The following is a 57,671-nucleotide window of genomic DNA, read 5'->3' as shown; positions in this document are numbered from 1 at the left end:
GCCATAATTATACGGTGGTTCTTATTATAGCGCTCGATCGCTAAGGTTGACTCAAATCTTTAGGAGAACCCCCATGCCTGTATATCCGCGCAGCTTTTCGCACATTGGCCTATCCGTCACTGATTTGGATGGTGCAGTGAAGTTTTACACCGAAGTGATGGGCTGGTACCTGATCATGCCCGCAACCACGATCACCGAAGATGACAGCGCCATCGGCGTGATGTGCACCGACGTATTTGGCGCGGGCTGGGGTGAGTTTCGCATCGCTCACCTGTCCACCGGTGACCGGGTCGGCGTGGAAATCTTCCAGTCCCTAACGCGCAACGTCCGGACAACAATTTTGAGTACTGGAAAACGGGCGTCTTTCATTTCTGTGTCCAAGACCCGGACGTCGAAGGCCTCGCGGCAAAAATCGTCGCTGCCGGCGGCAAGCAACGCATGCCAGTGCGGGAGTACTTCCCCGGTGAGAAACCCTATCGCATGGTTTCTATGGAAGATCCCTTCGGCAACATCCTGGAGATCTACAGCCACAGCTATGAGCTGACTTACTCAGCTGGAGCCTACCAGTCATGACCCGCACGTCTCATCGCGCCTGGGTCTGGCAGGGCAGCGCCAATCCAGCTGAACTGAAGCTGGTCGATAAACCGATGCCTGTTCCGGCGGCAGGCGAAGTGCTGGTGCGCAACGTGGCCATCGGGCTCAACCCGGTGGACTGGAAGGTGCTGGGCGGCGATCTCGTGGACTGGCGTCCAGGTCATGTGCCCGGTGTAGATGGCGCCGGAATCGTAGTCGCGGTGGGTGAGGGCGTGGCGACAGCATGGGTCGGTCAGCGAGTTGCGTATCACCAGAGCTTGCAACGTGACGGCAGCTTTGCCGAGTACACCGTGGTTCAAACTCGCGTGCTGCTGTGCATGCCAGCATCGGTGGATTGGGCCAGAGCAGCCAGCCTACCGTGCCCGGCACTCACCGCTTGGCTCGCTCTGGAGAAGCTGCCACGAAGTTGCAAAAACCTACTCATTAGTGGCGCGGGTGGTTCAGTAGCCCATCATCTGATCCAGCTGGCTTCGCGCCGGAATCTGCAGATTACCGTCATGAGCCATCCTCGCCATGTTCAACGACTACGTGCGCTTGGGGCTGGTCAGTGGTTGAGCGGCCCTCTTCAAGGCGCTTCGGAGGGTGAGGCCTGCTTCGACGCCGTCATCGATACCGTCAATGCGCAACACGCTGAATGGCTCGCACCGAGCCTACGAGCGAACGGCCATTTGGTCTGCGTTCAGGATCGCCTGAGTGCGCCCGCCGTACCGCCTTTTACACGCACCCTGTCATTGCACGAAGTGGCCCTTGGTGCTGCTCACAGGTTTGGTGATGACCGAACTTGGCGCGAGTTGGTCAGTGCGGGTGAGTCGCTGCTCGATGAGCTCGGTGCTGGGCAGTGGGCCGCTGATGCGATCAACGAAGCACCTTTTGAACATCTCGCAACCCATCTCGCTGGGTTGCAAAACAGAACGTACACCGGCAAGGCCATTGTGCGCCTTGACCCGGTTTGAGGAAGTATTCGATGAGCAAACTATTCACGCCGTTCTCCCTGAAGTCTGTGACTTTACGTAACCGAATTGCCGTGCCCCCGATGTGTCAGTACAGCGCTCATGACGGACTTACCAACGACTGGCATCTGGCGCATTACACCGGTCTCGCACGGGGTGGTGCCGGGCTGGTGATTGTTGAGGCGACGGCTGTCTCGCCCGAGGGGCGCATTACTCCCGGCTGTACTGGCCTATGGAACAACGAACAGGTGGGCGGCATGGCCTCCATTGCCGCCGCCATCAAAGCTGGCGGGGCCGTGCCGGGTATCCAGATCGGCCACGCCGGTCGCAAGGCCAGTGCCAACCGCCCGTGGGAAGGTGACGATCACATTGCGGGCAATGATCCGCGTCATTGGGACACCCTCTCTCCGTCGGCCACCGCTTTTGGCGCCAACCTGCCACAGATGCCAAAGGAAATGACCGTGGAGGACATCCGCCGTGTGCGTGACGATTTCGTCTCGGCAGCGCGACGTGCACTGGACGCCGGCTTCGAGTGGCTGGAGCTGCACTTCGCTCACGGATATCTCGCCCAAAGCTTTTTCTCTCCCTACGCCAACCAGCGGGCGGACGAGTACGGCGGCAATAACCGGGGACGCTTCGTGATTGAAACGCTCGAAGCTGTTCGAGCCGTTTGGCCAGAGCACCTGCCGTTGACGGCACGTTTCGGGGTGATTGAATTTGACGGCAAGGACGAAGAGACGCTAGTGGCGTCAATTGAGCTAATCAAGACCATGCGCGGCGCGGGCTTGGACATGCTAAACGTCAGCATGAACTTCACCACCCCAGATGCGAGCATTCCTTGGGGCCCCGCTTTCCTGGCACCTATAGCCAAGCGGGTGCGTAGCGAAACAGGCTTGCCGGTTGCGACGGCCTGGGGTGTCGATGTTCCCAAGCTGTGCGAAGAGGTGCTCCAAGCAGAGCAAGTCGATCTGGTGATGGTGGGCCGCGCGCACCTGGCCAATCCTCATTGGCCTTACTTTGCAGCGAAAGAGTTGGGCGCTGACCAGCCTGCGTGGGTGCTGCCTGCGCCTTATGCGCATTGGCTTCAGCGTTACGAGCCGGCAGGGCCGCAGTGAAGGGAGTATCGAACATCATGAGTCACGACAAACGCATCCTGATGGTACTGACCTCGCAGGCGACGATGGGCGAATCCAATCGACCCACGGGAGTCTGGTTCGAAGAGTTAAGTACCCCGTACTACCACTTTATTGATGCAGGGTTTGAAGTCGTTCTGGCGTCGCCCAAAGGCGGTCTCGTGCCTGTCGACCCGCATTCACGTGAGGAGACCACTCCAAGCGTCGTGCGATTCGCGTCCGATGAACGTGCCATGTCCCTGCTCGAAAATAGCTTGCTGCTGGCTGAGATTGTCAGTGCACCTTACGCAGCGATTTTCCTGCCGGGTGGTCACGGCACCATGTTTGATCTACCAGAAGACTTTGCCTTGGCCCACCTTATCGAGGCTTTTTGGAGGGAGGGGAAGGTTGTTGCGGCGGTCTGTCATGGCCCGGCGGGCTTGCTTGGCGCATCGGACGAAGCAGGAAAGTCAATCCTTGACGGGCCCCGTATCAGTGCATTCAGCAACGAGGAAGAAGATGCTGCCGGCCTTACTGAGGCGATGCCTTTCTTGCTGGAAAGCCGCATTCGTGAGCTGGGCGGGCTTTATGAGGGTGCTCCAAAGTTCGAGCCTTACGCTGTGAAAGATGGACGACTGGTAACCGGGCAAAATCCTATGTCCAGTGAGTTGGTCGCCCAACTGACGATACAGGCCATAGCTGAATCTGTCTGACTCTCCACTCTGGGCCTTCTCGGGAGGAGGCCCATCGCCTGCGAGAAAATCCATGCGTTGCAAGCCATTCATTGCTGTTTGTCTGCTGGTCGCAATGCCGTCGTGGTTGATGGCTGCACCTGCCCCGATGCCTCGTGCGCTATTGGCCATTTCCAAGGTCGAACACACGCTGTCTGTGATTGATCCGGATACGCTGAAGGTCGTCGCCCGACTACCTGTCGGCCCGGATCCTCATGAGGTGGTGGCATCCAGCGACGGCACCCGCGCCTACGTCTCGAACACCGGGTACGGAGCATTTCACGAAATTGATGTGCTTGACCTCGACCGTTTCAAAGCGCTGCCCCCTATCGATACACGTCCCTTGCTTGGGCCTCATGGTCTGGCTTACGTACAGAACAAGCTATGGTTCACCGCACAGGGTGCACAGGCCATTGCACGTTTCGATCCCTCGTTGGGCAAAGTGGACTGGATGATGGGCACGGGACAAAACACCACTCACATGATTCACGTCGCGCCTGACGCCAAATCGATTTACACCACCAATGTCGATTCCGGAACCGTCAGCCTGATGCGAGAGGTGATGGTGCAGCCCACCGTACCGCCAACAGGGGTGCTCCCCGCCGGGGCAAAGCCGCACTTGGACTGGCGCCAGGCGCTGGTGACCGTGGGGCAAGGTGCCGAAGGGTTTGATGTGTCGGCTGATGGTCGGGAGTTGTGGACAGCTACCCCAACCGGCACGCTCTCCGTCGTCGATCTGAGCAGCTCGACAGCGACCCGAAAAGATCTCCACCTCAAGTGCGCGCACCGTGTGGGTATCACGCCAGATGGGAAACACGTTCTGGTTGCCAGCGTCAGTACCGGCGAGTTGGTTGTCCTCGATCGTCAAACTCGCCGGGAAGTGAAACGCTTAACGGTGGGCCGTGGTGCATCTCTGTTGATGGATCCTGTAGGCAATAGAGCATTCATCGCTTGCACGCCAGACAACACTATTGTGGTGGTCGACCTGAACAGCCTTGAGGTGAGTGGCCACTTGGATGTCGGTGGTCGCCCTGACGGAATGGCTTGGGCGGTACGGGAGCACTGATTTCTGCGCTCCCTGCCAAGTAAGACGCCGCTGACGCTAAGCTATTAACAGCGAACGTAGCTCGGCCATATCCTTCATTTGCTCCAGATTATTGATCTGGTTGATCAGCTGTTCGCTGCGCTCCTTGCCAATGACGGGCACGATGAGATCTCGCACCTTAGCGTTCACGGCTTCAGTGCTAAGTGGATTTTCTTTCGTGCCTGATGGAAAGCGAGTGTGGTGCTCGACTGTTTTGCCATCTGCGAGAGTAACGATCACCTTTGCTCCTCGGGGGGCTTTTGGATCATCCAACGCAGGATCTGCGATGACTTTGATCTTCGCGCGCTGAGCCATCAGCGCTGGATCTTTCATAAGCGAGGTGTCGTGACTGTCGACGAATGAGACCTTTCCTTTGACCAGCGCGATCGCGACCATGTGTGCGCAATTCACGTCTGGCATAGCGCTGTCTCCGACTATCCCAACAGCATCGCTTGGTACCCTGACTTCGATCCCTTTCACTTGCTCAGGAACCAGGTTGTGTTTCTTGCGTAGGCTGAGAATAGCGTCCAATGGGGATTGGATAGGGTAGCCAACCGAGTACGTCTTTATGGCGGTTTCTGTCACGAAGAACCGTTCGCCGAGGCGATCAATCATCTCGCTCGGGCGCGGTTGACTTGAGAGGGCGATCAAAAGGTTGTGAGTGCCGTCCAGTACATCATCAACGCCAGTCATTCCTGACTCAACCATCGAAACGGCCTGCACTCCGTTGCGGGCGCCCATGCCAGCAAAGTCGAAGGCTTTCTCGATGTGGTCATGGTCTTTAACCCAGCTCCATAATCCGGATTCTTGCTGAGCGGCGTAGGACAGAGCGAAGCGAGTGTTCTGCTCGTCAAGCTTGGCAAGTGACGCAGCCGCCCCTACTGCGCCAAAGGTTGCTGCAGTGCCTTCTGCGCTCCGATGTGAGCCTCGCACCAGGTCGGGCCCTAGCGCCATTAACAACCTGCAACTCGTGTCATAACCCAAGGCAACAGCCCTCATAAACTCTTCGCCGCTGCTGTGATGGAGTTCAGCCATCGCTAAGGCAGCAGGCACAACCGAGCTGCCAGGGTGTGCTTTGGTCACTGGTTCGAAGTCGTCGGTCTCATCTGAGTGAGCACACATCGCATTGGCTAGGGCAGCGTTTACAGCGTTCGTCCTGAAGGTAGACCCCACTACGGAAGCCTGTTCAGTCCCCCCTTGTTGCTGAACATACTTCGTCGCCATTTCACCTGGACGCATGCGCGATCCGGAGAGCATTGCTCCGAGGGTATCGAGAATATGTTGCTTACAGGCCAGCGCAACGTTTGATGGTAAGGCATTGCCACGAGCACTCACGATGTACCTCGCCAGCTGGGCGGTTATGCCATTGCTGCTCTCCGCCGCATAGAGCTTGCAAAAGGGAAGTGTGCTCGTGGCCAGTACCACCGCACTGCCTTTCAAAACCTGACGCCGAGTCAAACTTGAGAGTTTTTTCATCAGATCGCCCCCTTCGATACGCGGGCAGTTTGGGCGATATCAGCAACGAAATTCAGGTCTTCCACCTTCCAGCACAAGTCCATCAAGCGATGTGCTTGGGCGTCTGACAAGACACCCTTGGCGAGGTCACTGAATTTTGCCTCTAACTGCTGATCGCTCATTGGTACCTCAAGGCTGCCGATCGCATGCTTGATATATTTATGCAATTGTCGGCCATCCTTCAGGATCAGCGTCATGTCCACCTGCTCAGGCTTGATGCTTGGGTCGATGACAGTCGTGACCTTGTCTCGTAACGCCACCACTACGGGATCCTTCACTGCCTGGTCGCTGTACTGGCGTTCACCTGCTGCACCTTGCACCAATGCCACAGCTACAGAATGGTAAACACTGAACTTGCCCTCAAGTCCGATCTGCGGGGTTTTCTTGCCAGTCAGTTCCAACACTAACGGGTGGACTTTGAGACGTACTTCTGCGATTTGATCAGGAGTCAGATGGTGTTCGTTACGCAACTGAATAGCGGCGTCGATGGCGGGATGAATGACGATCCCACAGGCGAAGGGCTTGTAGGTATTCAAGGCCGCTTCGTACCGCGTACCTAAGCCGTCGGTGATTTCAGCGAAATTCTGTTTGGTACTGATCGTGTGTGCCCAGCCCCGTTTAGCCTCAATCATGATGTCTGAGCTGGTGAAGTCCTGCGCGGCGAGCATCGCTGCAAACAAACCGTTGCTGGCGGCCCGGCCCGGGTTGAAGCTTTTGTTCATGGAGCCGAACGACTCACGAAGCCCTACAGGTTGTGACGCAGCCAATCCCAAAGCCCAGATCATCTGTTGCTCGGTGAGCCCCAGAATCTTGCCGGCAGCTGCTGCTGCCCCGAACACACCGGTGGTACCGGTGATATGCCAGCCAACGTCGTAATGTTCCGGGTAGACCGAGTTGCCAATTCGACATTCGGTCTCAACCCCAAGCACCAGTGCATTGAGAAACTCCTTCCCGTTGATTGGGTGATATTCGGACAGCGCCAGAATGGCTGAAGCCACCGGCCCAGCAGGATGGATAATTGTTTTCAGGTGTGTGTCGTCGTAGTCGAAGATATGACTGGCCACGCCATTTAGGAATGCCGCGTTCATGATATCGAAGCGTTCGGTACGGCCTAACAGGCTTGCTTGCTCTGGGCCGGAGAATGGTTTGAGCGCGCGAATGGCACGTTCGACGGTTTCATGTCGTGAGCCGCCAACGGCGACACCCACCCAGTTGAGTAGTGTTCGCACGCCTTCTTTACGTACGTTAGGAGGCAGATCGTCGTAACGTGCATTGACCAAATATCTCGCCAGGATTTTGGTTGTGTTTTCGCCCTGTGCGGAAGAGGGCACCCCTACAGGTTCTTGGGTCGCGCTGGCGGTAGGAGCCGATTGAGCCGCGAAGCTCAAATCTGTCCCAGCTGAGACAGCTACCACTGCACCGGCCTTGAGCAAGGCTCGACGGTTAATCAAATTCATGCGGTGCTCCAAAGTATTGTGTTTGTAAGAGATTTGGGTGCGCGCTCGTTGCAGCATGAATCACAATGCAGGCAAAGTTAATTGCAATAATTTCAAGGATAATTGCATGCCGCACATGAATGTTGAGATCAGTGATCTACGTGCGTTTGTAGCAGTGGTAGACCTAGGTAGCTTCGCCTTGGCAGCTCATGAGCTTCATCTCTCTCAGTCGGCTCTCTCTAGGCGTATTTCTAAGCTGGAGGCGAATCTCGGCGTGCGGCTACTGGAGAGAACTACGCGTCGGGTTGAGGTGAGTGCGCCAGGCAGGGCGTTTGCTGTCAAAGCAAGGCAGGTGGTTAATGGGTTTGACGAATCCTTATTGGATATCACTGACGCGGCCAGTCGCCTTACCGGAGAAATAACGATTGCCTGTGTTCCCACAGCAGTCAATCACCTGCTGCCAAAAGTTCTCCACCAATATCAGCAACAGTTTCCAGGAATTTTGGTTCGGGTCATGGATGAGGGTGCTAGTGAGGCCTTGGCGCTGGTAGTCAGAGGTGAGGCAGATTTCGGCATTAACTACCTAGGCGCTCAAGAAGGAAATATCACCTTCACTCCACTGTTTGACGAGCCCTTTGTATTGGCATGTCCGATTGATCACCCACTGTCCAAACGGAAATCTGTGAGTTGGTCTGAGTTGAGCGAGCAGCGGTACATCGCTGTGAATAAGGCAAGTGGTAATCGAATGCTGCTCGATTGGGCATTGGCGAATACACCTCAGGTTCCTAAGCCGGTGTTGGAAGCGAGGCATGTGCGTACCGCAGTGGACATGGTCGCCTCTGGACTAGGAGTGGCGGCTGTGCCTCAGTTGGCTATTTCGAAATTCGGCCTTGATGGTCTGGTTAAGACTGTTCCGCTCATTAATCCGAGCGTCAATCGCACGCTAGGGCTGCTCACGCGTCGCAGCCAATTTTTATCACCCGCAGCCCAGAGGTTCTGTTCGCTCATCCAACAGGAGAACCCTCTAAGCGAGGTGTCGACCGGCTCAGAAATTCGAGGTCAGAAAGTGATAAGCCGTTCTGCGCAGAGTAGGCCTCGAAAGGGGTAGAGGCCTATCGCTCGAATTCAAGGCCCCACAGATTTTGCGAGGCTTCGACGCTTGGCCCGAGGCTTCCATGATGTGACGGTTTGGCGAAAAGCGAGGGTGGAAGTGGTAGCGCTCGTCGAGATCTACCATTTCAAATCTATGCTTCGTCGTCAGATGCTGCACCTATAAAAAGGCTGGTTGCTCTGGCAGCGGGCTGCTCGAGTACCAAGGGGTATTGAAACTGACGGCTGTGCCGTCAGGATCACGATCATCGAACCATGCAAGGACGTTTGTTATCGAACTCCCATCCTGAGACTAAATATCGCATCGCGGTGGCATCGTCTCGTGCGCCAAGGCCCATCGATTTGTACGTCTCGTGCGCTCTCATCAGATTATCCCAATCCAATTCAACTCCGAGCCCCGGTGTCTTTGGAACCGAGACCAAACCGCCTTCGATTTTCAACGGCTCCTTGGTCAACCGTTGACCATCCTGCCAGATCCAATGGGTATCAATCGCGGTGACGTTGCCGGGCGCGGCTGCGGCCACGTGAGTAAACATTGCGAGAGAAATATCGAAATGGTTGTTGGAGTGAGAGCCCCAAGTAAGGCCCCAGTCATTACACATTTGAGCGACCCGAACAGAACCTTGCATCGTCCAAAAGTGCGGGTCGGCGAGGGGAATGTCGACGGATTGAGATTGAATGGCATGACCCATCTGCCGCCAGTCGGTGGCAATCATGTTAGTGGCCGTACGAAGCCCGGTCGCACGGCGGAACTCAGCCATGACCTCTCGCCCGGAGTAGCCATTTTCTGCACCGCATGGATCTTCGGCATAGGCTAGAACGTCGTGCTGATCGCGGCATAATGAGATCGCCTCTTTGAGCGACCAAGCACCATTGGGGTCAAGGGTAATGCGCGCCTCGGGGAAACGCTCCGACAGGGCGGTTACCCGACGTTGTCGAAAGTCCCGTTCACACATACCTGGGGTGGCACGTATGCGATCTCCCGGAACTTCACGAACTTCTTCGGCAAGGTGAACGACGGTGTTCACGCCACCGCCTGCGACAACGGGGTTGGTGCAGCATGGGGAACCGTATCTGGCAGGTTACTGGCCGATATGGTGGTGGGGGCTGATTCCCAGCAACTTCAGGATATTCACGCCGTGACGGGAATGCCTTCCTTGAACCCTCCTGAGCCTTTTCTGGGGATGGGGGTGCGAACTCGAATTCGCTGGGCAGCCTGGAACAGCAGGAGTGAGTTGTGACGCGCCAGGGCTTCACCGGGAAAGGCCCGGTCATCTTGGTCGACCATCGTGATCTGACGTTTAGTCATCGCGGTGGCCCTCCTGGAGGTGCCAGCGTTGCAAGAGCTCTCACGAACGAGGTCTCACCCAACATGGGTGTTGGCTTCGCACGCTGGGAAGGCGCAGAGGTCTCTTGGACACTTCTGTACGACGAGGTGATCTTCGTGATTGAGGGCTGTTTTGAGCTTTCAGCAAACGGAGTGGTATACAAAGTCGAGCCGGGTCAGGTGCTCTGGATTCCTGATGGGACTGAGGTGGTTTACGCAGGTCATGCTCTGTTCGGTTATGTGGTCTACCCAGGCAACTGGAAGGATCTGCAGAACACCAAATAGCTGGCCCTAGTCCCGGTGACAATGCCGTGCTGATGTCGCGGCATTTCGGAATGAGCGGGGATCTACCCAATTCCAACACCTTGCCCGCTGTGATGACTGAGCTCTGAACTCAAATCTGTTGTTAATAGAGGGAGTTCTTTTGACACCAGCTTGAACCCAAGAGGCATGGGTTTGAAGTGGTTCGGCCTCATTGTTTCAATGAGGCCGATTTCATCAGAAGGGCAGAGGCAGTTTTGCGGTGCGTCCACCATCCACCACCAGCACTTGACCAGTGATAAACGCTGCCGCCTCGGACGCTAGGAATACGACGGCGCCACCAACATCTGTTGGTAACCCCGTACGACCGACAGGGTGTAAGCCTAGAAGCGCTTCACGCGCAGTGGCAGGGTCAGCTTGCGCATCAATGTAGGCATCGCTCAAGTCAGAATTGATCCAGCCCGGGGCGATGGCATTGCAGCGAACCCCATCCTTGCCGAGATCGACAGCCAACGCGCGCGTCAATCCATGGATGCCTGCCTTCGACGCACAGTAAGCAGCGTGCAAAGGATTGGAGCCCAGTCCTTCAATTGACCCAATGTTAATGATGCTTCCTCCGCCACGCTCACGCATCTGAGGTAGTAGAGCCTTAATCAGAAATGCAGGCGCTCTCAGATTCACTATCATCATCCGATCCCAATCAGCCTCGGCGATATCGTCGATACTTTTCTCGAACATGAAGCCCGCATTGTTTACGAGTACATCCACTGCGCCGAGATAGCCTCGGGCGGCTTCAGCAATAGCTCTAGGTGCGTCTGGCTGCGTGAGGTCAGATGATACGTAGAAAACATCGGGCCGAGATGCAAGGTCGTCGTCCAGAGGTTGACGTTGTGCGACCAGTACCCGGGCGCCGACAGAAAGCAGCTTCTCCGTTATTCCACGCCCAATGCCTTTACCACCGCCAGTTACAACAATGTTCTTGTTTTCAAGCATTTGCTTTCTCCCTTAACCCGAGACTGGTTTGGCGCCAGTGACTTCTAATGTCTCACCAGCGATGTATCGGGCCTCATTGGAGGCAAGGAAGGCGATGACGTCCGCGATGTCCTCAGGCTCGGCAATGCGCCCCAAGGGCACACTCTTGTTTAGCTCTTCTACCGCTTTGTCTGGGTCTAGGCCTCGGCGTTCAAAGCCGGTGCGGATCATTGGCGTGTTTATCTCGTGAGGGCAAACTGCGTTGACCCGGATTCCGAGTGGAGCGCAATCGCGGCCAAGATTTTTGCTGAGCGCTGCGACCGCGCCTTTGCTGGTGCAGTAAGCCACGTGACCGGGCCCTGGGTACACACCCCAAACAGATGAGGTGTTGACGATCGCCGCACCTGGCCGACCTTTCATGTGAGGGATTGCCGCGCGGCAAATGTAGAACACCGCATTGAGGTTTACGCCCATCGCGTCGAACCACATATCGTCAGTGGTTTCTTCAATCGTTCCGCGTGGAATAATGCCTGCGTTGTTCAAGACAATATCAAGCTGTCCAAATCGATCTACGGCTGTACTGACGATCGCCTCGCAATATTCTTTGTTTCGCAGATCGCCTGCCAGATACTCCACCTCACTACCTAAATTCCTGGCTTTGGCGGCGATAGCCTCACAACCTGCTTCGTCCCGATCAGATAAAAATATCTTCGCGCCTTCTCCAGCGAACAGCAGCACGAGAGCTTGGCCGACGCCACCGGCGGCCCCGGTTATAACCACCACTTTTTCGGAGAATCTCATTCGGTACACTCCTCATATTTTGTTTATCGGTGATCTAAAGCCCCCCCATCCGTGATGGATGCCGGGGCGGGTTACGTGGCGGGCCGAATTTCCATAGAGAATCGGTCGCCAGAATAAGAGCGGTAGCATTTGCTGAAGTAGGGCGGTAAGACGTACGTTCTAGAGGTGAGCAAATTGGGGCTGAGCAGCATTGCGGGGACAATGGAAGCCAGCGCCAGAGGATTATTGAAACAGTGAAAAGCAGACCTTAGGCTGGTGGAGCGTTGTTCGCTCGCCTTTGTCCAGGTACCGGAGGTTCTTGCCAAAGGTTCTGCCATGACTTCTCCTCGTTTGACCATCTTGTTTTCACCTGATAATCGGCGCTGTTGTATGGCTCGTCCGAGAACCTGCTCGCGTGCCGAAGCTTTTAACCTTCGCGACCCGCCCTGAACGCTTGCCAGCCGATAACTGAGCTCACTCCGAGCTTCGTAAGAAGCTTGGGTGGTAATTTGCTTGGCCCTGGCGCTTGACTGTAGCGATCCAGGAAAGGGGAGCTTGTTCCCGTTGCCAACTCGGCTGCCATCACTCCGGCAAGTGTGCTTTTCACTGTACCCAGCCCGTTTTCACAGCATGCGGAGTAAAGGTTTTCCTCCACTTCGCCAAACGCGGCTGCGTTGTTACGACTGAGGCAAAGCCGACCGGCCCAGCTGAACTCAAAAGGAGTGTTTCTTAGCTCTGGATAACGAGCCTCGAAGGACGCGCGCTGTTCTTTCGCCACAGCCGCTACACGGCTGGAAGACACTCGAATGCTTGGGTCGTAGGTGAATTTCGTGCGAATGACAATCCGCGATTCACCGTTGGTTGTGATTTTACGAACTGTGGCACCCATAGGATCAGCAGGCAGTAGTGCCCAGCGTGGCTGACCCGTGATATCCCGGTCAAAACCGCTATGGTCGTAGCCAGCCGTCATAGAGGCGTAGGTAAATACGTGAAGCAATCGGCCTTTGAAATGGCCAAAGTCTTCGATGTGCCCGTTTACAGCCAAGATCACTTTCGGAGCCGTGACCCGACCCTGATGAGATTGAGCTACCCAGTCGGCTCCAGATCGGGTCAACTCAGTCACAGGAGAACGCTCATACAGCGTAATTTTACCGTTCAAGCCATCCGTAAGATCCTTGATGTACTGAGCCGGCTGAATCATCACTGCACCGGGGGTGTACAGACCGCCGTGGTAGTAACGAGAACCTGTGATATCGCGCATTTGAGCTGCGTCGAACAGCTCATAGCGCTCGCCGATCGCTTTCAGCGATGCCGCGTAGTTGACGTTTAGTTTCAACCCTCTCTCGGTCGCCGCAGCGTTGATTTTCCCGGACGGATCAAAGGTCTCGGCAGACATTCCATACTCTACAGCCGCCTCAGCCGCGAACTTGATGGCAAAGCGGCTCTGCGCAATTTCCAGTGCAGTCGCGGATTCACCTGCCACCGAGTACTCCCCAGTGGTGAGGCTGTGGGGCACATCGATCATGAACCCCGAGTTCCGGCCTGCCGGGCCTTTTGCAACTTCGTGAGCATCAAGTACAACGATCTTCTCGCCGGGTCTGAGCTGAGATAGACGCCGAGCGGCTGAAAGACCGGCAAAACCTGCGCCGATGATCAGCCAGTCTGCAGTAACATTCCCATCAAGCACTTTTACGGGAGTCGTACGTTTTGAAATGGCCTCCCAGCCGGAAACACCAGTATCTACCGGAAGGCGCTTGATGGAATGGGTATTCATTTTACTGTCTCGTCGACCGACCGATCAGAAACATCGATCCAGATGGTTTTGATTTCTGTGTATTGGTCGTGAGCAAAAACAGACTTGTCGCGGCCACCGAAGCCCGATTCTTTGTAACCACCAAAAGGCGTGGATGCGTCGCCTTCGCCGAAGCAGTTGACGGTAACGATCCCAGCACGAATTTCCCGCGACAACTTGATGGCATTGCGCAGATTGCTGGTGTAAACGGATGCCGCCAGGCCGTAAACGGTATCGTTGGCCAGCGCGATTGCCTCCGAGATCGAGTTGAAGACGGTTACTGACAGCACCGGCCCGAAGATCTCTTCCTGGAACAGGCGGCTGTCGCGCCCTACGCCGTCAATGACTGTCGGTTGTACATAGGCACCGTCTTGGGTGTCACCACCGTAGACGACGTCGTGCTTTCCTTGAGTTGCATATTCGAGGTAGGACTTCACTTTGTTGAAGTGATCAGTGCTAACCAATACGCCCACGCGGTTGTGCGGATCGAGCGGGTCACCCATCTTCCATTCGCGGATATAGGCGCCCATGCGCTCCAGCAACTCATCTTTAACGGATGCATGAACCAGCAGGCGAGAGGTCGCCGAGCAGTTTTCGCCCATGTTCCAGAATGCGCCGTTGACGACTTGTTCGGCGACCAGATCTAGGTCTTCCGCATCGTCCATAACAACGGCTGGGTTTTTGCCGCCGCACTCCAGGACAACCCGTTTTAGGTTCGAGTCGGCGGAGTAGTGCAAGAAGCGGCGACCGGTAGCTGTCGAGCCAGTGAAGCTGACCATGTCGACGTCTTTATGCAGGCCAATAGGCTCGCCGACCTCTTTGCCAGTGCCGGTGACGATGTTCAGAACACCGGCTGGAATTCCTGCTTCGAATGCCAGTTCAGCGACACGCAGCGTGGTGAGGCTGGTTTGTTCGGCAGGTTTGACGATGACTGAGCAACCGGACGCCAGTGCAGGGCCGATCTTCCAGGCGAGCATCAGGAGCGGGAAGTTCCAAGGGAGGACGCAGCCAACAACACCGATGGGTTCACGTACAACCATGGTGAGCGCATTGTTGCCTACCGGAGCGGTATGGTCGTAAAGCTTGTCGATTACTTCGGCGTGCCAGCGCAAGGTATGGATCGTATCTGGCACATCCACCTGCTGGCATTCACTCACTGGTTTGCCGCTGTCCAAGCTTTCAAGTACGGCCAGTTCGTGGCGGTTGTTCTCCAGCAGTTTCGCGAACTTCAGCAACACCGCTTTGCGTTCACCGGGAGGCAGCAGCCTCCAGCGACCGTCGTCAAACGCTTCTTTGGCCTTACTGACGGCGTAGTCGACATCCTCAGACGAGCATGCCGCGATTTCGGTCAGCGTTTCCCCGGTTGCCGGGTTGACGGTGGCGAGCGTGTTGCCAGAGATCGCTGGTTTGAATGCGCCGTTGATGAACGCATTGGTCGGGAACGTAATCGATTTGGCAATGGCGGCATATTCCGCTGCGGTAAGAAGATCACGCATGGCTAGCTCCGGATGTGATGTGGGCGACGGTGCGTTTGACGTTAGTAATGACGGTCTGCAGGCTGCGCTTGTCGCCCGAATTCAGTGGGCGAAGCGGGGCTCTTACATCCCCGACATTCAGACCATTGAGCTCACAACCGAACTTGATGCATTGCACAAATTTGCCGCCATCGAGGGCGTTCATGAGAGGCATCATGGCGGACATGATTTGACGTCCTTTGTCGAAGTCCTTCTCGACCACGCAGGCCTCATACAGCGCTACGTGTTCTTTCGGTAGGAAGTTTGAGCCAGCGCATACCCAGCTACGCGCACCCCATGCGAAGAACTCAAGGGCTTGATCATCCCAGCCGCAAGAGAGGGTAATATGCGGATACTCACGGGCAAGGAGATGCACTCGTCCCATATCACCGGAGCTTTCTTTGATCGCCACAACGTTTTTTGATTTGCCGACTCGAGCGAGGTATTCCTCGTTCATCTGAACGCACATCCGGCCCGGATAGTTGTAAAGCATGATTGGAAGGTTTGCCGCGCGGTCGATCGTCAACGCATGGATCGCGTTTTCTTGATCGGTGGGCAGAGCGTAGGGAGGCGTGGTGACCAGTATCGCATCCGCTTTGATGCGCTTGGCGTCTTCGGCATACATCACAGCGTCTTCAGTGCGGATGGCACCGGTGCCGACAATCATCTGAACCCGGGAGCCAATGACGTCTTTGGCGTAGCCAGCCAGCTTGATGCGTTCCTCGGAGGTCTGTGCGTAATATTCACCAGTAGACCCACCGATGATCATCCCATGCCCCTTGGCCTCAACAAGAGACTCCAAGACCTCGCCCAATACCCTCCAGTCAATTTCCCCATCTGGCGTGTGCGGCGTCACCGCTGGTGTGTAAATACCTTCGAATCTCAAGACGATATCTCCAAATGTTTGAAGCCTGGTCGTGCGTGATCCCCACTTTGGAGAAAACGGCAAGGCTATTTGTCATTGAGCAGTTGTGTCGGGCCGCTGTAAATAACCCAAGTATGATTCTGGAAATGTGCGGTTACCCTAATGTCAGGTCGCACGGTTTTTATTATTGTTCTAGCGATTGTTTTTGAATGTAACAATCGCGCACCGGTGCTAAATTACGAGCTTTAGCACTCGATCCAATTACTTTGAATATATAGTCGAGGGCGATGACTTATAGCGGCCATCGCCCTCAACGAACTAACCGACAGACTTCAGGAGAACCCTATCGCCAGTGAGGCGCTGCTGCATGATGTCGCAGTACCAGTCATCAAACTGACAAACGCCATTTTCAGCGACTTCGGAAAACGGCCCTGGCTCATAGGCGGGTGAGTTGACACCCACCTGAGCACCCTCAACCAGGACTCGGTCTTGGTCATTGGTGGCAATCCAGACCTTGGTAAGGCGATCCAAATCGTAATCTACGCCTTCTTGCGCGGTCTTTTTGACCAGCCACTTGGTTGTGACAAGGGTCTCATTCGGCCCAATTGGCAGTACGCGGAAGCTTAGGGCATGATCGCCGAGGAAATGGTTCCAAGTTGATGGGTAGTTGAAGTAGAGCAGTGCGCCGATATTCGGCTCGCCGCTATTGTCCAGTCTTCCGGACACGCCTGGTTTACCGTCCATGGTGTAGCTGACAGCGCCGGCGGACAGAGGGATACGAGTCATACGGAATCGACCATCCTTGTCCATTACCAGGCGGCTTGGTAGCCCGGCGGCCTCGCAACGATCCCAATGCTCGATCAGCTCGGGATCATCATCGCCACCAACGCCCGCTACAGATAGATTTTCAACAAAGGAGTTGAGAAGCTCTGGATGAGAGCCATCGCAGTGATAGCACTCGCGGTTATTCTCGAACACGAGCTTCCAGTTGCCTTTCTCGATCAGATTCGATTCAAAGGCGACCTTACAGTCTTCAAGGTTGTGTGGCGCGATGAATGGTGACACAGCGTTGCGGAACGACGAAAAATCAGGCGCTACATCTGCGACGCAGACGTAGATGTAGGAATTAACGATCTCGCAGTGTGCGGGTTTCAGCCCGTGTTGGGTCTTATCGAAATCCTGGCCCATATTGCCTGCAAAGAGGAGCCGACCATCAAGCTCGAATGTCCATTTATGGTAGGGGCAGACCAGCTTCGCAACTTTGCCGTGCGATTCAGGACAGACCTTTGAACCACGGTGACGGCAGGAGTTGTGAAAAGCGCGAATCTGACCGTCCGCGCCGCGCACCACAGCCACCGGGTATTCGCCGACTTGGAGGGTCAAATATTGGCCAGTTTTTTCAAGCTCGAAGGTATGGCCAGCGAAAATCCAGTCTTTATGCCAGATCTGTTCAAGATCCTGTTTGTACACGTCTGGATTGCTATACAGCTCACGCGGAAGCGCATGGCGTGGTTTGCGCTGGGCAATGAGCTTAGCTACTGATGACTTAGTATCCACTTTAAACACACTCCAAAAGCTAAGGCGGTGCTTCCCTCACGTAGGAGCAGCGCCGGCTAACCATTTGTTACGACGTGGTGGGATAGGCAATTGACGCACCATCGACCCATGTCGCCCATTCCCCGAGGGATTGCACCCGGGGCGCCACTTCAATTTTCGGCAGTACAAATGAGAATTGAATGCAGCTATTTTTTTATTTTTCAGTCAGCCACTCTAAGCATCATGCTGAAGCGAAGGGTCTGAGAAAGGCAGTCCGCGAATGTCGCGAAGGGCACCTTTCTGGAAATCGCTTTGCCGTTAGCCGTCACGGCTAGAGTGAAGGTTACGTGTAGAAATCAGGAAGCAACAAGTAACATTTATGTACGGCTATACATAAAAAAATGTTATCAATCGGGCGAAAGAAACGACGCTTAAAAGTCGGAAAAGCAGGTTGTAAGCACGCAATTGCGGGCGTGGATTGCGATTGTCCTCGCTTCCATGGCCGGCGATCGGGCGAGCTAGGATTGATTGGCGCCGAAAGGATATGAGCGTCGGTAAATGACGCTCATAACGGAGTAGCTGCTGTCTCAGCCCAGCTCGGTGAGCAGCCAGTCGCGCAGCTTGCAGCAGGCTGCGTTGCTCTCACGATCCTCTTTAAACGCCAGGTAGTGTTGCGAGTCCTTATGCACGACCTCTTCGTCGATTGGCCGGACAAGCGCGCCGCTCTCAATGAGCGCTATGACTAAATGGTTCCATCCCAAGGCGACGCCTTGATTGGCTAAAGTCATGCTAATGATCATGTTGTAGTCATTCGCAGTGAAGATATGTGGGCTGGTAGAAGGGCGGCGTTCTATATCAGTCTCGTGAAACGCGAGCCAGACGCCCCAGTCGACATGCTCTGCCACTTGGGATCGCCCATAAGGGCTGAGGTTCAAAAGTGCGCCATCGCGCAGGCCTTCAAGGGTGGACAGCTCCGGATGGTCGTCTCGGTATTGTGGGGTGCACACCGGGTAGATCACATCGTGGAAGAGGGGATAGCTTCGGTAACCGCTCTGGAAGCTCGCAAACTTGGTTACAAAAATATCAGGTGTGACGCCAGGCTCCATCGATAAGAAGTTTTGCGTCGAGATCAGGTTTAGGTCGATGTCTTCATGCTGACTGAAGAATGCTGGCATCCTCGGCGCGAGCCACAAAGCTGAGAATGCAGGGGAGCAGCATAGGGTGATCTCTGACTTTCCAGTGCGGTGTGACCTGACTCGCTTGGCGGCCTGAGAAATGTTCACGAACGACAGTTGTGCCGCGTCAAAGAAAGCCGCTCCAGCTTCCGTCAGCTCTACGGTGCGGCCTACCCTGCGAAATAGCTCAACGCCAAGGTAGCCTTCCAGCTCCCGAATCTGACGACTAATTGCTGCCTGGGTCACGCAGAGCGATTCGGCAGCACGGGTGAAACTCTGGTATCTGGCAGCGGCAACGAACGACTTGACCGCTTTGAGGGACGGCATCTGCAGCAGGGTGTTATCAGGATCGATGTGCTTAACCATAGCGTCGGGTATCGAATCTCAAAAAGCCTACGTACGTCGCCTGAAGACCGGTGTCAGCCGCTGTCTCAAGGCCTGTCTGTCGACCCCGAGGATAGCTGATAGCAAAGCGCGATGACAGGCGTCAGCTATGCTCAACAGGCGATGCTTGCTCGGAATGATGGGCTTGATCCCCGCCATTAATAACCTAGCGTTATTGATAGGGCTGAGGAAATGTTGTTAGACGTGCTGAGGCTAAGGTAATAACTTTGTCATCGCAGCCCTAGAAAAAAGGGCCTATTCAAAGATTAATAATAATAAGAGGATAGTCGTAATGGGTAATCATTTTTCCTTCAAAAAGTTCGTCTGCCGCGATAAAGAATTTGCACATTGATTTGGTTATTCGCTTTTAGGAATTTCCAAATTTTCCATGTCATTCGCAGAGGAAAGGGAATATGAGTCTTGGCGACGAAATACTCTCAGTAAAAAATATCTACAAAGTATTCGGCTCCCAGCCAAAGCTTGCGATGGATATGCTTAAAAGCGGTGCCGATAAAAATGAAATCTTTTCAAAAACTGGTCAAGTAGTAGGCGTTTTCGATGCCAGCTTCAACGTGAAGCGTGGCGAGATTTTCGTCATCATGGGTTTGTCTGGCTCCGGCAAATCAACAATGGTTCGCTTGTTCAACCGTTTGATTGAACCCACCTCTGGCACGATTCACCTCAATGGAAAAGAAATCACCGGCCTTTCTGACGACGCGCTTCTAGACGTGCGCCGCAAAGAGATGAGCATGGTGTTCCAGTCTTTTGCGTTGATGCCGCACATGACCGTGATCGACAACACCGCATTCGGCCTTGAGATTTCGGGTGTCGACGAGAAAGAGCGCCACACCCGTGCCCGCGATGCCCTGAAGCAAGTAGGTCTGACGGGACATGAGTACAGTTTCCCTCATCAACTGTCTGGGGGTATGCAGCAGCGTGTCGGCCTTGCGCGTGCCTTGGCCAACGATCCCTCCATTCTGCTGATGGATGAAGCGTTCTCTGCTCTTGACCCGCTCATTCGTCACGAAATGCAAGGGGAGCTGATTCGCCTTCAGGCAGAACAGCATCGCACGATCATCTTCATCTCCCATGACATCGAAGAAGCTATCAGGATCGGACACCGCATCGCGATCATGGAGGGCGGGCGGGTGGTGCAAATTGGTACGCCACAAGAACTGCTGTGTAGTCCGGCCAACGATTACGTCAAAGCTTTCTTCAAAGGCTTCGATGCTTCGAAAATTCTTCGAGCAGGCGATGTCGCGAAAATTTGCGCTGAGCATCCGTTCAACGGCGATGCCTCGAAGCCGACACTTCACGCTGACACGCCGCTTCAGGACATTTTCCATATCGTGGCTGATGCGCCACATCCGGTAGCGGTACTGGATAGGCAGGGGGTGTTCCAGGGCACCATCTCCAAAAGTGTGTTGCTCCAGACAATGAGCCGTCACTGACAGTGTCACCTGAGCGATCTCAGCTCAGAAATTCAGGTATCCACCATGTCCGATTTCAGCTTTCTTGATCCGTTCCAAAACATGACCATACCTCTCGGCCAATGGGTCGAGGTTGTACTCAATTATATGGTTCATAACTTCCGGGAAGTTTTCCGTTCGATCAGATGGCCCGTTGATCAAATCCTCAACGGTATCCAGTTCGGCCTGCTCTCGATCCCTCCAACCATCTTCATCATTGTCGCCACCCTCATCGGCTGGCAGGTGGGCGGCAAACGCGTAGGCGCGCTTTCCTTTATCACGCTCACGCTTCTGGGACTGATCGGCGTATGGGCCGACGCCATGACAACGCTCTCGTTAGTGCTGACGTCGCTGGTGTTCTGTGTCGTCATCGGTGTGCCATTGGGAGTGCTGTGCGCACGCAGCGATCGACTTGAGCGAATCCTGCGTCCAGGGCTAGATGCGATGCAAACCCTTCCCGCATTCGTATACCTCGTGCCCGTCGTAATGCTGTTTGGGATCGGTAACGTCCCCGGTGTCCTGGTTACGATTATCTTCTCTGTGGCTCCCTTGATCAGGTTGACCAACCTGGGTATTCGTCAGGTTCCTGAAGACAAGGTGGAGGCGGCCCGTGCGTTCGGCTGCACACGACGCCAGATGCTGGTCAAGGTGCAGCTTCCCCTGGCGGCGCCAACCATAATGGCGGGCCTGAATCAGGCGTTGATGCTATCGCTGTCCATGGTCGTCATCGCATCGATGATCTCGGTAGGTGGTCTCGGCCTAATGGTGCTTCGAGGGATTGGCCGCTTGGATATGGGGCTGGCTACTGTTGGCGGCGTGGGCCTGGTGCTTCTCGCGATCTTCCTTGATCGATTGACTCAGGCCATGGGCGAACGCAGCAATATGGCCGTCAAGGGGGAGCACTGGTACCAGACAGGGCCGATAGGGATTCTCTACAGGCTCAAAAGAAAAAATAACTCCTCGCAATCCGTCGCGCGTTTGAAAGAAAGTTGAGTCTCCCAAGACATCGCTTTTTGACTGGAACACCTGCCCAAAATATTTCGCAAGGTTGATCACGATGAATGCCGGAAGTCGCAGTATGAAAGCTAAATTGATCCGTTGTGTGGCACTTCTTGCCATCGCTGTCGCGCCTACTTTTAGCATGGCTGCTTCGGCCACGGAGCCTGGCAAAGGTGTATCGATCACTCCGATTTTCCCGACTATTGCGGAGGAACGCTTCCGAGGTGAGATCGCCATGGCCGGCCTCAAGGATCTGGGCTATGACGTCAAATCTCCAAAAGAGACTGACTATCCAGCGATGATGCTCGCGTTGTCGTATGGCGATGCTGATTTTACCGTCCATGCCTGGGAGCAGTTACACGCCTCGTTCTACGCCAAAGCTGGCGGCGACGACACGATGGTGAAGGTCGGCAACATAATGCCCGGCGTACTGCAGGGGTACATGATCGATAAGAAGACCGCTGACCAGTATCACATCACATCCATTGAAGACCTGAAAAAGCCCGAGATCGCGAAGTTGTTCGATAGCGATGGTGATGGCAAAGCTGACATGACGGGCTGCAACCCGGGTTGGGGTTGCGAGCTCATCGTCGAACATCACATGAAGGCCTATGGGTTAGAAAAGACGGTCACCGACAACCGTGGGTCGTATTTCGCGCTGATGGCTGACACCATCGCACGCTACCAGGAGGGTAAGCCGATTCTTTATTTCACTTGGGTTCCTCAATGGATTTCCAGCGTGCTGATCGAAGGTAAAGACGTAGTCTGGCTGACGGTTCCGAAGACAGATCTCCCAGGCGGCAAGAACGATGTGAACACCACATACGATGGTAAGAATCTTGGGTTTGCGGTGGATACCGTTCGCGCTGTATTGAACAAGGATTTCGCTGAAAAGAACCCTGCGGCGGTGAAATTCCTTTCAGAAATGCAAATCTCCACAGCAGATGAAAGTGCTCAAAATCTGAAGATGCACAATGGCGAAAACAAGCCAGCGGATATCACACGCCACGCCGCTGAGTGGATCGCGGCTCATCGCGCTGCGTACGATGGCTGGCTAGCAGACGCTCGTTCCGCCAAGAACTGACCTTCTGAATGCTTCCAAGCAAGGTTGCTCGGAGTTCGGGCAGCCTGTCTCCCACATGAACCTCACGGAAGTGCAGCATGTCGCTCTATTCGTTCATTCAGAATTTCAAATTCAGCGATGCCCCTGTCAAGACGCAGGAACTGCTCAAAACCTGTTTGCTGGATATCATCGGCGTCGCCTCGGGAGCCCGGGCTAACCATACAAGCATCACGCTCAAAAACTTCGCTGTCACTCACTACCCAGCCTCATCGCTGTCCAGTCGACTCTGGTTCGATGGCAGGGCGGTGCATCCCTTCGGTGCCGGATACGCAGGCGGGTTCAACGTCGACAGCCTGGACGCTCACGAGGGGCATTTCACGTCCAAAGGTCACGCAGGGGCAACGGTTGTACCGGCGGTGATTGCCTTGGTTGACGCATGTCGTGCCCAGGGAAAAGACATCAGCGGTGAGGAGTTGCTGACCGTTTTGATGCTTGGGTACGAGACAGGCCTAAGGGCGGGGAACGCCCTGATGGCGATTGCACCTGAATATCATGCCTCTGGTGCATTTTCAGGTCTTGGAGTGGTGTGCGCTGGTACGCGCCTGTTGAACCTGGACGAAGAGACTTTCTTGCACGCGCTTGGCATTGCCGAATACTTTGGGCCGCGTTGTCCGATGATGCGTCTGGTCGATTATCCCTCAATGCTTCGCGATGCCCATGGTGCTGGCGCCTATGCGGGGCTGAATGCCCTGTTTATGGCGCAGGCCGGCGTCACCGGCGCTCCCGCCGCCACGGTTGAAGCGGAAGATGTCGCCGAGTTCTGGAATGGCATTGGTGAAGAATGGGAGATCGACAAGCAGTATTTCAAACCATGGCCAGTCTGCCGCTGGGCTCAGCCTGCATTGACCGCGATGACAGCGCTGAAACTCCAGCATCCTGAGATCGTTCCGCAAGCTGTTGAGACTGTGGAGGTCGAGACTTTTCATGAGTCGATGCGCTTGCAGGGGCATCGCCCAAAAAACGCTGATGAGGCGCAGTACGCGCTTGCATTCCCCATGGCCGCGCTGATAGCTCGCGGGCGGGTAGGTGCTGATGAGGTGACTGGCGATGCCATTCATGCTGCTGACATTTTGAGTATCAGTGAACGCGTCAACATCACGGAGGCGGCTGATCTGTCAGCAAGGTTTCCAGAGGAAATTCTGTCCCGCGTCACTGTTCAACTCAAGGACGGCAAGTCATTTACCAGTCCGATCACAGCAGCAAAGGGTGATCCAGAAAATCCGATGTCGGATGCTGAGTTTGCCGACAAATTTCATATGTTTGCTGACGAAAGCTTGGGTGTCTCTCGTAGCCAGGCCATTCAGGACTCTGTCTTGAATTTATATGGACAAGCGAACTGCGAAGATTTCCTGAATTTGCTTCTGTCGCCGGCGTAACGCTTTCGACAAACCTGACGCATCACTGTGTGGATTGGGCTTTGAAAGTTATGGCATACGTTTTCGAGAGCGTGCTCAAAAATCAAAACATGCTGTATTCGTCGGTCGCTAAGGAAAGCGCGAGTAGCCCGTCAGTGGTGCGCGTCGCTTTTGTGCTGATGGATAACTTTTCGATGATGTCGTTCACAGGCGCAATGGATGCGCTTGTGACGGCAAATCTGATGAGTGAGACCCCGGTCTTCGAGATCCTAAAAGTCGGTCTGGCGGGTCGTAGTGTCATGAGTGACTTGGGTATCGCCATCCCCACTGATCTAGAACTTTCGCAGCTTCGCACCCGCCAAGACCTCCTGATGGTTGTTGGAGGATTGAGAGTGGATCTGAAAGTAAATCCATGCCTGAAACGCAAGATTGTCAGCGCCGCAGAGGCGGGGGCGACGATAGGAGGCCAATGGAATGGTGCGTTCTTTCTTGCTGATGCTCACGTGATGGACGGCTACCAATGCGCTTTCCATCCGGACGGGCGTGCGATGATGGCAGACGAATTCCCTAACGTTGAGATCTGTGACCGAAGCTACGCCATTGATNTGCTGGAGTTCATTCGTGTCAGAAAAGGAAGCGCCCTGACTCAGGCGGTTGAAGAGGTTCTCGGCTGTGATGAGCATGATCATCTGGCGGGGATATCAGCCATCTCGGTAGATACCGATCCAACGCTCCCGGAGACGCTCAAGCTTGCCCTAGAGCTGATGCAAAAGAATATCGAAGAGCCGTTGAGCATTCCCGAGCTCGCCTCATGCACAGGAATTTCCAAGCGCCAACTTGAGCGTCGATTTGGTCGTTTCGTTGGTGCCACTCCCTCTCGCTACTATCTGGAGCTTAGGCTCACCAGGGCACGACAGTTGGTCTTGCAGACCAATCGATCCATCACTGAAATCGCCATCTCAACTGGCTTTGTGAGCCTGCCGCATTTTCAGAAGCGCTTCAGGGATTTCTTTGGCGCGGCCCCTGGGAGCTACCGAGCTACCTATGAGCGGCGCAAGACGCCGAGAACAACCCAGTTGAGGGCATAACCAGTCAATCCTTGATTCTGACTGGCTTCCCATGTCTGCGCATTAACACAATGGCACTGACTGATAGACATGAAGGTCTAGGCGCCTTTCATAACAGCCAGTGGTGAATGTGGTTAGTTTTCAAGCTAAAGCAAGATCTGCGAAACGTCTGGGCTCTATTAAACATGCTTGCGATCACAACCAAAAACCAGAATGGTGGCCTTGTATGATGAATTCTCCGTTTTCAATTCCAAGCAGTTCGAGACGCATTGATCCCGCACGACGGCAAGCATCGGATACCAAGCCTGATGGCTCTCTAAATGACAATGACCGGGTTGAAATCGGCCCGACCCCGATGGCCTTCGCTGAGTGGGAGCGTCTTGGTCTAGAGCCACCTCAACTATCTAATATGCGGCAGTACAGATTGCAACGGATAGTTGACCAGTTGGTCGCCCGTGATTTGGCGGGGGTATTGTTGTTCGACCCCCTCAATATCCGCTACGCGACCGATACGACGAACATGCAGCTTTGGATTACTCACAATCCCGGGAGAGCATGCTTTATTTCAGCTGGTGGCCATGTTGTTTTGTGGGACTTTCATGGATGTGGTCATTTATCCGCACATTTGCCCTTGATCAATGAGCTCCGCAGTGGGGCGTCTTTCTTCTATTTTGAAACGGGCGAGCGCACCGACGAGCACGCCAAGCACTTCGCTTCGCAGGTTGAAGAGCTACTACGCCATCATTCTGGCCAAAACCGACGTTTGGCTGTAGACAGAATTGAGGTCGCGGGCCTGCGAGCTCTAGATGCGTTAGGGATCCAAGTCTGCAACGGACAGCAAGTTATGGAATTGGCTAAGGTCGTGAAAGGCGCTGATGAAATTCGAGCTATGCGATGCGCCGTAGCTGCTTGTGAGGCCGCTGTAGCTGAAATGCACTCTGCGATGCGTGCAGGCGTCACGGAGAATGACGTATGGGCGGCGCTTCATCTCGGTAACATACGTAGGGGGGGCGAATGGATAGAAACACGTATCTTAAGTTCTGGGCCACGCACTAATCCATGGTTCCAAGAGTCTGGCCCTAGAGTGCTGAGTGATGGGGATTTGGTGTCTTTCGACACCGATCTGATTGGTGCTTATGGTATTTGCGTGGATATGTCTAGGAGCTGGATCTGTGGAGGGCTTGACCCCACGGCTGAGCAAAAGAGACTTTATAAAATTGCTCATGAGCATATTGTTCACAACACAGAGCTGATTAAACCTGGAGCAAGATTTAGTGAGTTGACCGCTAAAGCTCACAGGCTTCCTGAATCTTGCCGAGCTCAACGCTATGGGGTGCTTTATCACGGGGTAGGACTTTGCGATGAGTACCCATGCATCAGGTACCCAGAAGACGAAGAGTCTTACGGATATGAGGGGGAGCTTGAGCCTGGAATGACACTGTGTGTCGAAGCGTATATTGGCGAGGTGGGAGGGCGTGACGGGATAAAGTTGGAGAACCAAGTCCTAGTCACCGATGAGGGCGTAGAAGTGCTCACTTGTTACCCGTTTGACAGTAGCTTTCTAAGCTAACCGATCGCTTCACGACGGTCTAACGCCTCTCTCGAATCGTGACCGGCCATGCAGGCTCGTCGACAGGGCGGCAATGCGAAGCTAATCATCAGGCCTCTGGTGTCTGCACCGCCGGCATGCCTCGCTGCGAGGCCGATCCTCAAGGTGATCCTGGCCGCATCTTTGATTCGAGTAGGCGGTAGCATACGTCCTTCAACCTACACACATGGATTGACGTCAAAATCCAGCACGGATGGTACCCATAACTGCCATGATCGATAACGTAGAGTTATCCATTACCTAGCGTAAATGTTGTTAGACTTGCTGGCGTTATGGTAATAATTTGGAGGCCACTACTCCTACACGTAGACGCCCCTCAAGCGAACTCATACATAATAATAAAAGGATGGTCGCTATGTACTACCCTGTCGTGTTTTTCTGCAATTGCTCCTGCCTATCTACTAAATCATGCTGTCAGCGGTTGGCCATTTTGGTGATTTTGCTTTGATCCTGTTTACAGCGCGGGTATGCCTTCGTGCTGGCACTCAAGCCAGGATCTCTAGATATCCACAAATTGCCCATTGGGCAGTGGTTGAATCAGAGTTCTGAACTGGTGCGTTTCATATGCTGGATTTTGAAGAAAAAAAGCTGAATACGGCGGAACTATAAAAAGCCGTACAGCAGTAGCACCGACGGTAACTCTGCCCTTTGAACATAGCCAGGTAGGACAATATGTATCGAGAAATCCAAAGCCTAAAAAAAAGCGCAACTCGGAAGATAGCCGCCGTGGCACTCGGGTTAGCCATCGCCCCAGTCTTCAGTTTTGCTGCTGACCCTCAGTTGCCCGGCAAAGGCATTTCTGTAACCCCGGTTTTTCCAACTATTGCCGAGGAGAGATTCAGAGGTGAAATTGCATCTGCAGGGCTGAAGGCGCTCGGTTATGAAGTGCAACAGCCTAAAGAGACTGAGTACGCAGCCATGCTACTTGCGATCTCTTATGGTGACGCGGATTTCACCGTTCACTTCTGGGAGCAGTTGCACGCGACTTTTTATACCAAGGCTGGTGGCGACGATACCATGCTGAGAGTCGGGAATATCATGCCTGGTATCTTGCAAGGGTACATGATCGATAATAAGACGGCAGATGCCTACAAAATCAAAGATATATCCGATCTCAGAAAGCCAGAAATCGCCAAGCTCTTCGACAGCAATGGCGACGGCAAAGCTGATTTGACCGGCTGTAATCCAGGTTGGGGATGCGAGCTGATTATTGAGCATCACATGAAGGCGTATGACCTTGAAAAAACCGTTACCCATAACCGTGGTTCGTATTTTGCCCTCATGGCGGACACGATCGCTCGCTATAAAGAAGGCAAACCGATCCTTTACTACACCTGGGTACCACAATGGATTTCCGGCGTACTTGTAGAAGGCAAAGACGTTGTATGGCTCGCGGTGCCTAAGACAGATCTCCCAGGCGGGAAGAACGACGTCAACACCACCTTCAATGGCAAGAACCTAGGCTTCTCGGTTGATACGATCAGAGCTGTTTTGAATAAGGATTTTGCTGCAAAAAATCCTGCAGCGGTTAAGTTCCTTTCTGAAATGCAAATTACCACGGCTGACGAGAGCGCCCAGAATCTCAAGATGCATGACGGTGCAAATAAACTGGAAGATATTAAACGCCAGGCGGCAGAGTGGATCGCTGCTAATCAGCAGAAGTATGACGGCTGGCTGGCTGACGCTCGGGCAGCTGCCAAGAAATAAAATCTGATCGTGCCAAAAGGGGGCTAACGTTAGCCCTCTTTTTCATAAAAGCACTATGCCTTGCTCGTTGTGATGAGTAGGTAATAATATGCGGGCGGCAGCCAGCACTTCCAAGCACGCGAAAACTGATGATCGGGAGCCCAGTATAAATGTCCGAGTTTACTGATGTTCGTTTGGCCAGCAAGCAGATAGCACTTAATGAAATCCCTGTCATAGACGTAGCGGCCCTAATCGATAATAGCGATCCACAGGGTGTTGCCCTGCAAATTGGCCAGGCTTGCGAGAAGGTCGGTTTTTTTTACATAAAAAACCATGGCGTTGACCAGTCGCTTATCGATGAGATGTATGCATTGACCAAAGAGTTTTTCGATCTTCCGTATGAGCAAAAGAATAAGCTCAATGTTGTGAACTCCGGACAAACCCTGCGCGGCTATATTCCGATGTACGCTGAGAATGTCGACCCTACCAACACCCGAGATTTCAAAGAGTGCTACGACTATGGGGCCCATACGGACGAGGTCTCGCCGTTTTTTGGCTCCAATCAAATGCCAGATGAGTTGCCTCGCTTCAAGGTTGTGGCTGAAGCCTATTACGCCAAAGTGTTCGCTCTCTCCAGGAAGCTGATCAGCGGGATTTCGCTGAGTCTGGGCTTGCCTGCGGACTATTTTGAGAAGCTTCAGAAGAAGCCGATCACGATCCAACGTATTCTCCATTACCCTCCTCAGATGGGTAAGGTTTCCCAGGAAGAAATTGGGATCGGAGCCCATACCGATTATGGCTTCCTAACGGTACTGTCACAGGATGCCGTTGGCGGCCTGCAGGTACGCAACCGCGCCAACGAGTGGGTCAGCGCGCCTCCGATCGAGGGCACCTTCATCGTCAATATCGGCGATCTCGTTCAGACCCTGACCAACGATCGTTACGTTTCCACAATGCATAGGGTGGTCAACATCAGCGGCAAAGAGCGCTATTCCATCCCGCTCTTTATCGACTTGGATTTCGATGCGGTTGTAGAGCCCGTTTCAACCTGCGTCAGCGATGCGCAACCCTCCAAGTACGAGGCATACACGTGCGGACAGCATAAATTCAAGCGGTTCGTCGACAGCTATGCTCACCTGAAGGATCTCAAGGTGGGGTGATTACGATCTTGTCGTCCAGCACAAAGTGCCCACGGTGACAGAGCTGCGCCAGGTGATTCCTCTTACTGCTGGGAAGGAACCACCTGCGTCGTTGCGTCCATTTTTGAGTGTGAGAGTACGGCTGGCACTGGATACTCGTGTTCGAAGCGACTCTCGATGGAGCGCAGATGGCTCACTTACGGGGTGCAGAGCGGGGGCTCAGATGCTGCCCTTCGTGTTCGCAATGGGCTGCACCGGCCATGGCGAAGCCAACAGAGAGGCGTTCCTGTAAAAGGATCGTGAAAGCCTTCACTTGGTTGGCTGGGTTGAGGCGCCCCAAGAAATCGGTAGACAAGGCGATCAAAGGACTGTCATTGCATCCGTGATGGGGCCGTTTGGCGACATTGCTTATCCTCCGGTGCCCTCACTCAATCACCAAAGCAAAACTCGGTTTGATTAGACGCTACGGGTGGGAGTGCGCCTCTGGCACGACTCCTGACTCGATTTGCTGGCGATGGAGTCGCGAGTGGAGTCTGCAGTTCACCAAGCACGCCAGCCTCGTTCAACTGACCGATCTCTTCTTCCAAGCGGCTGATCAGTGACCTGATCGGCTGTCCTGTTTCGGCGCTGATTGTGACGGCTACCAATGTGAGTGGGCTCAGGCCCAGAGGGGCGCTCAAAGTCGCCATCATCTCCAACGTAGGGCTGCTCTGCCCACGTTCCAGCTTCGAGACGTAAGTGCGGCTGCTGACTTCTGCCAAGTCTTTCTGTGAGAGCCCACGAGCCTTTCGCATTGCCTTGAGCACGGTAGCTACGGCTGTTTTGATCGACATAAAGCGTCCTGAATTCACCACCTTCAGTGCTGGCCCATTCTCGAATAAGAATGATGCGACTAGCGTTTAAGGCCAAGGAGGCTACCACAACATGGGGGTAACTCTTCTGCGTGCGATAGGCTGTGGCACCTACGTGACGGTGACCAGATTCGCTTAGATGTGGGGTATCTACTGACTGGAAACATTTGATAGGGCGATGGCAAGCGGAGCGCGCAGGCGTGAGGATGAAAGCCCGCAGGGCCAAGACGGCCAGCGGAGCGGGGCGGCTTGGTTCACGCCAGCCGGCCCGCAGGGCACGCCCTCAAGAAGTCAGTCTCGCTTCGGGTTATGGCTGTTCCAAGACCTAACCAGTTCATCAATCCGACCCGGCAAAGTCGGTGTTTTCGAAAGCACCAGGCACCGGCTGTTTCCGATGAACTCTTCGATCAAGTACAGAGTGTCGCCTACGTCGACATCCATCTCCTGAAGCACCTCATCAGGGAGGCGAATTGCACCATCGCCGTCCCAGTCTTCGATGATCACGCTATACGATTTGCTCATTGTTCTCCTGCTCCTGAGGAGGGCTCTCAAGTTCGAGATGCTGCGCGATCACTTCGACCATCCTCAAAGGACTTTTGCTGTCGATGACCTTGTAGATCCCATCTCGCTTGCTGCGTGGAAGCTTCTTCACGACGCTCTTAGCTGCTGTGCGGACGCCCTCATCGGTGCCATGAATGCGTGCAGCAAGTAGCAGGATCAGCAGAGCGTCTGTAAGGTTCATGGCCGCGCCAGATGAAATCGGTAGTGCAGTGTAAACGACGCCTTGGCGTCAATACGAATTTGCTCTACGACATCAGATTAAACACGGAAGGATTTTGGGATGAGCTTCAGAGGGACGCTGGCCATCTTTACCATGCTGGCCTTGAGTGGATGTGGCGACGACAGTTACAAGCTGAACTGTCCGAATGAGGATTCGGCTTTCATCAACAAGTCCGTGGCCGACTACTTTGCGCGGCACCAGAACGCTTCAGGAACCCGGACGTACCAGCTGGTTGGGGGAAATCACTACGATGCTACCACCCACTGGTGGATCGTTCCGCTTGACGCTGATGGGCAAAAGCTTCAAGCACTGCTGAGTTGTGATGGCCGACTTGAGTTGAGCGGGCGGTGAAACATTTATCAAGGCCGAATGACTCGCGTCCCGGCTTCAACTAACATCACACCTATCAACCGAATACTTGGAGTATTACATGTCCCGTCTCGCAGAATTTCGCAAATTGGAACAACAGCTCGCAGCCCAACTGGCAGAGTTGGAAACACTGAAAAACGACGACGGCCTGAAACGGGAAATCGAGTTTGAAACCAAACTCCGTGATCTGCTGGCCACGCACGGTTACAGCCTGCGTGACGTGATCAACATTCTCGACCCACAGGCCGGCAGCCGGAAGGGCGCGCCTGTGGCTGCTGAGAAAGGCACTCGCCGTGCACGCATAGTGAAGGTCTACAAGAATCCTCACAACGGCGAGATCGTTGAAACCAAGGGGGGCAACCACAAGACGCTGAAGGCCTGGAAAGCTGAGCATGGTAGCGACGAGGTGGAATCTTGGCTGGCCCAGTGATCTACAAACTTGAATAAGAAAGCCGCCCACTAGGGCGGCTTTTGGTTTCCGGGTATCGGAGGGCAACCGCTGTGAACTTCCTCCACCACTTTCGTCGCCCGAAGCGTCCTTCCATAGCAACGGCTTGGTGAGGGACTTCTCGGGTGGCTCGAAGACGCTTTAGGATTATCGGACGCGTCCGCTTAAAGCGCGCATTGGCCTGGATAACCACCTGACAGCTAGTTCCCTGCCTTGAAGCAGACCGATTGCTGATTCCAGTGTCCTGGGTCACCCATTGCGACCGACTCATCGCTTGGATACGTTGCGTTCATGGACTATTTGATTGCAATCGCCAGACCTCGCAAGGCCTCTGTGAGGCGCGAGTCTTTACGAAAGCCCCCGGCCTGATAGCCAGTGAAATGTCGCAAAAGTGCTTCTACGCTCAGTTCTACCCCGATGAGCATGTCGTACCTTTTGTGCGAGATTGATGTGTGGTGCCCGGAATGATACGAGCATTCGCTAAGCTGGCTGGATGGTAGTTTGTCGTGACCAGGAGTCCGCTGGAAGGGAGGGATGTGATGGCGTCCAACCGCGTGCGCCAGCACAATCTGCGATGCAACAGGCCCGGCCACATCACCACGGGTGGATCATTCTCAACGAGCCTCCCTTTGCGAAGCATCGCGGTACCTAGGCTCTGATTGTACAACCATTCGTCGGGTGAAAATTCCGGCGACCAAGCGCAAATGGTGTCAATTGAATTGAAATGTTTGCCCGTCGTAACGCCATACACCCTACGAAATCGCAGATTTGTACCGCGTTTTTTGTCATTCTTGGAGCAGTGAGAGGTGACACTTTGGGGTCTTTTGACGTTTCTCTGTTTAGATCGAGTCGTCCGCGGATCCAGCGTGAAAGCCTATCTTATAAGGGCCGAGAAACAGTGCGCTTTCCTTCTGGAGGTAAACAGTTGTCAATTTGGGGTATATAATAAGACAAGAATATACCTCTCATAATCAGCTGAAAGCCCTGGCAATTCATATAATATGTTTGAAATATCAAAGGACGAGTTGCTCGCCGAAATTGTCAATTAAGATTAATTATATAAGCCGAACCCGATCGCTCTCACTAAAACAATGATTGACAAGTTTCCGGTCGCTGTAGCAACCTCCACTTCCCTTGTCGCGCCCCTGCAGTCAACTTGTTGATGACGAACCTTTGCACCCTAAAGTTGGAGTTTGTTACTTGAAATACTTCCTGATGTTAATCGCGTTTTTCTTAGCCCTGTGGCCGCGCTCCATTGATGAGGAGTTGAGCGCTGCACCTGTACTGTCGCTTGAACGAAGCGAGAACAAACCATCGTCGCCGTGCTGCCAGGGCTCAGATCGACGCGGTGTCATCATGGAGCCCGATAAGGCTGATGGGAAGGGGATGCAAGGTGAGTCTTGCAGATGAATGTAAGCTCGGTGCGGGCATGGGATGAATTGCCGAAGCTCACGGGCAGATTCTTCAAAGGCACACACCCCTTAATGAGGCTCTTGACCTCTGGGCCTGAACGAATTGGACATCGGATGCTGCAGCGACCAGCCTACAGGATCCCGGCCAGGGATGCGCCCAGATCCTATTCAGGCGACTTGAATCTCCTGCAGCACCGTACGCGCAAATCGGACAAGGCTCTCGAAATCGCCGCTCCCTGACCTGCTCAGGAGAAAACCCCGGATGCCCGCCGCGCGCGGGCCATCTCGATCGCATTTCGCAGAATCGCCGATCATCAGCGTCAGATCTGATCCAGAAAACATATTGAGTTCTGCTCCGACGAGAGCGCAGGTTTCGCGGTAGATCGAGCGATCCGGTTTCATAGCACCGATCTCGAAACTCAGCCCATAGCCATCGAGGTTTGGGTACAAACGCTTCACGGGTTCGCCGTAGGGCATGGCCAAGTTCGAGCACACCGCGATCCTGACTCCTTCGCGCCGCAGTAGCTCTACAGCCTGTAGGCCATCTTCAAACGGTTCAATGCGAGCCAGTTCCAAATCAAGTGCGTGCTGCAGGTCATCTAGATGAGCAGGTGATACCTGAATTTTGAAGTAGTCAGCGGCCTGCTGAAGGCCCAAGGGCTGTGTCATCAACACATGAAGATCATCGGGTTGAGGTCGACGTCCTTGCCGTATGCCCTCCTTAAGAAGCTGTCGATAGGGGTGCACCCCTTCGGAGATCTTCAGCAGCGTGCCAAAGGCATCAAAAATTACGGTGACCGCCATCAATCGATTCCCCTATTCAAACGCTCCCAACGCTACCACGTCATTCCACGGCTGCGTATCCATGGCTTGACTGTTCCTGAGTCACTAGTTCAACAGTGAGCAGGCTTCGGCGGTGTAGACTGCTTCGATTTCTACCCTGGCCAGTCCGCCATATCTGCCTGCACAATAGAGTTGAACGGGGTGAAAAAAACCTGGCTGGGCTGCGGTCAAACGGTTCGCGCCCTTCAAACGGATTTGTATTGATTGCCTACGAGACCCCATGAAACACGACCACACGCCCAGGCCGCTGACCCATCAAGAATTTGAGCAGATGATGCGTACCTTCGATGCGGCTGAGGAGTGGATGCTGAACCAGCTTAAGCACAATCGTGCACCGCGGCCGCGTGAATCACAGAGCACTGTCGGCGACAACGGGCCTCGACTGAATACTGATGATTCGACGCCACTCGATGTTTAAGCAGGGAATCGCCTCGTTCGCAGGCGCAGACGGCGAGCGAAATGCAGTTCGTCCTGGATGACCTCATAACGACCTTACTCCGGGAAGCGAGGAGCTAATGTGTCCGCAGCTGAGACGATTCTCAAACCTGTGGTCTTGGCCGTCGATTTGCTGAAGGCCCGACCCTCAGGAGTTTCAGGCATGCATGGGATCGAACCCGGTCAGTCGACAATGCTGTCTCTCATCACTTCCATCGGCCATGCGGACACGATCTAGTCGCATACAGTGGGCGATCATGGATTGCTCAAACGTGCAGAGGCTGATCGTACAGCCAGGCCACCGAAGGACACGCTGGAATCGACATAGCGCAGCGCCGACTTCATGTCTTTCCATCCCACGTAGCTCATCAGAGCTTTGATGTCCCAACCATTAGCCGATGCCCAGGTCGCAAAGCCTCGACGCATCGAGTGGCTGCTGTAGAGGTCTTCGGGGAGTCCTGCTTCCCTAAATATCCGCCGTAGCATTGGAACCAAGCTGTGCGGCTGGATGGCCTTGTCCGAAAGGTTTCCCCATCGATCAATACGACGGAACACTGGGCCGGTGGCGATTCCTGCAACGGTAATCCAGTTTAGATACGCCTCGACCGGACATAACGTCTTCAACGCCGGCGTCTCAAAGGTTGTCCCTTCATGTTGGCGGTCGCCCTTGGTGTACGGCAGGTAGAAGGTGATGCCTTCTCCACTGTAGGCCTGAGTGTTCTCTACTGTGAGCCTGGTCAGCTCATCCCCGCGAAAGCCACGCCAGAACCCGACAAGCACCATGGCGATGGAGCGACGATGCCTCAACAGTACTTTGTAGTCGTTGCGTGCCTGAGCGGCAGCAGCCTCATTTTCGAGCCAATTTATCGCGCGCTCCAGGTGCGTTAGCAGCAGCGGAGCTGCCTGCTTGACCCGGGCAGGATGGATGACACGTATACCCTTGATCATCTGCCGCACGTTCGGGGTCTTCGTTGGGTCAGGAAATCCTTGGGTGATGTGCCATTGCGCCAATGCGGCCAAGCGCTGCTTGAGGGTACTAATGGCGTGCTGGTCGGCGTATTCAGCGAGATACCGCACGATGCCGTCGCCGGTCGTAGGGAGGTAGCCTCCCCATGTCACCTCGAAATGCTCGATAGCAGCTCGGTAGCTTTTCTTCGTGTTTTCTCGCGTACCCGCGTTGAGGTACCGATCGGCCTTTTCCATCGCATTTTCACCACGAAATCTGGGTCGTCTCCGCATTTTGAACCGCTACGAAGCAGAGATTCGCAAACGCAAGGATCAGGAAGCCATAAACTTCTATTATGGCTTTCTAGGAATTGGCTTTCAAATTTAGTTTGTTGAGCTATCATTGAATGTAATTCCATTGGATGTAATATGATACGAAATCGTCGGAGTGATCATGGCGCGGGGCGGTATAAACAAAGCGGTGGTGCAAAAAGCAAGACACGCTTTGCTTGCGAGGGGGCTTAACCCCACGATCGATCGAATTCGAGCGGAGATGGGCAACACCGGCTCGAACACGACGATTTCACGGTATTTGCGAGAGCTGGAAGCTTCCGAGCCCAGCGCTGAGCCAACTCGCAAGCGGCTCGGAGACCAGCTCACATTGATGCTGGAGAGCCTTTTGGATCAGCTCTTGGAGGAGGGGGCCAAAGCCGCTGCAGATGCGAAAGCCGAATTTGAAATCGAGCGGGCCGCATCTCAATCCCTGATTTCCGACTTACAATCAGAGCTCCTGTCCTCCCAGCGGACAGTGGCCGCGCAGCAGTCGGCCCTGGAGATTCAGGCGGCAGAACTCCAGACTTCCCAGTCGTCCCTTCAGGCAGAGTTGACCCGTAACGCCGGGTTAAGCCAGCGCTGCGGCGACTTGGAGGTGCTGATCGTCGAAAAAGACAGGCAGATCCAATCCCTTGAGGAAAAGCATGTTCATGCTCGCGGCGCCCTGGAGCACTACCGTGAGTCGGTCAAGGAGCAGCGTGATCAGGATCAGCGCCGGCATGAAAGTCAACTGCACGAGTCGCAGGTCGAGCAACGAAAGCTTCGGGAGTCACTGGCGGTCAAGCAGGATGAGTCCACCAGACTCAACCGAGATAACGAGCGTCTGCTTGCGGAATCGCGCCAACAAACCAAGGCGCTGCACACTCAGAGCGACCAGATACAGACCCTCACTGCCCAGATACAGACTCTCGCACTGGTGGAAGCCAGGGCAGGGGCGATCATTGAGCATCATAAGTCCCAGGTGACTGAGTTAAGCGGCGAGATCAAATCCCTCAATCTATCAGCCGCTCAAGCCACGGTGCGCGAGACGGAACTGGCCAAGCTCGTAGCAGAGTTGAACGCTCGACTTGAAAAGGGTGTGACCACCCAGCCAAAGATGGACGAACAGCCATTGATCGAGGCAACAGACCAAGAACATCAGGGTACGCCGGCAGCGACAGCCTCTCATTCGAAGCGAAAAAGGAAATAGCCATGACACGTGCACCGGGCACAGCTTCACAACCGTTTGCAGATAACCATCAACTGCAGCGAGCACACGAAAAGATTACACAACTGGTCGTTGCGGGTCGTTTAACGATGGTGCTGTCCCGCAGCCCCATCAGTGAGACGCGACGCACTGCATTACCGAGCTAACGGTTAAGCCCTTCGACCCTTCACAGCCTTGACTAATTTTTGCGCAAGGAGAGCGCTGGCCCTAGCTGGCGAAGCAAAATTCAGTCTGGTGAGATGAAGCCCCTGAACCCTTCACCTTGCTCTGCGCAAAACTCTGCTGTTCGGCCCGCACCGCATCAAACGAAGCGTGACCGCTACTGACGCTTCCGACCTCTGCAAGCTCTAGTTGCAGGCGGCTTACCAACGAATCGGTAGACTCACTACTCTGCGCCCCGAGCGTCAACGCGACGAGAGTTAGCGGACTCAAAGCTAGGGGTTCACTAAGGGCGGTGATCATTTCCAGTGTGGGACTGCACTGGGCGCGTTCTAACTTGTAAATGTATGTCCGGCTGCTGACTTCAGCGAGCTGTTTCTGGGATATACCGCGAGTAGCGCGCATTGCCTTGAGCACTGAGGCAAATGCTATTTTGAGCGACATAAAAGCATTCCTGGTGGTTCATTTATTTCGTCAATTCGGAAGTGCGGATAAGGGAAGCCGCGCTCCTGAGGGGAAGGCTATCACATCGAGCGGTCAATCTTGCCGCGACCCAAGGTCACGGATTTTTTAGATGAGGCCGAGCCACCTTCAATATGGTTTCTCTGCTCACCCATCACAGGAGGTACTGCATGGATCTGGTCGACGCGAACCGTGTGCAAGTGTGGCAAGCGCTTTCAGAGTTGTTTCTGGACACAGAAATGGGCGACACAACATACGAATGGGTAGCGCAGCGCATTTCGCAGAGCGGCTACACGCTCCAGCAGTTGCAGAGCATTCTGTGGAACGAAGTTTACCCGGTTCTCCAAGGCAATCTGAAGTCCATGGTGGGCGAGTGGGCAGGATGGACTGACGAGTTTTTGGTCGAGCACATTGTCGTCCGGGAGTATGCAGCTACGGCCCCACACAACAGCCGAATAGGTGAAGAAATCAACCGATGCTGGGAGCAGATTGTGGTCAGGCTGGCGCCTCGTTGAGCGGGCATCCGCCTACCCTTGAATCGCCTGCCTCAAAGGACTCGGGTGAGCGTGTACTGGCTGATGCATTTCACCCAATTCAACAATCGAAACTTGGAGTCATTGACCTAGCAGTTCGGGTTTACGGATTCGGCCATCGACATTTCTATCAACGAATTTCAAGTGTCATGGCTGCTGTGTCGGCCCGAGGAAGGCGTGAACAATATCTTGGCTTGGGCGCATGGCAACTGGCTCAGGATTTAGCTAGACGGCCCGTTGTTGTAGGATTACGGGAGATGTCTGACCCGGGCCAATTGTTCGGTAAACACCACTCCATGGAGGAAAGCGATGTCTGAGCAAACCCGTCACCTTTCGTTGTTTGAAGAAGACTACCTTCTTCGTGAACTCGGCCCGGTTGCTCATGTGCCCCAGGTTGCTTTGACCGAGCTTGTAGCGAACGCGTGGGATGCGGGTGCCAGCAAGGTAGATCTGTACCTCCCCACCGAGCCGGGCGGCACACTCACGGTCGTTGATGACGGCCATGGGATGACGGCTGCGCAGTTCAGCAAGCGCTGGATGACGCTGCGGTATGACCGTCTGAAGCACCAGAGCTCCAAGGTCGAATTTCCCAAAGGCAGAAATGCCAAACTCAGGAAAGCATATGGGCGCAACGGGGTAGGTCGACATGGGCTGCTCTGTTTTGGTGATCAGTATCAGGTCGAAACCTGGCGTGACGGCAAGCTCTGCACATTCGTGGTGGGAACGGAGTCCGGCCCCAGCCCGTTTGTTGTTCGCTCGGAGGAGTTTGGCGAGCGGGAAGGGTCTGGCACCCGGCTCTCTGTTTCGGTCACCCGAAAGCGACCCGATATTAAAGAGATCGTGACAGTGCTTGCCGCCCGATTCGTCCATGATCCGGCATTTCAGATCCGCGTGAACGGGGTGCCGCTGACGTTGGCGAAGCTTGAGCAGCACGCTCGCACCCACCTCCTTGAATTGAGCGATGGACGTAGTGCCAAAGTCATCGTCATCGACTCCACACAGCAGAATCACTCGTCCATTCACCAAGGCGTTGCTTTCTGGGTTGAGAATCGACTCGTAGGCGACCCCTCATGGGTGATTGGCCAAGTCGCAAACTTCGATGGTCGTACACGCTTTGCAAAACGCTACAAAGTCATCGTCGACACCCAAGGGTTTGAGGGGCAAGTATTCCAAGATTGGACAGGGTTTCAGTCAACGCCGGCCGTCGAAGAATTGTTCAAGGCAGCAGCGGACTGCATCAACCAGGTTGCCAATGAGCTGGCTAACGAGGTTGTGGAAGCCGCTTCCGAAGATGCATTGGTGCAGAACCGTTCTGAGCTTAAAACCTTGGGGCAGGGCGCCCAGATGGAAGTGACTGAATTCACCAAAGCCGTGGCTCAGGCGCACCCGCTGATCTCACCGGACTTTCTCGCGACGGCCGTGAAGGCGGTGATCAATCTGGAGAAATCCAAGAGCGGGGCGTCCTTGCTTACCAAGCTGGCCAATCTCCCTGCGTCCGACATTGAGGGGCTGGATTCATTGTTGGCGGACTGGTCAGTCAAGGATGCTCTGAAGGTGTTAGACGAAATTGATGACCGCCTCAGTGTCATCGAAGCCATCAGCAGGCTGGCTGAGGATCCGAAGACCGATGAGCTCCACACACTACACCCTCTGATCCTGCGCTCCCGCTGGTTGTTCGGGCCTGAATTCGAGTCGATGGAGTACTGCTCGAACATGACGCTCAAAAGCGTCGCGAAACAGCTCTGGAAGAATGAGGACGCTTCATTCATCAACGAGCGTAAACGTCCTGACGTCGTGGTACTGCCCGACAGATCCACCGTTCAGCTGGTGGGCATCGAAAAGTTCGACCCGCAGGATACCTCGCTGGCCCAAATGCAAAATATCCTTCTAATTGAGCTCAAAAAAGGTGGATTCAAACTCAATCGGAAGGAGGTCAACCAGGCGGACGGATACGTTCAAGATATCGCAAACTCGGGCTATATCAGCGGTTCGCCGTTCATTACCGCCTGGGTAGTGGGACAGTCAGTAGCGGCGGGGGTGGCCACCACGAAGACCGTCGGGGAAGAGAAACACACCTACGGACAAGTCCGCGCCACCACGTACGGCACCTTGGTTAGCACGGCAAACTTGCGGCTAATGCGTCTGCGGCAAACGTTGGAAGACCGGTATGACAACCTCAAAACAGACGCGCTCCTCTTGAAGGTGCTGGCGACCCAGGAGCAGGCTAGCTTCGACTTGGACGACAGGTTGGAATCTGGAGCAAAGGACTCGACTGTAAAAGAGGCAGTCTGAACCAATCGCGAAGCACGCTTGTGCACGTTGGCTGGTGATCAATTTGTGCAATGTGCAAATTTTGCACATTGCTTCCACGGCTATCCGGGCAATCGACGATTTCGATCACGTCAATTTCTACCACCACTGGCATGGAGAGGGCTATGGAAGGGACTCGGCAAACCTTGCAGGACGCGTGGAATGGGGAGGAGATACTAGAGCCCAGCTTTATCACCATCCGCCGCTCGTTTGAAAATAGCTTCTGCGTTGAGCTGTATCTTCAGGTCTTCGAGAAAGTGTCCTCGGACAAATGGCGGTCTCTGCCCGAAGATCAATGGCACTGCCTGGCCAGGATTGAGCCTGGCTGGATAACGATGTATCCGATCTACACCAACCCACATACTCAGCGCTATCGTAGCCCGAAGAACGGAAACGTGGGCTGCATCATGTACAGCCATCAGGCAGCGCGCGACCTTCCAGACACTCCAGAGGATGCCGTCTTCTACATCGACGTCAGCCTCCCTCGAAAACTGTTTGATTCATGTGATGAAGGGCTAGGGTTGGTGAAACAGCTCACTCCGCTGTGGCGAGGTTTACGATTTGCTCCCGAGGTAAAAACCCTGGTCATCTCGGATGATAGTGATACCTCGATCAGCGGCGGCGCGGTCTTTGTTAGTGAGGCGCGGGTGGATGAGTGTCGCAGAACGTGTATGCGGATTACCCGGGCCCGGAAAAAGAATGAAATGTCAGCGCAACTGCACTGGGTAATGAGCCAAGTGTTTCCGACGCTGATGCCCAGCGTAGTGTTTGAAGGCAGCCGCCCCGTGCTGGCGAGCGAAACGACAGCACGTAGAGCCGGTAACGCGATTGCACAAGCGGCCGTGCGAGCTCGGCGTCACCAGCTCAGGGAGGTCAAGGTCGGCGTTGAGATGCTGGCCAAGGAAGCACCACGCGAACTTTTCGAATTGCGCGCAGAGATCGAACGGGTCACGCTGGCTGTGATGATCGAGAAGTTCGAGGGCATGCTTGGCCAGCCCCTCAGTGAGGCGCACTGGCAACAGTTCTTCGAGGCCAACCTCTTCATCCTGGGGATGGTGTTCGCGCGCCCAGTGGCGCTCTTGCACACCCAGTTCCATGCCCGCGGCTCCATGATCAGTGGGGCTGGTGCCCACATAGGAGACCTGCTCTTCTCACAAGGACGCGAGCTGGCCATCGTGGAGATCAAGAGCCCTTCCACCCCACTCATGCAGAGTAGGCCGTATCGCAATAGCGATGTTTTCGGCCCTCATCTGCAGCTCAGTGGAGCAATTACTCAGGTACTGCATCAGCAAGGCCTGATGCGCACCAACTGGCTGTCGCATCGGCAAACCCCAATGCTGCAAGACTTGCAGCCTGACACAACGAGGTGCGTGGTCATCGCGGGTACAAAGCCGCCTGAAGAGGGCCGCCGGCGAAGCTTCGAGATATTCCGCAACGCCTGCAAGGACGTGGAGGTCGTCACCTTTGACGAGTTACTGGGCAAGCTGCGGATGCTGGCCGAACACCTGGCACCTGCACAAACGGCCGACATTCCAGATGTTTTCTGAAAGGGCCTCACCAACTCTTCAACGGAGACGCTCAAGTTCGTTGCCGGAGGTGGATAGGGCCAGTGGGTCGTGCGCCTGAGTGGCATATCATAAAACTGCCTGAATCAGCTCCCGTTCTTATCCACGCCATGTGAGTAGTAAACCCGCAGGAAGGGGCGGACAACAGACAGTCCGACGTGCATCGCATCTGTGATCGACAGGATCGAAGTTCTGGGGTTGTGGATATTGAGAGACTCACTCCTAGGCCAAGCGGCGAGGTCGTACTCAAGATCTCTGATCTGGGTCGACCCAACCTAACCATCTAGGAGAGTAGGGTGACTGGCCTCTTCCATGGGCGATGAAGGCAATCAAGCGTGACCAGGTAAATCATCTAGCACTCTGAGAGTTCAGAGGATCATTGATCCAGCATGCCACATCAGCTTCAAAGCCATACGCGCAGAAGTCTAGGTTGGGCCAATAGTTCTGGTACACCTCATAGTTGAGTGCGACTGCGTCTGCTCGGTTCTCAGCATTTATAACGTGCCATGCGCGGTACATCCTGCACTTCCAGTCAGTCTCCTGCACCAACAGGTGTGCTGTGTCCCATGACCAGCCATCTTTCAAGAGTGTATTCACGAAGAGTTCCGCAGCGGCATTTGCACAGCCAACGTCTAGCGCAATCATCCTGTCGAGAATCGAATAAGAAATGCCAATCGCCTGGAAGATGGATACCCCCTGGCTGTCTTGCTTGACGCAGGGCTGCGGAAGATTCGGGATGTTGTTTAGCTGCGGGATGATAGCGAAGATTGTCACGGTCGGAGTGGTCACGGGCGCTGCCTTTATTATTGTTTTATTTAATGATGCATGTGGAGCGAGCGTTGCCGCAACACATGAAATGATGTCTTCCTAGGCAATCCTTCGATGAGGCAATGAGGGAAGCAAAGCGCGCGTTCACTACAGGACGGTCAACAGCTTTTCAAGCTGAGCATGTTCCCAGGTGCTAAGAAGCTCAACAGGGTCAGTACCGAAATGCTGTGACGAGTCGAAGGTATAGGCGCGACCTTCTGGGCCAAAGCAGCTATCGCAGTAATCGAGAGTGTCGCAATCGTTGTACAAAGTGATGACCCAGCCATCTACTTCTACAGTCATCAAGCCGCAGTAGATTTCAGTCCACGAGTAATCACCCAAGCGGCGCATGGTGCGAACGCCCAAAGCGATGTCTCGAAGCACCTGATAGGCCTCGCGGGAAGTAAGCGGTTTTGCAGACAATCGAAACGAGCCTTGTGGGACTGTGTCGGCCCCATGGTATATGAAACTTCGCGCGGGAAGCGTGTCGCACTGCGGGCGATTTGGTAGCCTCGGTCTCTATTTGGAGATCTCGAATGACAGTCACCGCCCAATCAAAACTGGCTGCCCGCTATGGCGCCGCGGACATCTCACCCCTCAAGCCCTGGAACGAGACGATCGATCAGTTGCTCGACCATCGCGGCGTTCGTGCCTTCACTGATCAGCCACTGCCTGACGGCACCATAGAGACCCTGGTCGCCGCTGCGCAATCAGCGTCGACCTCATCAAACCTGCAAGTGTGGAGCGTTGTCGCTGTTCAGGACAGCGATCGGAAAGCGCGTCTCTCGGTGCTGGCAGGAAGCCAGGCCTACATCCGTCAGGCGCCTCTGTTTCTTGTCTGGCTTGCCGACCTATCTAGGGTCGCCCGCGTGGCTGAGCAGCAGGGCGTAGAGCTCGAAGCAGTGCCTTACTTGGAAAGCCTGTTGCTCGGTACGATCGACGCCGCCTTGGCTGCTCAGAACGCCGTGGTCGCTCTGGAATCTCTGGGACTAGGAAGTGTGTACATCGGCGCCATCCGAAACGACATTGTAGGGGTGGCCAAGGAGCTTGGGTTACCCCCGCAGGTTTATCCCGTGTTTGGTCTCTGTGTCGGCCATCCATCTACCGAACGTCCAGCACAAGTGAAGCCGAGACTGCCGCAAGCCGCGGTGCTTCACCACGAGACTTACTCGGCCGAGGCAGATGTGGAGGCGGTAGCTAAATACGATGAGCGCCTGGGCGCTTTCTACCAGCGTGAGGGCATGAAGGCTTCCGGGTGGTCGGAGCAGGTGGTCAATCGGCTTCGTAGTGTCTCAAACCTGCACGGGCGGGAAGAGCTGGTTGAGGAGCTGAAGCGGATGGGGTGTGGGCTGCGCTGATCGGCCAAGCGTGGTGATTTCTGACGTGCATGGCTCGCTGTTGAGACTGAGGTTGCTGCAGGAGCTTGAGAGTGCAGGGGGTTAGCGCCCCTGCAGCTCGTTCGCGTGCGGCGGCTCGTTCGAGTGTTAGGCTGGCGAGTGGTCAGGGCTCTCGAGTTTGAAAATCAACTGAGGTCGGGCAGGGCTGCCGACATAAGCACATATGTTGAACTCAGCGGGATCGTCGTAGGCGCTAGCGCTAGAAACCCATTGCGAGGCTTCCTCATCAAAACCTGGGCTGCAGAAATCGGTGTTGGGCCAGTAGTTGTGCAGATCGCCGTAATCCAGCTGTTTAGAGATGGCTCGCTCAGCGGCCCCGATGACGCACCAGGCGGCGAGCATACGGGTTTTCCAGTTCGGCGCCGTGAGTATGTGAACCGGGTCATAGGAGTCGAAACCCAAGGCTGCAACCTCACCATCAAAACCAAATATCGCGCTGATTGAGCGACCTGGATCTGATTCACCTTCCGCGAGCGCATCTACCCAACATAGTAGATAGCCGAGCGCCTGAAATCTGCTGAGCTTGCGGCTTTCTTTTTTCTCGGTTGAATGATCTGCGACTTCATAGTCGCCCTTTCTGGACGTTATGGTGCGGAAGGTTAATATTGTCTGGCCCATCTTGTGCGTCCTTCTTATTACTGTTCTTGTTGTTTTTATTCTTATCAGTATATGAAGGGAGCAGTACTGTTACTACCATTAATAATTTATATTTTTTTCGAGTCAATGTTTTTGAGGTTCGTGATTTTGTATATCGCGAACGTTGCCATTGGCAATAGCGAACGATATGTGATGTATATCATGTGAGTCGAATAGTAGGCTGGATTGATCGTCCCGCCTATAGCCCTCATGCCATCTTGAGCCTGAAACATCTGAGGTACCCCATTGAAACCCGCAAGGGAAAGCTTTGAGGCTAAGAGTGCACGCGTTGGAGCGACGTAGGGCGACACTAGGGCTATGCCGCGTATCGAATGGCATGAGCAGGCGCGCCTGCAGCTGCTCCAACGGCGTGGGTTATATTATGCGGCCGACGCTCGAATGCGATGGCCAAGCTTGTTCGTCTACCCCGAACCTCACGCGTTAGGGTTCGCAGGTGCTAATGATCGACAGTGAAGGGAGAGGCCGTCGCCGTCGTTATGGCTCGAGTCGACCTCGTTGAGCATCCTGGCTGACCTCGCCATCGGCAGCTGCCCCTGCTGGGGGAGCTTGATCAGCGATGAATCCGCGATCTCGCCAGCGACGACGAACGAATGAATTGAAGTCGTAGGGATCCTCAAGATCCAAATTATCTGCATGGTCTGAGACGATGACTTGGGGCATCAATCCAGTTTCTGCCTCTGTTTCCACACAGAACTCTGCCAGTTGACTGAACATGTTGTTCACTGCCACCAGATCTGCATCTTTTTTGTCGGATCTGTTTGCTTGCTCAGAGGCTTTCGTAGCCTCGAATGTCTTGTCCTTGTCCAACGCGGGGAAGTACACCTGAGTAGGTTGGTCGAGGAAGAGAATTGGGGGGATCTTGCAGTCTTGCTCGTGGTGTCGCGCGAATTGATAATGCAGCGCCATGAAGAGCGCCAGATGGGAGTAAAGCCAATTAGCGCCACTGCCCATGGAACGCAGGTATACACGCTTCTCGTCGCTCTGTTGGTACCACAGCTCGAATGTAGTGAGGTCAAATTTCAGCTTGCAGGGGATGTAGGTTTCTTCGAAATTGAACCTGTCGCCATATCGAGCAAGCGCTGCATCAATTTTTTCAGAAAGGGCGGCGACCTTGGTCTCTAGGTCGTAGGCTTTGATCAAGCGTTTGAGCTCCTTCACCTCTTCCCTGAGCTTGAGCTCTTGCTCGCTGAGCTCGATGCCCGATTTCAGCTTTTGATTCCTCAGTCCGATCTCAAGCTCCACCTTGATTGAGATTGCCTGTTCATTGGGGTTCTTGGTCGTCGTGAGTTTTTCAAGCTCCGCATCAAGGGGGGCGATGGCAGCCTGAATTTTAGCGAGCTCGTCGTTGTATTTACCGATCTGCTTGATGAGGGCGCGTTCTTCGTCGGCGTAGCTCTCGACGGCATAGCTTGAGAGGGTTAGCTCGCCATTGAGCCAAGTAATGGCGTCGAAGAGTTTACCTGCCGCTACAGTGGGTAAATCGGTGTGAGAGTCACACATCGGACAGTGAGTATGTGAGATCTGGGTCGATTTCGGCGTACCATCCGCCCGCATAGCCTTGGTCAAACTTTTCGCGGAATTTATCGATTCACGCACCTGAGCGAGTTGTCGGGTAGCTGCCCTTTTCTTAGGCAAAATCACGGCAGCTGCATCCTCATGCGCCTGACGTTTTGCCTCAATCGAGTCCGACTGGAAGTTGATCCGCACCGCGCGTTGAGAGATTTCTTCTAGATACTTATGGGGTTTGGCGTAGAGCTCATCTGCCGTGGCGGTGGTGAGCGGATGGCCAGCCAGGGCTTCGTAGGTATCAAGAAGATGCTGGTAGTGTTCGACAACCTCTGCCTTTTTCTTTGCTTCACGGGGAATCTGGTTCTGGATCCTCTTAAGAGTCTCCTCGGCGACATTCAGCTCTTTGACTTTGTCAAAGTAGTCCTCGTGGACGAGCCCCATCAGAATTTTGAAATGCGCGATGGCTTGCTCACGCTTTTCCTTCTCATCAAACCGATAAAACACCGCATGCTTGTTGGCGACCAAATTTTGGTGCTGGAGCATGAAGCTTGCAAATGTGCGGATTGAGGGTGTCGGGGATTTCGCCCCAGGAACATTCAGCCTCCACGCCTCCTCATCCACATTCTTGAGGGTGATGTTGAAATATCGGCCGAGTTCTTTCTTGAAACGTGGCTCAGGATACTGGTGCCGCTCCTCGGTAAACCGCTCTGGGGTTGCCTGTAACGCTTCGAGCAAAGCTTGGTGAGTACCTGGCCATTCTGTAAGGTAGCAGCCACCATCCGAACTAGTACGGGCCGCCACCAGGAGATGGCTCGGGAACTCAAGCGCGATGAGATAGATCTTCGCCCGTTCGGTGATGCGCCCCACGGGTATCGTGTTTTCACTCGCGCCAAGGCAAAAATCGAAGATTTCCAAGATCGCGCTTTTGCCCGTGGAGGACGCGCCGGTGATGATGTTCAGGCCACGCTCGAACGGGACGTGATGTAGCTGGTCTTGAGTATCAACTACGCCGATGTAACGCAGAAAACAATTCATAGTGATTTGAGCCCTAACATCCTGTAGATAGTAACGATGTGCTCTGTCCCAAAGACGGTAGCGAGGCGTTCAGCCGCCTTCATGATCCTTGGATTGGCGTTCTCTGCTCTGTTTTCATCATGTAAGGTCACTCCCATCCGCTGGTCGAAGCCCAGACTTCCCTCGGCGGACAGAATCAGCAGGCATTCGTTGGTCAGTGACTTCATTTGCTGGACTCGCTCGACCAGCCCGGCCAACCTCTCGCGCTTTTCGCACATGGTTCGCAGCGAGCTGGTGCTCTTAGCCTTGTGAAGAAACTCTTGGGTCGGGGGATACAGCACCAGCGGGAGAATGAGGTAGCTCAGCAGCACGTCCTGTTCCGTGGTCTCTCTGTTGTTGTAAAACTGGTAGATGATCGGCGCCAGCGCGATGGGCGATCGCTGCAGCGTGTAAAGATGGTCGACTGGGCGTGGGTTCATTCGTCCCATAGCCTCCAATGAAATTCTTCATCTCGGGTGCCAGGCTCCTCATCCGCCAGCAAGTGATAGATGCCGTTTCGAAAGGTTTGAGGAGTGTCCTGAAAACTACACAGGGGAGTGACTGGGGCGGCGCAGCTCTGCGAGAAGAACTGGCGGGAAGCCGCCAGCTTCTTCGACCTGTCTGAATTTGAGTCGAGGTTTTCCATGGCCGAATCTCTCGCCCAAAAAGCAGCCTCGTGATGATTGTGCTGGTAACGTGAAATGTCATCTGGGCTGACAGAGCAGTCCCGGATCATCCCTGAGACGTGCTCGTGCGCCTCAAGCAAGTTCAAGGTGGCGCGCGATAAATGTTTCTCCGCCCCGATCTCGATCAGCTTGCGGGCAAACCGCCGGCTTCGCAGGTGAGGCTCAGCCGCCTGACGGCTAATTAGCTCGGTGTTGATAGCGGGGAAGGTCACCGGGCCCACCATGTGCCGTTTGGTAAGCTCCTGAAGCTTGGCGTTGAACTCTCGCCCTTTGATTTCCCAGCCCTTGGCGATACGGGTGGCGTCCATCATGAAGCCGAACAGGTCATTGACGTAATCGTCTTTCCGGTTGGGGTTGATGCCGCCCAGCTTCTCTTTTTTATACGCCGCGATAAGGGCGGCCAGGTTTTGCTGCTCTGGCAGAATTCGAATCTTGGGAATTACGGCGAGGAGAGACTCTCGTGTCTCTTTGCTTAAGACAGCTTGTCGTTGCGAAGTAAGCTTACCTCGCATGGGCGGAGTACCGTCAGAGGGCGGCTTCGACTCCTGCTTACGTGACTTGCGCTTGCCTATCGCCGCGTCGATGGAGGTGAGCAGACCTAGGCGCTGGGATGGGTCGCTTTCGTTCCATTGACTCAGCGTTGATCTACTGCCGAAGCTCTGCGTCGTCAGCAGGATTAACTCCTCAAACCGCCCATGATCGAACGCTGGCTTGAGCCAGTTGTGCAGCGTATTCCAGAAATTGGTGTGCCCGTCTGTGAGGTCGTCTTCCCACATCTTGACCTCTATGGCGCCCTCCCTATCGACGGCAACATCGCCAAATACCTCAATCCAGAGAGATTGATCATCGTCGAGCTTATGACAGTACTCGATGGCGACATGGATCTGGTACTTGATGGCTTCGAAGAGCTTTCGGGCTTCAAAATCGATTGTTGACTGCATGGCTAACCTAGCGGGTGCCCGAAGCACACCTCATTATTGTTGCCATGAGGACGTTCGGGGGATGGTGAATCCGAGGCTACTGCGCGGCGGCTCATGCATATTACCGTGACCAATGGCAGATGGCCATTTTGGATCCTGATTGAGCTGCCAGTTTGGCCATTGGAGTACGCCAAGTTACCACTGTGCACTCGGACATCCTTGGACAGGAGCGGCAGGTCATGCGCAGCGAGCTACGGGGCAAATCCCAAACTACCTATACGCCAGTCAAGTCCTGTGGGCCCAGATAAATGATGTCGATCGTGCTCGTGTCTTGGCCAACGTTGACGCGCAGCAATCCCTTCCGGGCGGGATTCATCGAATTTTGCAGAGTCCCTAGGAGTGCGCCGTCAACCGCTAATACTTGCGCTTTTCCTGCATGTTCGTACAGCTGAAGTGGGGTACTTGGAGGTGGTGAGGCGTCCAGCCAGTTGACCTTTCCCCAGTAAGAACGTTTGGCCCACGTGTGACTCTCACGCGGCTCGAAACTGCCCATGAAGTCGAGCCAGATGTTCCTCGTTTCGGCGGTCGGCCAATTGGGCGAAACGTTTAACTGTGTCACCTCTTCTGAAAGAAGCCAGCTCCGGAGCCCATCACTTGTATCGAATGTGGCTCCGGTATCAGTGACGGCCTTGATGGCAGCCATCCTTGAGCTGAAGCCCGCTTGAATCAATAGTGCCGCTGCCCGGTTCAGCGTTCCAGTTTCAACTGCTGCGACGGCCAAGCCAAGCTCAAAATTATCGAGAGGTAGTTCAACGACCGTATCATCGTTAGCTTCTGCCCGGACTCGGATCGCCTCCATTGCCCAAGGCAGGCGATAGACAAGGCCGTTCTCTATAAATCTCAGGGTTTCTGAGGCTTCATCAGCAGAATGGCTGGTTATTGCTCGACCTTGCAGCCATCGCTTTAGAATGTCCTGCCAGTTTGCAGGTAGCGCGTCGGGCATGAAGGGATAAAAGGAAAACACGTGTTGAGCAATAGCAGTAAGAGCCTCGATTGCAACGCTTTCATCATCCTGGATTATTCCCGCGTTCGCCGTCACCAGCAATAGATTGAGCTCCTCTGCCAACGCGTCAAGAGTCTTGCCTGTGGCCAGCCCGATACCTGCCAGAAAGTAGCCTCTACGCTGGACGGAGCTAGTTTGGCTCCAAATCAGCGTGGCACGTGACCTCAGGCCTGCTTTCAACGCGTTCTGAGTGTTTTCATCACAACGAAGTAATCGGCGATGCCATAGCGAGGATTGAAGGATATCGTCAAGTGCAGACTCAATGTTGCTGTCGTCAACGTCACTTCCGCCAATCAAACTCAGGACGGCCGTGTCGAGAGTGGCCACATGTCGTTCCCAGTCGGCCCGAGCAACCTGGCTTTCCTCAGGCTTCTCTGAGTCAAGCTCAGGAAAGCTCCACGCCATCGCATTGTTGGCGACGTACTCGACTAACGCGTCAATGTCGCCCCCAATTTTTCTCGACATGCGCACTAGCAGCGTGCCAACAAGCTGGACTAGTCCGCTTTCCATGTTGCGGGCGCCTAGGTCACTGATCAATGCTTCCCAATTTTTCCGTCGCTGTCCTGCCTTGTCGAAGATGGGGAAAAGCACCATACCTTCGACATCGACGTAAGCTCGTCCTGCCCGACCAATAACATTCTTGAATTCAGAAATATCAATTCGCTCGCCCGATCGGTGCAAGGAATGCATCACCACTGCGGTGGCAGACAAATTTAAGCCTTGCGCTAGGGTAGGTGAGGATATTGTGACCCTGAGGACACCTTCGCGAAGCAAGCGCTCAACCTCCTTGCGATACGCCGTAGGCAACGCCCCGTGATGCAGCGCAACACCCAGGCGCAGGCATTTCAGGATCGAGCTCTCCGCTCCGAGCCATTCTTCGCCAAGTGCGATGGCAGTCCTCAGCGTGGCGGGATCAACCTCAAGAAGAGATCGGAGAGCTTCGCGCTCGTAGAGATCAATAATCATATCCGCATAAGGTTCGACGCTGCTTCGTTGTGGGCAAAAGATGAGTACAGTTTGCCCATCATCAATAAGGCGCCAAGCTGTAGCGAGGCAGAGTTCGCGTTGATCATTAGGAAAAATCTTCGTCCGGCGGCGTTTTGGCCGCACCCAGGCTGGGGGAACGCTCCCCTCTAGATAACGTTGCACCCAAGGGCGCTCATCACCAACGCGCAGACTGAGACGGGCGGTGGAGTTGGTGGCATTCCAAGTGACTTCACCGAACCGAAGCCGGGTAGGGCGCCAATCGTTTTTGATCAGATCGCCTGGGTGATCTTTGCGCAGCCAGTTAGAAAAGTCTTCCAACTGATCGCCATCTGGAAGGATTGCCGATAGACACACAATTCGGCGTTGATCAGCGTCTGCACGACGCAGCAAGCGTTGGATTTGTACTTCGTAGCGTACTTCACGTTCGTTGAGACCTATCATGTGGCCTTCATCGAAAACCAGCAGGCCGACGTCGTTCAGGAGGTCTGGGTCATTGCGCAGGGCAAAGTCTATTTTCTCTGGTGTTGCGACGATGATGTTTCGGCCTCTGATTGAGTCCTCATCAATGCCGCTGACGCCAATGCTGCCGTAAAGCGCAGAGATCGTTTTACCAAGAGGCCCAAAGCTTCTCTGCAGAGTAACCTCAGTCTGAGCGGAAAGCGCCCGTAATGGAGTGATAAACGCGACACGCTTGCCAGCAGCCAGGCACCGAAGGATGCAAAGCTCTGCGATTCGGGTTTTCCCCGCGCTGGTTGGGAGCGAAACCACGAGATCGTCAGTTTGATCAGATGCTCGGTGGGCAGCATCGATTTGTGAGGGCCAAAGATCAAGCTCAGCACGAGGTCGCTGGTGCAGTAGGGCAATGAACAGCTCACGGAGCTGTGGCCAGTCGGCTGCCTCTCCTCCGGTGGGTTGAGGCGGTACATTGACGTGGAAAGTGCTAGACCACAGGTCTGTGATCAAATGAATCGCAATTCGGTACGCCCACCACTGGGGAAGCATGTTCATTTCACTGGAAATGGCGAGGCCAGTTCCAAGCCGATCCTTCGCTTGCGTAACCAGTACTTCTTCACCCCGTTCAAGCGCGGATATGAAAAGCGCCATTCCCGCCATGAACGTATCGGTCAATGCAGTGTTGAGACTTTCGAAAAGGAAGTCGTCGCTGTCCTCCGAGGGTTCTCCTGCAGCCTCCAACCTGTCGAGGTTTCCTTGAACCTCCGCAGCGATGGCAGCGTCGCTACCCTGCCCAGATGCACGATAGTCGAAGACCATCGTGCGAAGCTCGTGGAGGTTGCGTCTCATGAGCAAAGCGAGTGCTTGCTCTGGCAATGTGAAATTATTTTCCGTTACTACAGCCTGAAGCAACGAGTAGGCTCTAGCTGAGAGGTGCGCTAGGTGGTAGCCCGCGGCCGTCATGACGAAGTGGAAATCTCGATCCACTTCCCCGGGATTGCCCTTAGCGATCACCGCTTCGAGAGCAGTCGCTGCTTGTTCGAACGCAGTGCGAGCCTGGACTGAGTCGCCCTGAAGATCTCGCAACCGCAACCCAAGGCCGAGCAGGGAGTAGCCATATGAGTGCAGGTCATAGCTAAGCTGTGGCGCGAACTCTGGGGCATCTGGGGGAAGCACACCGTCTCGCCAGATAATTGCTCTTGCTTGGCCTCGCGCGATGAGACGGCTGCGGAAACCTGCGGTTGCCGCTTCGGCAATACTCGCGATAATTGCTTCAGGTGTTGTTGGCATTAGCGATCACCTGATCATAGACAGCGGCAACAAAGAGGGGGTGCTCATCCACATGCAAGCCTATGGCCCACTGCTGGATGGCCCCGGAATAGCTTTTTAAAGCTGCGGTCAGAAGCGCTTCTGGCGCATTGCCTGAAAAGGTAAAAAGCAGATGTCGAACGTCCTTAGGCTGTATGCCGTCGATAAGCTGAGCGTCATCAATAGAATCCGCCAGCTGTTCGTTGCCCAATTCCAGCAAGCGCTCGGCGATGAACGCGAGCGCGTGAGCAGAAGGCAGGCCACCGTCCTTATCAAGGCCTTGGCGAGCCTCCGTTAGCACTTTGTTTGTGAGTTTGGCCCGGCTCTTCGCTTCTGCCTTGATGAAGATCAGTCGATGTGTGGCAGGATCCTCCAACATGCCAATGACGTCATCGCCTCGCATCGCCATGTTCCGGTGGTCTTTCCAGCGAAGCCTTTTGATCAAAGCGCGAAAGCCGCCGCTCTGCGTATCAATCCACTCCGTCGCATAGATCTCGCCGAGGTCACCTGACCGGATCTGCTTGGACGTCGGAAGCTTACCCTCAATTAACTCAGCTGTGGCCGGCTTACCAAGACGTGCAAGTGCTCGTGCTATGCGTTCTTCTGAAGCGTAATGTCCTGGGATGACAGAGGCTGTCGCATCAACCCCTGTCTGACGGTTGGCTGTCTGACCCGTCAGCACTCTGCGAAAGTGGTTCCCAACAGGCTCATCAGCGCAATCGCACCAATCGTTGAACTGCACCATCTATTTTCTTCCTTGAAGACTTTTCCGCGAAGTGATGAAGCTGGCTACGTCCCCCAGCAGAGCGCGCGGGGTGGCCGACGTGAGTATGAGTCTATCCGCGGGGGGCTAGTCCAGGCTATTCAAATTCCCCTCCAGACGGTTTCCCAAGATTGCAGGCGCTAGCGAGCGATAGACCTACGAGGTGTACGATTTGACGACATAACAGAGGCTCTAAATCGGCTCAGCATGTTCAAGGGACGCTGCCGTGAGGATCGGAGCACTTGGCATCGAAATATCGGCAAGAGCACAAATGTACTCTTACCCCTTCATCCTGTGGGCATCTCCAATGCCTGGCACGGCTTCAACCTGTTCCAGGCCGCCCAATCTAATACAAAACGCTGGCTGATCGTCCCTCTGGCTCGCTCACGATTAAACCTTTAATCACCAGCGGCGGATGCTGAGGGTGTCCAACGATCGAGCAGTCACTCGCTTTGCGCGCGTAAAGGTCAACCCGAAGACGCTTAACATTGGGCTAGAATGTCGAATTTTTAGGCGTAGGGATTCTGCATGTTTTTGGAATGGACGCCATCAAGGCTCGGGCGATTGTTAACCGGATCTGCGCGCTGGCGCCTTCTAGTCGAGAGCGATCGCGTCGTCGTAATCGTCAGTGGTCAGCAGTACCACATAGCCCCTGAAAAGCTTCCAAGCTTTGAAATCAAACGCCGCTTGTTGTGGTCTGAACTCGTGTGGCCGGCAAGCGCGGGCGTGCGCTTTGGTGGTCTTTGGAACCTACACGCCCCAACCCTGCACCGTGCGGTGGACGATCTACTCAAACGATTTCGCTGCCACCGGTTCGACTCCTACTATGCGAAGCTTTCCCAGTGGCTGAAAGAAGTTGATCATGCATTAGCTACCGCTGATGAAAAGCACCGCTGGCTTACCCATGAAAATCAGCAAGCGTTGCTGGGCAGCAAACCAACCCTGGAGGTGAGCGTAGCGGCGCTGAAAGAGCTGCTTGAAACCCCAGAGGTGAGGGCTCATCTAAATGATGGGTATGCCCAAGCAGGACTTGATATCGAGCGGTGGAAGTCTGATTGGGCGGGCACATGGGAGCAGCGCAACAAGCTGCACACCCAACTGGAGCTCCGTGACTGCCGGGAGCTGTTCGACAAGGTCGAAAGTAAGCCTCTAACTGACGAGCAGGCAAAGGCGGTGGTGTGCTTTGACAACCGGGTGCAAGTCGTCGCGTCAGCGGGCTCCGGCAAAACCTCCACGATGGTAGCCAAGGCCATCTATGCCATGCATCGGGGGATCGTCAGCCCCACATCAATCGTCATGCTGGCTTACAACAAGGATGCGGCTGCAGAGCTTCAAGCACGGGCCAACGCCTCCCTTGAGCGCCTTGGCAAGCCTAGCGTCGAAATCTCAGCCATGACATTTCACTCGCTAGGGCTCAAAATCATTGGTTCGGCTACGGGCAGCACGCCGCACGTACCTGCGTGGGCTCGCAAGGAGCATCTCGCGTTAGCCACGCTGGCCGAAATTGTTGATGATCTCAAAGACAAATCTCCGGCGTTCCGTACGCGCTGGGATATTTTCCGTTTAGTGTTTGGCCGGCACCTGCCTCTCTCACACAAAGACAAACTGTTTGATACGACAAACTCGGACGGTGAAGGGAAATTGGTCACTCTGAAGGGCGAGGAGGTGGCCAGCCAGGAAGAGTGCATCATTGCCAACTGGCTTTTTTACAACGGGGTTGAGTACCTGTACGAACGTGAGTACGAGCACCCGACTGCGACGTCAGAGCATCGTCAGTACTTCCCGGATTTTTTCTACCCAGATCTGAATCTCTACCACGAGCATTTTGCTCTGGACGAAGAGGGCCAGCCCCCTGAGCAGTTCAAGAAATATCTAGACGGGGTGGCTTGGAAGCGTCAGCTCCACAGGCATAAGGGAACGCAGCTTATCGAAACGCTCTCTCATCAAGTCCGTAATGGAGAAGCGTTTACCCACCTGGCGAGAGAACTCACCGTCCGGGGCATCGAGCTTGATCCAAACCCTGATCGACCGATCCCCTTCAATGGCCTGGAACCCATCAAGCATGCCGACCTGCTCGGACTGATCCGTACGTTCATCACCCATTTCAAAAGCAATTGCTATACGGAACAAGACTTGATGACCCGCCTGGCCGAGATGGACAGCGGGGCCTTCAAGTACCGGTTCGACATGTTCGTAGACCTGTTGATTCCTGTAGTCAAAAAGTGGAACGAAGCCTTGGCTGCAGAAAACGGAATCGACTTCGAAGACATGATTAACAAGGCCGCAGAGTATCTGGAGGCCGGGCACCGGTCACCTTACGACCTGGTTATGGCTGACGAGTATCAAGATGCATCGCGCGCTCGGGCGAGGCTTTGCAGAGCCCTCGTTAGCCAGCCTAATAAGTTTCTGTTCGCCGTCGGGGACGACTGGCAATCAATCAATCGCTTCGCGGGTGCTGACGTCTCCGTCATGACAGGCTTCAAACCCTGGTACGGTCATGGGCAGGTGCTTCGATTGGAGACGACATTTCGATGCCCCCAGGCAATTTGTGATGTCTCCAGCCGATTCGTGTCGAAGAACCCTGCTCAGTTTAAGAAAAAACGTAAACTCTGTAACGGCTCCCATAGGGCCAGCCTTTCAGGCTATACAGGTCGAGCACCGAAATAAAGTAGCTCAAGCGGTTGATAAATATGTCGAGCGTATCTACCAGCAGATCTGCGAGGGGAGTGTGCCTTTGGGGCGAGGCGGCAAGGTCAACGTCTTCGTATTGGGGCGCTACAAGCTTGATGCTAAATTCCTAGCCGCTGATTGGCAGCAACGGTTCGGCGATCGTATGGCTTTCAGGTTCAAGACCGTGCATACCTCAAAGGGTGACGAGGCCGATTATGTGATTCTTCCCGGCATGGTCATGCGCGGGTTTCCAAACGTTAAAGTCGACGACCCACTGTTCTCCCTCGTTATGCCGCAAGGCGACACCTTTCCATGCAGCGAGGAGCGCCGGCTTTTCTATGTCGCGTTGACGAGGGCAAGGCGAAGCGTCGCAATGTTTACGGTCGCGGGGCGCCGCTCATCTTTCCTGCAGGAGCTGATCGACGAAGGTGTCGTAGTTCCCACAGATGACAATGGACAGGCGATAAAAGCCGAACGTAAGCCCGATAAGACTATTCCCGGATCGGCACCTGCTCAAGCTCCCGCCAAGGCCAAGGGGCCCGCCTGCCCAGGGTGTAAAGTTGGTGAGCTGATATGGCGACCAGGGCCGTACGGAAAATTTCTTTCCTGTTCAACCTTTCCGAAGTGCAAATACAAGCCACCTAAGAAAACACCGCTCAAGGCACCAGTGTCCGTGAGCGGTCGTAAGCCCGTGCGGTGAACTGACAATTGGATCGCGCCATAGGTATCGCGAATCATGCCTTCACGACACTGCAATCGGGCTGATGTCGTTAAGGGGCTGAAATCTTGACTCGTGGGCCTCAGCGGCGCAGATTTCCGCCCCTACCGCTAGGTGGTCACCAATCACGCTAGCCCTCAGCGCTCACTCTCTGAACATCAATTGCGGTCTGGCAGGGTTTCCTATGACAGCGCAAATACTCAAATGTTTGAGGACTTCGATCTTGGCGCTGCTCGAAGNGGTGGTCGGCCAATAGTTATGCATGTCCGTGTAATCACGCTGCTGAGCGATGACCCGCTTGGTGCTAGGCCTCCGTCCATTGCGGTTGAAGACGGATGGAGCGCGTGACCGTTGACACCGCGCTCAAGTAGAGTGGTTCAAGGCCTATTCACGCCCTGATGGCCTAGACAAGCAAGCGAAGCGCGCAGGCGTGAGGATGGAA

The 57,671-nt window shown here is 54.6% G+C and carries 47 protein-coding genes and 4 pseudogenes; 27 read left to right on the top strand and 24 right to left on the bottom strand.

The window, feature by feature from the left end; translation table 11 throughout:
- Positions 1-73: 73 nt before the first annotated feature.
- From D3M70_RS26100 to D3M70_RS26080, 5 genes and pseudogenes are all read left to right on the top strand, one after another.
- Positions 74-573: pseudogene (locus D3M70_RS26100) on the top strand (lactoylglutathione lyase family protein).
- Complete coding sequence (locus tag D3M70_RS26095; protein ID WP_120128568.1) at positions 570-1,547, top strand: zinc-binding dehydrogenase; 978 nt, start codon at positions 570-572, stop codon at positions 1,545-1,547. The pseudogene D3M70_RS26100 and the gene D3M70_RS26095 overlap by 4 nt, the downstream one beginning before the upstream one ends.
- Before the next feature lie 11 nt (positions 1,548-1,558).
- Positions 1,559-2,659, top strand: coding sequence for an NADH:flavin oxidoreductase/NADH oxidase (locus tag D3M70_RS26090; protein ID WP_120128566.1), 1,101 nt, complete (start codon positions 1,559-1,561; stop codon positions 2,657-2,659).
- A gap of 17 nt (positions 2,660-2,676) precedes the next feature.
- A complete protein-coding gene (locus D3M70_RS26085; protein WP_120128565.1) occupies positions 2,677-3,369 on the top strand; it encodes a type 1 glutamine amidotransferase domain-containing protein in 693 nt (230 codons plus the stop codon).
- A 142-nt stretch (positions 3,370-3,511) separates the two neighbouring features.
- Positions 3,512-4,453 (top strand): YncE family protein, encoded by a 942-nt coding sequence (locus D3M70_RS26080; RefSeq protein ID WP_218568453.1) that lies wholly within the window; start codon positions 3,512-3,514, stop codon positions 4,451-4,453.
- A gap of 36 nt (positions 4,454-4,489) precedes the next feature.
- Here D3M70_RS26080 and D3M70_RS26075 read toward each other — a convergent pair whose 3' ends face one another.
- Positions 4,490-5,947, bottom strand: a complete 1,458-nt coding sequence (locus tag D3M70_RS26075; protein WP_120128563.1) for an MmgE/PrpD family protein — start codon at positions 5,945-5,947, stop codon at positions 4,490-4,492.
- Positions 5,947-7,443 carry an MmgE/PrpD family protein gene (locus tag D3M70_RS26070; protein ID WP_120128562.1) on the bottom strand — a complete coding sequence of 499 codons (1,497 nt, stop codon included), beginning with the start codon at positions 7,441-7,443 and terminating at the stop codon, positions 5,947-5,949. Before D3M70_RS26070 ends, D3M70_RS26075 begins: the two co-directional genes overlap by 1 nt.
- 115 nt (positions 7,444-7,558) lie before the next feature.
- On the opposite strand from D3M70_RS26070, the gene D3M70_RS26065 reads away from it, so the two are divergent.
- Positions 7,559-8,530: a LysR family transcriptional regulator gene (locus D3M70_RS26065; RefSeq protein ID WP_120128803.1), complete on the top strand. Its 972-nt coding sequence runs from the start codon at positions 7,559-7,561 to the stop codon at positions 8,528-8,530.
- Between the two features lie 247 nt (positions 8,531-8,777).
- Here the strand turns inward: D3M70_RS26065 and D3M70_RS26060 are convergent.
- Positions 8,778-9,461: pseudogene (locus D3M70_RS26060) on the bottom strand (enolase C-terminal domain-like protein); the annotation flags it as partial.
- Here D3M70_RS26060 and D3M70_RS26055 point away from each other — a divergent pair.
- Together D3M70_RS26055 and D3M70_RS26050 are read left to right on the top strand one after the other, a co-directional pair.
- Positions 9,456-9,773 (top strand): annotated as a pseudogene (locus tag D3M70_RS26055) (FAD-dependent oxidoreductase); the annotation flags it as partial. The pseudogenes D3M70_RS26060 and D3M70_RS26055 sit on opposite strands and share 6 nt — an antisense overlap.
- On the top strand, positions 9,770-10,144 hold the full coding sequence (locus D3M70_RS26050) for an ethanolamine utilization protein EutQ (protein WP_120128560.1): 375 nt from the start codon (positions 9,770-9,772) through the stop codon (positions 10,142-10,144). The pseudogene D3M70_RS26055 and the gene D3M70_RS26050, both read left to right, overlap by 4 nt.
- A gap of 213 nt (positions 10,145-10,357) precedes the next feature.
- Here D3M70_RS26050 and D3M70_RS26045 read toward each other — a convergent pair whose 3' ends face one another.
- From D3M70_RS26045 to D3M70_RS26015, 7 genes are all read right to left on the bottom strand, one after another.
- Positions 10,358-11,113 (bottom strand): SDR family NAD(P)-dependent oxidoreductase, encoded by a 756-nt coding sequence (locus D3M70_RS26045; RefSeq protein WP_120128559.1) that lies wholly within the window; start codon positions 11,111-11,113, stop codon positions 10,358-10,360.
- Positions 11,114-11,125: 12 nt separating this feature from the next.
- Entirely contained in the window at positions 11,126-11,893 is a 768-nt protein-coding gene (locus D3M70_RS26040) for an SDR family NAD(P)-dependent oxidoreductase (protein ID WP_120128557.1), read from the bottom strand.
- Between the two features lie 406 nt (positions 11,894-12,299).
- Positions 12,300-13,646: an FAD-binding oxidoreductase gene (locus tag D3M70_RS26035; protein WP_120128555.1), complete on the bottom strand. Its 1,347-nt coding sequence runs from the start codon at positions 13,644-13,646 to the stop codon at positions 12,300-12,302.
- Positions 13,643-15,160: an aldehyde dehydrogenase gene (locus D3M70_RS26030; protein WP_120128554.1), complete on the bottom strand. Its 1,518-nt coding sequence runs from the start codon at positions 15,158-15,160 to the stop codon at positions 13,643-13,645. The genes D3M70_RS26035 and D3M70_RS26030 overlap by 4 nt, the downstream gene beginning before the upstream one ends.
- Complete coding sequence (locus D3M70_RS26025; protein WP_120128552.1) at positions 15,153-16,064, bottom strand: dihydrodipicolinate synthase family protein; 912 nt, start codon at positions 16,062-16,064, stop codon at positions 15,153-15,155. The genes D3M70_RS26030 and D3M70_RS26025 overlap by 8 nt, the downstream gene beginning before the upstream one ends.
- A 297-nt stretch (positions 16,065-16,361) precedes the next feature.
- Positions 16,362-17,600 (bottom strand): SRPBCC family protein, encoded by a 1,239-nt coding sequence (locus tag D3M70_RS26020; RefSeq protein ID WP_120128551.1) that lies wholly within the window; start codon positions 17,598-17,600, stop codon positions 16,362-16,364.
- A gap of 566 nt (positions 17,601-18,166) precedes the next feature.
- Positions 18,167-19,120, bottom strand: a complete 954-nt coding sequence (locus D3M70_RS26015) for a LysR family transcriptional regulator (protein ID WP_165869892.1) — start codon at positions 19,118-19,120, stop codon at positions 18,167-18,169.
- 431 nt (positions 19,121-19,551) lie between these two features.
- On the opposite strand from D3M70_RS26015, the gene D3M70_RS26010 reads away from it, so the two are divergent.
- From D3M70_RS26010 to D3M70_RS25975, 9 genes and pseudogenes are all read left to right on the top strand, one after another.
- Positions 19,552-20,589, top strand: a complete 1,038-nt coding sequence (locus tag D3M70_RS26010) for a glycine betaine/L-proline ABC transporter ATP-binding protein (RefSeq protein ID WP_120128549.1) — start codon at positions 19,552-19,554, stop codon at positions 20,587-20,589.
- 30 nt (positions 20,590-20,619) lie between these two features.
- A complete protein-coding gene (gene proW / locus D3M70_RS26005) occupies positions 20,620-21,600 on the top strand; it encodes a glycine betaine/L-proline ABC transporter permease ProW (protein WP_256659998.1) in 981 nt (326 codons plus the stop codon).
- A gap of 109 nt (positions 21,601-21,709) precedes the next feature.
- Complete coding sequence (gene proX, locus D3M70_RS26000) at positions 21,710-22,690, top strand: glycine betaine/L-proline ABC transporter substrate-binding protein ProX (protein WP_120128800.1); 981 nt, start codon at positions 21,710-21,712, stop codon at positions 22,688-22,690.
- A gap of 77 nt (positions 22,691-22,767) precedes the next feature.
- Entirely contained in the window at positions 22,768-24,105 is a 1,338-nt protein-coding gene (locus D3M70_RS25995; RefSeq protein ID WP_120128546.1) for an MmgE/PrpD family protein, read from the top strand.
- A 50-nt stretch (positions 24,106-24,155) separates the two neighbouring features.
- Positions 24,156-24,689: pseudogene (locus D3M70_RS33715) on the top strand (AraC family transcriptional regulator); the annotation flags it as partial.
- Between the two features lies 1 nt (position 24,690).
- The coding region (locus tag D3M70_RS33710) for a helix-turn-helix domain-containing protein (RefSeq protein ID WP_256659988.1) at positions 24,691-25,172 on the top strand (482 nt) is incomplete at its 5' end.
- Positions 25,173-25,377: 205 nt separating this feature from the next.
- Positions 25,378-26,721: a dimethylsulfonioproprionate lyase DddP gene (gene dddP, locus D3M70_RS25985; RefSeq protein ID WP_120128543.1), complete on the top strand. Its 1,344-nt coding sequence runs from the start codon at positions 25,378-25,380 to the stop codon at positions 26,719-26,721.
- A 711-nt stretch (positions 26,722-27,432) separates the two neighbouring features.
- Positions 27,433-28,467: a glycine betaine/L-proline ABC transporter substrate-binding protein ProX gene (gene proX, locus D3M70_RS25980; protein WP_120128541.1), complete on the top strand. Its 1,035-nt coding sequence runs from the start codon at positions 27,433-27,435 to the stop codon at positions 28,465-28,467.
- 149 nt (positions 28,468-28,616) lie between these two features.
- Positions 28,617-29,606: an isopenicillin N synthase family oxygenase gene (locus tag D3M70_RS25975; RefSeq protein WP_120128540.1), complete on the top strand. Its 990-nt coding sequence runs from the start codon at positions 28,617-28,619 to the stop codon at positions 29,604-29,606.
- Between the two features lie 407 nt (positions 29,607-30,013).
- Here the strand turns inward: D3M70_RS25975 and D3M70_RS25970 are convergent, their stop codons facing one another.
- The 3 genes from D3M70_RS25970 to D3M70_RS25960 form a co-directional block, all read right to left on the bottom strand.
- On the bottom strand, positions 30,014-30,379 hold the full coding sequence (locus D3M70_RS25970) for a helix-turn-helix domain-containing protein (RefSeq protein ID WP_375233045.1): 366 nt from the start codon (positions 30,377-30,379) through the stop codon (positions 30,014-30,016).
- A gap of 348 nt (positions 30,380-30,727) precedes the next feature.
- Entirely contained in the window at positions 30,728-30,958 is a 231-nt protein-coding gene (locus D3M70_RS25965; protein WP_120128537.1) for an AbrB/MazE/SpoVT family DNA-binding domain-containing protein, read from the bottom strand.
- Positions 30,942-31,178, bottom strand: coding sequence for a hypothetical protein (locus tag D3M70_RS25960; protein WP_120128535.1), 237 nt, complete (start codon positions 31,176-31,178; stop codon positions 30,942-30,944). Before D3M70_RS25960 ends, D3M70_RS25965 begins: the two co-directional genes overlap by 17 nt.
- A gap of 99 nt (positions 31,179-31,277) precedes the next feature.
- Between D3M70_RS25960 and D3M70_RS25955 the strand changes: the two genes are divergently transcribed.
- Both D3M70_RS25955 and D3M70_RS25950 read left to right on the top strand, forming a co-directional pair.
- Complete coding sequence (locus D3M70_RS25955; protein ID WP_120128533.1) at positions 31,278-31,568, top strand: hypothetical protein; 291 nt, start codon at positions 31,278-31,280, stop codon at positions 31,566-31,568.
- Between the two features lie 79 nt (positions 31,569-31,647).
- Positions 31,648-32,016, top strand: a complete 369-nt coding sequence (locus D3M70_RS25950) for a histone-like nucleoid-structuring protein, MvaT/MvaU family (RefSeq protein ID WP_120128532.1) — start codon at positions 31,648-31,650, stop codon at positions 32,014-32,016.
- Positions 32,017-33,614: 1,598 nt separating this feature from the next.
- Here the strand turns inward: D3M70_RS25950 and D3M70_RS25945 are convergent.
- Positions 33,615-34,250 carry an HAD family hydrolase gene (locus tag D3M70_RS25945; protein ID WP_120128530.1) on the bottom strand — a complete coding sequence of 212 codons (636 nt, stop codon included), beginning with the start codon at positions 34,248-34,250 and terminating at the stop codon, positions 33,615-33,617.
- Between the two features lie 259 nt (positions 34,251-34,509).
- On the opposite strand from D3M70_RS25945, the gene D3M70_RS25940 reads away from it, so the two are divergent.
- Entirely contained in the window at positions 34,510-34,707 is a 198-nt protein-coding gene (locus D3M70_RS25940) for a hypothetical protein (RefSeq protein WP_120128529.1), read from the top strand.
- Positions 34,708-34,979: 272 nt separating this feature from the next.
- Here the strand turns inward: D3M70_RS25940 and D3M70_RS25935 are convergent, their stop codons facing one another.
- Positions 34,980-35,927 (bottom strand): site-specific integrase, encoded by a 948-nt coding sequence (locus tag D3M70_RS25935; protein WP_165869890.1) that lies wholly within the window; start codon positions 35,925-35,927, stop codon positions 34,980-34,982.
- Positions 35,928-36,123: 196 nt separating this feature from the next.
- Here D3M70_RS25935 and D3M70_RS25930 point away from each other — a divergent pair, with 196 nt between their 5' ends.
- The gene (locus D3M70_RS25930) at positions 36,124-37,191 is read left to right on the top strand and encodes a DNA-binding protein (RefSeq protein ID WP_120128525.1); all 1,068 of its coding nucleotides are present in this window, start codon (positions 36,124-36,126) and stop codon (positions 37,189-37,191) included.
- 225 nt (positions 37,192-37,416) lie between these two features.
- On the opposite strand, the gene D3M70_RS25925 is transcribed toward D3M70_RS25930, so the two are convergent.
- Positions 37,417-37,812 carry a helix-turn-helix domain-containing protein gene (locus tag D3M70_RS25925; protein ID WP_120128524.1) on the bottom strand — a complete coding sequence of 132 codons (396 nt, stop codon included), beginning with the start codon at positions 37,810-37,812 and terminating at the stop codon, positions 37,417-37,419.
- Positions 37,813-38,000: 188 nt separating this feature from the next.
- Here D3M70_RS25925 and D3M70_RS25920 point away from each other — a divergent pair, with 188 nt between their 5' ends.
- From D3M70_RS25920 to D3M70_RS25910, 3 genes are all read left to right on the top strand, one after another.
- Entirely contained in the window at positions 38,001-38,345 is a 345-nt protein-coding gene (locus tag D3M70_RS25920) for a hypothetical protein (protein WP_120128522.1), read from the top strand.
- A 327-nt stretch (positions 38,346-38,672) separates the two neighbouring features.
- Positions 38,673-40,655, top strand: coding sequence for an ATP-binding protein (locus D3M70_RS25915; protein ID WP_120128520.1), 1,983 nt, complete (start codon positions 38,673-38,675; stop codon positions 40,653-40,655).
- Between the two features lie 143 nt (positions 40,656-40,798).
- Positions 40,799-42,220 (top strand): Shedu immune nuclease family protein, encoded by a 1,422-nt coding sequence (locus D3M70_RS25910; RefSeq protein WP_120128518.1) that lies wholly within the window; start codon positions 40,799-40,801, stop codon positions 42,218-42,220.
- A 366-nt stretch (positions 42,221-42,586) separates the two neighbouring features.
- Here D3M70_RS25910 and D3M70_RS25905 read toward each other — a convergent pair whose 3' ends face one another.
- Together D3M70_RS25905 and D3M70_RS25900 are read right to left on the bottom strand one after the other, a co-directional pair.
- Positions 42,587-43,027, bottom strand: a complete 441-nt coding sequence (locus D3M70_RS25905; protein ID WP_120128517.1) for a hypothetical protein — start codon at positions 43,025-43,027, stop codon at positions 42,587-42,589.
- A 126-nt stretch (positions 43,028-43,153) separates the two neighbouring features.
- A complete protein-coding gene (locus tag D3M70_RS25900; protein ID WP_165869889.1) occupies positions 43,154-43,468 on the bottom strand; it encodes a hypothetical protein in 315 nt (104 codons plus the stop codon).
- A 113-nt stretch (positions 43,469-43,581) separates the two neighbouring features.
- Here D3M70_RS25900 and D3M70_RS25895 point away from each other — a divergent pair, with 113 nt between their 5' ends.
- Complete coding sequence (locus D3M70_RS25895) at positions 43,582-44,403, top strand: NADPH-dependent oxidoreductase (protein ID WP_120128514.1); 822 nt, start codon at positions 43,582-43,584, stop codon at positions 44,401-44,403.
- 126 nt (positions 44,404-44,529) lie between these two features.
- Here the strand turns inward: D3M70_RS25895 and D3M70_RS25890 are convergent, their stop codons facing one another.
- From D3M70_RS25890 to D3M70_RS25865, 6 genes are all read right to left on the bottom strand, one after another.
- Positions 44,530-45,060, bottom strand: a complete 531-nt coding sequence (locus D3M70_RS25890; protein WP_120128512.1) for a hypothetical protein — start codon at positions 45,058-45,060, stop codon at positions 44,530-44,532.
- A 513-nt stretch (positions 45,061-45,573) separates the two neighbouring features.
- On the bottom strand, positions 45,574-47,643 hold the full coding sequence (locus D3M70_RS25885; protein WP_120128510.1) for a DUF3732 domain-containing protein: 2,070 nt from the start codon (positions 47,641-47,643) through the stop codon (positions 45,574-45,576).
- On the bottom strand, positions 47,640-48,101 hold the full coding sequence (locus D3M70_RS25880) for a three component ABC system middle component (protein WP_120128509.1): 462 nt from the start codon (positions 48,099-48,101) through the stop codon (positions 47,640-47,642). Before D3M70_RS25880 ends, D3M70_RS25885 begins: the two co-directional genes overlap by 4 nt.
- A complete protein-coding gene (locus D3M70_RS25875; protein WP_120128507.1) occupies positions 48,098-49,288 on the bottom strand; it encodes a hypothetical protein in 1,191 nt (396 codons plus the stop codon). Before D3M70_RS25875 ends, D3M70_RS25880 begins: the two co-directional genes overlap by 4 nt.
- A 253-nt stretch (positions 49,289-49,541) precedes the next feature.
- Positions 49,542-53,060, bottom strand: coding sequence for a DEAD/DEAH box helicase (locus D3M70_RS25870; RefSeq protein ID WP_120128505.1), 3,519 nt, complete (start codon positions 53,058-53,060; stop codon positions 49,542-49,544).
- Positions 53,044-53,823: a Hachiman antiphage defense system protein HamA gene (locus D3M70_RS25865; protein ID WP_120128504.1), complete on the bottom strand. Its 780-nt coding sequence runs from the start codon at positions 53,821-53,823 to the stop codon at positions 53,044-53,046. Before D3M70_RS25865 ends, D3M70_RS25870 begins: the two co-directional genes overlap by 17 nt.
- A gap of 546 nt (positions 53,824-54,369) precedes the next feature.
- On the opposite strand from D3M70_RS25865, the gene D3M70_RS25860 reads away from it, so the two are divergent.
- Positions 54,370-56,508 carry a UvrD-helicase domain-containing protein gene (locus tag D3M70_RS25860; RefSeq protein ID WP_218568452.1) on the top strand — a complete coding sequence of 713 codons (2,139 nt, stop codon included), beginning with the start codon at positions 54,370-54,372 and terminating at the stop codon, positions 56,506-56,508.
- A gap of 67 nt (positions 56,509-56,575) precedes the next feature.
- Entirely contained in the window at positions 56,576-57,211 is a 636-nt protein-coding gene (locus tag D3M70_RS32400; protein ID WP_218568451.1) for a 3'-5' exonuclease, read from the top strand.
- Positions 57,212-57,671: the final 460 nt, after the last annotated feature.

Source organism: Pseudomonas sp. LS-2 (assembly GCF_003605735.1).
Taxonomy (GTDB): domain Bacteria; phylum Pseudomonadota; class Gammaproteobacteria; order Pseudomonadales; family Pseudomonadaceae; genus Aquipseudomonas.
The sequence above is the reverse complement of the archived record's forward strand: the minus strand, read 5'-3'. Positions and strand labels throughout refer to the sequence as shown.

What these genes read in the sequence shown, in the direction of transcription:
- D3M70_RS26095 (WP_120128568.1), top strand. Translation starts at nt 570, where the DNA reads ATGACCCGCACGTCTCATCGCGCCTGGGTCTGGCAGGGCAGCGCCAAT.
- D3M70_RS26090 (WP_120128566.1), top strand. Translation starts at nt 1,559, where the DNA reads ATGAGCAAACTATTCACGCCGTTCTCCCTGAAGTCTGTGACTTTACGT.
- D3M70_RS26085 (WP_120128565.1), top strand. Translation starts at nt 2,677, where the DNA reads ATGAGTCACGACAAACGCATCCTGATGGTACTGACCTCGCAGGCGACG.
- D3M70_RS26075 (WP_120128563.1), bottom strand. Translation starts at nt 5,947, where the DNA reads ATGAAAAAACTCTCAAGTTTGACTCGGCGTCAGGTTTTGAAAGGCAGT.
- D3M70_RS26070 (WP_120128562.1), bottom strand. Translation starts at nt 7,443, where the DNA reads ATGAATTTGATTAACCGTCGAGCCTTGCTCAAGGCCGGTGCAGTGGTA.
- D3M70_RS26065 (WP_120128803.1), top strand. Translation starts at nt 7,559, where the DNA reads ATGAATGTTGAGATCAGTGATCTACGTGCGTTTGTAGCAGTGGTAGAC.
- D3M70_RS26045 (WP_120128559.1), bottom strand. Translation starts at nt 11,113, where the DNA reads ATGCTTGAAAACAAGAACATTGTTGTAACTGGCGGTGGTAAAGGCATT.
- D3M70_RS26040 (WP_120128557.1), bottom strand. Translation starts at nt 11,893, where the DNA reads ATGAGATTCTCCGAAAAAGTGGTGGTTATAACCGGGGCCGCCGGTGGC.
- D3M70_RS26035 (WP_120128555.1), bottom strand. Translation starts at nt 13,646, where the DNA reads ATGAATACCCATTCCATCAAGCGCCTTCCGGTAGATACTGGTGTTTCC.
- D3M70_RS26030 (WP_120128554.1), bottom strand. Translation starts at nt 15,160, where the DNA reads ATGCGTGATCTTCTTACCGCAGCGGAATATGCCGCCATTGCCAAATCG.
- D3M70_RS26015 (WP_165869892.1), bottom strand. Translation starts at nt 19,120, where the DNA reads ATGGTTAAGCACATCGATCCTGATAACACCCTGCTGCAGATGCCGTCC.
- D3M70_RS26010 (WP_120128549.1), top strand. Translation starts at nt 19,552, where the DNA reads ATGAGTCTTGGCGACGAAATACTCTCAGTAAAAAATATCTACAAAGTA.
- D3M70_RS25995 (WP_120128546.1), top strand. Translation starts at nt 22,768, where the DNA reads ATGTCGCTCTATTCGTTCATTCAGAATTTCAAATTCAGCGATGCCCCT.
- dddP (WP_120128543.1), top strand. Translation starts at nt 25,378, where the DNA reads ATGATGAATTCTCCGTTTTCAATTCCAAGCAGTTCGAGACGCATTGAT.
- proX (WP_120128541.1), top strand. Translation starts at nt 27,433, where the DNA reads ATGTATCGAGAAATCCAAAGCCTAAAAAAAAGCGCAACTCGGAAGATA.
- D3M70_RS25975 (WP_120128540.1), top strand. Translation starts at nt 28,617, where the DNA reads ATGTCCGAGTTTACTGATGTTCGTTTGGCCAGCAAGCAGATAGCACTT.
- D3M70_RS25970 (WP_375233045.1), bottom strand. Translation starts at nt 30,379, where the DNA reads ATGCGAAAGGCTCGTGGGCTCTCACAGAAAGACTTGGCAGAAGTCAGC.
- D3M70_RS25965 (WP_120128537.1), bottom strand. Translation starts at nt 30,958, where the DNA reads ATGAGCAAATCGTATAGCGTGATCATCGAAGACTGGGACGGCGATGGT.
- D3M70_RS25960 (WP_120128535.1), bottom strand. Translation starts at nt 31,178, where the DNA reads ATGAACCTTACAGACGCTCTGCTGATCCTGCTACTTGCTGCACGCATT.
- D3M70_RS25955 (WP_120128533.1), top strand. Translation starts at nt 31,278, where the DNA reads ATGAGCTTCAGAGGGACGCTGGCCATCTTTACCATGCTGGCCTTGAGT.
- D3M70_RS25950 (WP_120128532.1), top strand. Translation starts at nt 31,648, where the DNA reads ATGTCCCGTCTCGCAGAATTTCGCAAATTGGAACAACAGCTCGCAGCC.
- D3M70_RS25945 (WP_120128530.1), bottom strand. Translation starts at nt 34,250, where the DNA reads ATGGCGGTCACCGTAATTTTTGATGCCTTTGGCACGCTGCTGAAGATC.
- D3M70_RS25940 (WP_120128529.1), top strand. Translation starts at nt 34,510, where the DNA reads ATGAAACACGACCACACGCCCAGGCCGCTGACCCATCAAGAATTTGAG.
- D3M70_RS25935 (WP_165869890.1), bottom strand. Translation starts at nt 35,927, where the DNA reads ATGGAAAAGGCCGATCGGTACCTCAACGCGGGTACGCGAGAAAACACG.
- D3M70_RS25930 (WP_120128525.1), top strand. Translation starts at nt 36,124, where the DNA reads ATGGCGCGGGGCGGTATAAACAAAGCGGTGGTGCAAAAAGCAAGACAC.
- D3M70_RS25925 (WP_120128524.1), bottom strand. Translation starts at nt 37,812, where the DNA reads ATGTCGCTCAAAATAGCATTTGCCTCAGTGCTCAAGGCAATGCGCGCT.
- D3M70_RS25920 (WP_120128522.1), top strand. Translation starts at nt 38,001, where the DNA reads ATGGATCTGGTCGACGCGAACCGTGTGCAAGTGTGGCAAGCGCTTTCA.
- D3M70_RS25915 (WP_120128520.1), top strand. Translation starts at nt 38,673, where the DNA reads ATGTCTGAGCAAACCCGTCACCTTTCGTTGTTTGAAGAAGACTACCTT.
- D3M70_RS25910 (WP_120128518.1), top strand. Translation starts at nt 40,799, where the DNA reads ATGGAAGGGACTCGGCAAACCTTGCAGGACGCGTGGAATGGGGAGGAG.
- D3M70_RS25895 (WP_120128514.1), top strand. Translation starts at nt 43,582, where the DNA reads ATGACAGTCACCGCCCAATCAAAACTGGCTGCCCGCTATGGCGCCGCG.
- D3M70_RS25890 (WP_120128512.1), bottom strand. Translation starts at nt 45,060, where the DNA reads ATGGGCCAGACAATATTAACCTTCCGCACCATAACGTCCAGAAAGGGC.
- D3M70_RS25885 (WP_120128510.1), bottom strand. Translation starts at nt 47,643, where the DNA reads ATGAATTGTTTTCTGCGTTACATCGGCGTAGTTGATACTCAAGACCAG.
- D3M70_RS25880 (WP_120128509.1), bottom strand. Translation starts at nt 48,101, where the DNA reads ATGAACCCACGCCCAGTCGACCATCTTTACACGCTGCAGCGATCGCCC.
- D3M70_RS25875 (WP_120128507.1), bottom strand. Translation starts at nt 49,288, where the DNA reads ATGCAGTCAACAATCGATTTTGAAGCCCGAAAGCTCTTCGAAGCCATC.
- D3M70_RS25870 (WP_120128505.1), bottom strand. Translation starts at nt 53,060, where the DNA reads ATGCCAACAACACCTGAAGCAATTATCGCGAGTATTGCCGAAGCGGCA.
- D3M70_RS25865 (WP_120128504.1), bottom strand. Translation starts at nt 53,823, where the DNA reads ATGGTGCAGTTCAACGATTGGTGCGATTGCGCTGATGAGCCTGTTGGG.
- D3M70_RS25860 (WP_218568452.1), top strand. Translation starts at nt 54,370, where the DNA reads ATGTTTTTGGAATGGACGCCATCAAGGCTCGGGCGATTGTTAACCGGA.